General features: G+C 66.0%; 52 protein-coding genes and 1 tRNA gene (1 of these 53 only partly in view). 21 read left to right on the top strand and 32 right to left on the bottom strand.

Annotated features, from left to right (window positions below):
* Window positions 1-22: 22 nt before the first annotated feature.
* Window positions 23-526, bottom strand: coding sequence for a hypothetical protein (locus tag V6U71_RS17260; protein WP_411339589.1), 504 nt, complete (start codon window positions 524-526; stop codon window positions 23-25).
* 192 nt (window positions 527-718) lie between these two features.
* Between V6U71_RS17260 and V6U71_RS17265 the strand changes: the two genes are divergently transcribed.
* The 4 genes from V6U71_RS17265 (at window position 719) to V6U71_RS17280 (ending at window position 3977) form a co-directional block, all read left to right on the top strand.
* Window positions 719-1708, top strand: a complete 990-nt coding sequence (locus tag V6U71_RS17265; RefSeq protein WP_411339590.1) for a DUF4189 domain-containing protein — start codon at window positions 719-721, stop codon at window positions 1706-1708.
* Between the two features lie 23 nt (window positions 1709-1731).
* A complete protein-coding gene (locus V6U71_RS17270; RefSeq protein ID WP_411339591.1) occupies window positions 1732-2193 on the top strand; it encodes a hypothetical protein in 462 nt (153 codons plus the stop codon).
* 137 nt (window positions 2194-2330) lie between these two features.
* Window positions 2331-3542 (top strand): cell wall hydrolase, encoded by a 1212-nt coding sequence (locus V6U71_RS17275; protein ID WP_411339592.1) that lies wholly within the window; start codon window positions 2331-2333, stop codon window positions 3540-3542.
* A 48-nt stretch (window positions 3543-3590) separates the two neighbouring features.
* Window positions 3591-3977 (top strand): VOC family protein, encoded by a 387-nt coding sequence (locus V6U71_RS17280; protein WP_054731282.1) that lies wholly within the window; start codon window positions 3591-3593, stop codon window positions 3975-3977.
* A 156-nt stretch (window positions 3978-4133) separates the two neighbouring features.
* Here the strand turns inward: V6U71_RS17280 and V6U71_RS17285 are convergent, their stop codons facing one another.
* From V6U71_RS17285 to V6U71_RS17305, 5 genes are all read right to left on the bottom strand, one after another.
* The gene (locus V6U71_RS17285) at window positions 4134-5855 is read right to left on the bottom strand and encodes an ATP-binding protein (protein ID WP_411339593.1); all 1722 of its coding nucleotides are present in this window, start codon (window positions 5853-5855) and stop codon (window positions 4134-4136) included.
* Window positions 5856-5948: 93 nt separating this feature from the next.
* Entirely contained in the window at window positions 5949-6725 is a 777-nt protein-coding gene (locus V6U71_RS17290) for a TIGR02186 family protein (protein ID WP_411339594.1), read from the bottom strand.
* A complete protein-coding gene (locus V6U71_RS17295) occupies window positions 6722-7630 on the bottom strand; it encodes a sulfite exporter TauE/SafE family protein (RefSeq protein ID WP_054589090.1) in 909 nt (302 codons plus the stop codon). Before V6U71_RS17295 ends, V6U71_RS17290 begins: the two co-directional genes overlap by 4 nt.
* A gap of 106 nt (window positions 7631-7736) precedes the next feature.
* Entirely contained in the window at window positions 7737-8903 is a 1167-nt protein-coding gene (locus V6U71_RS17300) for a hypothetical protein (protein WP_411339595.1), read from the bottom strand.
* Window positions 8900-10306 (bottom strand): glycosyl transferase family protein, encoded by a 1407-nt coding sequence (locus V6U71_RS17305; protein WP_411339596.1) that lies wholly within the window; start codon window positions 10304-10306, stop codon window positions 8900-8902. The genes V6U71_RS17300 and V6U71_RS17305 overlap by 4 nt, the downstream gene beginning before the upstream one ends.
* A 149-nt stretch (window positions 10307-10455) precedes the next feature.
* Between V6U71_RS17305 and nhaA the strand changes: the two genes are divergently transcribed.
* On the top strand, window positions 10456-11742 hold the full coding sequence (nhaA, locus tag V6U71_RS17310) for a Na+/H+ antiporter NhaA (RefSeq protein WP_411339597.1): 1287 nt from the start codon (window positions 10456-10458) through the stop codon (window positions 11740-11742).
* Window positions 11739-13328 carry a hypothetical protein gene (locus V6U71_RS17315; protein ID WP_411339598.1) on the top strand — a complete coding sequence of 530 codons (1590 nt, stop codon included), beginning with the start codon at window positions 11739-11741 and terminating at the stop codon, window positions 13326-13328. Before nhaA ends, V6U71_RS17315 begins: the two co-directional genes overlap by 4 nt.
* Here the strand turns inward: V6U71_RS17315 and V6U71_RS17320 are convergent.
* Complete coding sequence (locus V6U71_RS17320) at window positions 13325-14332, bottom strand: zinc-dependent alcohol dehydrogenase family protein (RefSeq protein WP_411339599.1); 1008 nt, start codon at window positions 14330-14332, stop codon at window positions 13325-13327. The genes V6U71_RS17315 and V6U71_RS17320 overlap by 4 nt on opposite strands.
* Window positions 14332-16071, bottom strand: coding sequence for an N-acyl-D-amino-acid deacylase family protein (locus V6U71_RS17325; RefSeq protein WP_411339600.1), 1740 nt, complete (start codon window positions 16069-16071; stop codon window positions 14332-14334). Before V6U71_RS17325 ends, V6U71_RS17320 begins: the two co-directional genes overlap by 1 nt.
* Before the next feature lie 126 nt (window positions 16072-16197).
* On the opposite strand from V6U71_RS17325, the gene V6U71_RS17330 reads away from it, so the two are divergent.
* From V6U71_RS17330 to V6U71_RS17340, 3 genes are read left to right on the top strand one after another with little or no spacing between them, the layout of a single operon-like run.
* Window positions 16198-16944, top strand: coding sequence for a class I SAM-dependent methyltransferase (locus tag V6U71_RS17330; RefSeq protein ID WP_411339601.1), 747 nt, complete (start codon window positions 16198-16200; stop codon window positions 16942-16944).
* Between the two features lie 2 nt (window positions 16945-16946).
* Window positions 16947-17258, top strand: a complete 312-nt coding sequence (locus tag V6U71_RS17335) for an alkylphosphonate utilization protein (protein ID WP_054731296.1) — start codon at window positions 16947-16949, stop codon at window positions 17256-17258.
* A gap of 12 nt (window positions 17259-17270) precedes the next feature.
* Complete coding sequence (locus tag V6U71_RS17340; protein WP_411339602.1) at window positions 17271-17600, top strand: SMR family transporter; 330 nt, start codon at window positions 17271-17273, stop codon at window positions 17598-17600.
* 19 nt (window positions 17601-17619) lie between these two features.
* On the opposite strand, the gene V6U71_RS17345 is transcribed toward V6U71_RS17340, so the two are convergent.
* The 19 genes from V6U71_RS17345 to V6U71_RS17435 form a co-directional block, all read right to left on the bottom strand.
* Entirely contained in the window at window positions 17620-18909 is a 1290-nt protein-coding gene (locus V6U71_RS17345; RefSeq protein WP_411339603.1) for an acyl-CoA dehydrogenase family protein, read from the bottom strand.
* A 16-nt stretch (window positions 18910-18925) separates the two neighbouring features.
* Window positions 18926-20275, bottom strand: a complete 1350-nt coding sequence (locus V6U71_RS17350) for a phosphotransferase family protein (RefSeq protein WP_411339604.1) — start codon at window positions 20273-20275, stop codon at window positions 18926-18928.
* 70 nt (window positions 20276-20345) lie between these two features.
* A complete protein-coding gene (locus V6U71_RS17355; RefSeq protein WP_411339605.1) occupies window positions 20346-21128 on the bottom strand; it encodes an enoyl-CoA hydratase in 783 nt (260 codons plus the stop codon).
* Between the two features lie 76 nt (window positions 21129-21204).
* Window positions 21205-22350: a slipin family protein gene (locus V6U71_RS17360; RefSeq protein ID WP_411339606.1), complete on the bottom strand. Its 1146-nt coding sequence runs from the start codon at window positions 22348-22350 to the stop codon at window positions 21205-21207.
* Window positions 22351-22774: 424 nt separating this feature from the next.
* Window positions 22775-22850: transfer RNA gene (locus V6U71_RS17365), tRNA-Cys, on the bottom strand.
* 192 nt (window positions 22851-23042) lie between these two features.
* Window positions 23043-24035 carry a cupin-like domain-containing protein gene (locus tag V6U71_RS17370; RefSeq protein ID WP_411339607.1) on the bottom strand — a complete coding sequence of 331 codons (993 nt, stop codon included), beginning with the start codon at window positions 24033-24035 and terminating at the stop codon, window positions 23043-23045.
* Window positions 24036-24090: 55 nt separating this feature from the next.
* On the bottom strand, window positions 24091-25371 hold the full coding sequence (locus tag V6U71_RS17375) for a serine hydrolase domain-containing protein (RefSeq protein WP_411339608.1): 1281 nt from the start codon (window positions 25369-25371) through the stop codon (window positions 24091-24093).
* A gap of 94 nt (window positions 25372-25465) precedes the next feature.
* Complete coding sequence (locus V6U71_RS17380) at window positions 25466-26803, bottom strand: DUF389 domain-containing protein (protein ID WP_411339609.1); 1338 nt, start codon at window positions 26801-26803, stop codon at window positions 25466-25468.
* Between the two features lie 10 nt (window positions 26804-26813).
* Window positions 26814-27743 carry an electron transfer flavoprotein subunit alpha/FixB family protein gene (locus tag V6U71_RS17385; RefSeq protein WP_411339610.1) on the bottom strand — a complete coding sequence of 310 codons (930 nt, stop codon included), beginning with the start codon at window positions 27741-27743 and terminating at the stop codon, window positions 26814-26816.
* On the bottom strand, window positions 27740-28489 hold the full coding sequence (locus tag V6U71_RS17390) for an electron transfer flavoprotein subunit beta/FixA family protein (protein WP_411339611.1): 750 nt from the start codon (window positions 28487-28489) through the stop codon (window positions 27740-27742). The genes V6U71_RS17385 and V6U71_RS17390 overlap by 4 nt, the downstream gene beginning before the upstream one ends.
* Window positions 28490-28600: 111 nt before the next feature.
* Entirely contained in the window at window positions 28601-29809 is a 1209-nt protein-coding gene (sucC, locus tag V6U71_RS17395) for an ADP-forming succinate--CoA ligase subunit beta (protein ID WP_411339612.1), read from the bottom strand.
* 103 nt (window positions 29810-29912) lie between these two features.
* Window positions 29913-30224 carry a hypothetical protein gene (locus V6U71_RS17400; RefSeq protein ID WP_411339613.1) on the bottom strand — a complete coding sequence of 104 codons (312 nt, stop codon included), beginning with the start codon at window positions 30222-30224 and terminating at the stop codon, window positions 29913-29915.
* A 78-nt stretch (window positions 30225-30302) separates the two neighbouring features.
* Window positions 30303-31463: a serine hydrolase gene (locus V6U71_RS17405; protein WP_411339614.1), complete on the bottom strand. Its 1161-nt coding sequence runs from the start codon at window positions 31461-31463 to the stop codon at window positions 30303-30305.
* Window positions 31464-31612: 149 nt separating this feature from the next.
* Window positions 31613-32302, bottom strand: coding sequence for a peptide-methionine (S)-S-oxide reductase MsrA (gene msrA / locus V6U71_RS17410; RefSeq protein WP_411339615.1), 690 nt, complete (start codon window positions 32300-32302; stop codon window positions 31613-31615).
* A 328-nt stretch (window positions 32303-32630) separates the two neighbouring features.
* Window positions 32631-34583 (bottom strand): CocE/NonD family hydrolase, encoded by a 1953-nt coding sequence (locus V6U71_RS17415; RefSeq protein WP_411339616.1) that lies wholly within the window; start codon window positions 34581-34583, stop codon window positions 32631-32633.
* A 58-nt stretch (window positions 34584-34641) separates the two neighbouring features.
* Window positions 34642-36945 carry a TonB-dependent receptor gene (locus V6U71_RS17420; protein ID WP_411339617.1) on the bottom strand — a complete coding sequence of 768 codons (2304 nt, stop codon included), beginning with the start codon at window positions 36943-36945 and terminating at the stop codon, window positions 34642-34644.
* A 182-nt stretch (window positions 36946-37127) separates the two neighbouring features.
* Window positions 37128-38339, bottom strand: a complete 1212-nt coding sequence (locus V6U71_RS17425) for a pyridoxal phosphate-dependent aminotransferase (RefSeq protein ID WP_411339618.1) — start codon at window positions 38337-38339, stop codon at window positions 37128-37130.
* Between the two features lie 115 nt (window positions 38340-38454).
* Window positions 38455-40275, bottom strand: a complete 1821-nt coding sequence (gene pabB, locus V6U71_RS17430; protein WP_411339619.1) for an aminodeoxychorismate synthase component I — start codon at window positions 40273-40275, stop codon at window positions 38455-38457.
* Between the two features lie 32 nt (window positions 40276-40307).
* Window positions 40308-40859, bottom strand: a complete 552-nt coding sequence (locus V6U71_RS17435) for a hypothetical protein (protein ID WP_411339620.1) — start codon at window positions 40857-40859, stop codon at window positions 40308-40310.
* A 126-nt stretch (window positions 40860-40985) separates the two neighbouring features.
* On the opposite strand from V6U71_RS17435, the gene V6U71_RS17440 reads away from it, so the two are divergent.
* From V6U71_RS17440 to V6U71_RS17475, 8 genes are all read left to right on the top strand, one after another.
* Window positions 40986-42656, top strand: a complete 1671-nt coding sequence (locus V6U71_RS17440) for a long-chain-fatty-acid--CoA ligase (RefSeq protein WP_411339621.1) — start codon at window positions 40986-40988, stop codon at window positions 42654-42656.
* Between the two features lie 298 nt (window positions 42657-42954).
* On the top strand, window positions 42955-43389 hold the full coding sequence (locus tag V6U71_RS17445) for a MerC domain-containing protein (RefSeq protein ID WP_411339622.1): 435 nt from the start codon (window positions 42955-42957) through the stop codon (window positions 43387-43389).
* 128 nt (window positions 43390-43517) lie between these two features.
* On the top strand, window positions 43518-43982 hold the full coding sequence (locus tag V6U71_RS17450) for a Fur family transcriptional regulator (protein ID WP_054731335.1): 465 nt from the start codon (window positions 43518-43520) through the stop codon (window positions 43980-43982).
* A gap of 31 nt (window positions 43983-44013) precedes the next feature.
* Window positions 44014-44880, top strand: a complete 867-nt coding sequence (locus tag V6U71_RS17455; RefSeq protein WP_411339623.1) for a hypothetical protein — start codon at window positions 44014-44016, stop codon at window positions 44878-44880.
* Between the two features lie 70 nt (window positions 44881-44950).
* Window positions 44951-46474, top strand: coding sequence for a fumarate hydratase (locus V6U71_RS17460; protein ID WP_411339624.1), 1524 nt, complete (start codon window positions 44951-44953; stop codon window positions 46472-46474).
* Window positions 46475-46745: 271 nt separating this feature from the next.
* Window positions 46746-47036, top strand: a complete 291-nt coding sequence (locus tag V6U71_RS17465) for a GIY-YIG nuclease family protein (protein ID WP_411339625.1) — start codon at window positions 46746-46748, stop codon at window positions 47034-47036.
* Between the two features lie 224 nt (window positions 47037-47260).
* On the top strand, window positions 47261-48796 hold the full coding sequence (locus V6U71_RS17470) for a M20/M25/M40 family metallo-hydrolase (protein ID WP_411339626.1): 1536 nt from the start codon (window positions 47261-47263) through the stop codon (window positions 48794-48796).
* 85 nt (window positions 48797-48881) lie between these two features.
* On the top strand, window positions 48882-49367 hold the full coding sequence (locus V6U71_RS17475; protein ID WP_411339627.1) for a hypothetical protein: 486 nt from the start codon (window positions 48882-48884) through the stop codon (window positions 49365-49367).
* Here the strand turns inward: V6U71_RS17475 and V6U71_RS17480 are convergent.
* Complete coding sequence (locus tag V6U71_RS17480) at window positions 49364-50173, bottom strand: SDR family NAD(P)-dependent oxidoreductase (protein ID WP_411339628.1); 810 nt, start codon at window positions 50171-50173, stop codon at window positions 49364-49366. The genes V6U71_RS17475 and V6U71_RS17480 overlap by 4 nt on opposite strands.
* Window positions 50174-50335: 162 nt before the next feature.
* Here V6U71_RS17480 and V6U71_RS17485 point away from each other — a divergent pair, with 162 nt between their 5' ends.
* Window positions 50336-51874 (top strand): M20/M25/M40 family metallo-hydrolase, encoded by a 1539-nt coding sequence (locus V6U71_RS17485; RefSeq protein WP_411339629.1) that lies wholly within the window; start codon window positions 50336-50338, stop codon window positions 51872-51874.
* A gap of 10 nt (window positions 51875-51884) precedes the next feature.
* The gene (locus V6U71_RS17490; RefSeq protein WP_411339630.1) at window positions 51885-52343 is read left to right on the top strand and encodes a VOC family protein; all 459 of its coding nucleotides are present in this window, start codon (window positions 51885-51887) and stop codon (window positions 52341-52343) included.
* Here the strand turns inward: V6U71_RS17490 and V6U71_RS17495 are convergent.
* Complete coding sequence (locus V6U71_RS17495) at window positions 52340-53524, bottom strand: DUF481 domain-containing protein (RefSeq protein ID WP_411339631.1); 1185 nt, start codon at window positions 53522-53524, stop codon at window positions 52340-52342. The two genes, V6U71_RS17490 and V6U71_RS17495, sit on opposite strands and share 4 nt — an antisense overlap.
* A 126-nt stretch (window positions 53525-53650) precedes the next feature.
* Here V6U71_RS17495 and V6U71_RS17500 point away from each other — a divergent pair, with 126 nt between their 5' ends.
* Window positions 53651-53926: a hypothetical protein gene (locus V6U71_RS17500; protein WP_411339632.1), complete on the top strand. Its 276-nt coding sequence runs from the start codon at window positions 53651-53653 to the stop codon at window positions 53924-53926.
* Here V6U71_RS17500 and V6U71_RS17505 read toward each other — a convergent pair.
* The 3 genes from V6U71_RS17505 to V6U71_RS17515 are packed head-to-tail and all read right to left on the bottom strand — an operon-like array spanning window position 53898 to window position 56671.
* Entirely contained in the window at window positions 53898-54872 is a 975-nt protein-coding gene (locus V6U71_RS17505) for a TraB/GumN family protein (RefSeq protein ID WP_411339633.1), read from the bottom strand. The genes V6U71_RS17500 and V6U71_RS17505 overlap by 29 nt on opposite strands.
* Window positions 54869-56008, bottom strand: a complete 1140-nt coding sequence (locus V6U71_RS17510) for an MBL fold metallo-hydrolase (protein WP_411339634.1) — start codon at window positions 56006-56008, stop codon at window positions 54869-54871. The genes V6U71_RS17505 and V6U71_RS17510 overlap by 4 nt, the downstream gene beginning before the upstream one ends.
* A 3-nt stretch (window positions 56009-56011) precedes the next feature.
* Window positions 56012-56671 carry a DUF1013 domain-containing protein gene (locus V6U71_RS17515; protein ID WP_234715612.1) on the bottom strand — a complete coding sequence of 220 codons (660 nt, stop codon included), beginning with the start codon at window positions 56669-56671 and terminating at the stop codon, window positions 56012-56014.
* Between the two features lie 212 nt (window positions 56672-56883).
* Here V6U71_RS17515 and V6U71_RS17520 point away from each other — a divergent pair, with 212 nt between their 5' ends.
* A protein-coding gene (locus tag V6U71_RS17520; RefSeq protein ID WP_411339635.1) for a dipeptidase crosses the window boundary here: on the top strand, window positions 56884-57671 show its 5' portion. Its footprint extends 346 nt past the window's final position; 788 of the gene's 1134 nt are visible here — the first part of the coding sequence; it begins with the start codon at window positions 56884-56886; the stop codon falls past the right edge of the window.

Here is a 57671-nt window from a genome sequence, read left to right on the forward strand (position 1 = left end):
CCGCTGAGCAGCTCTGGCCGGGTCAATCGACGACCTCGACCGCAATATGCGGCCAGGCCGCAGCCAATCGTCCGGCCCAGCGCTCATAGGGCCAGGGGATGACCTCCTCGTCGAACCAGAACAGCCGGTCGCCGTCGAGATCGTAGAGGTGGACCACATCGTTGCTGTCTTCTTGCCGGACGATGCGGATCTTGGCGATGCGCGACGGATGGATGCGTCCTTCGTCGCCGCCGGTTGCGCCGATCCGGCCCTGCCACCAGATCAGATCGCCCGTTGCGGGCTCGACGAAACTGCCCCGGTTGGGGTTGGCGAGCATGTTCATCGCCGCGCCCGCCGCGACCAGCGCACCCAGCCCTTGCGCAAGCGGGACGAGCCAGGGGGCACACTCGCCGTCTTCGCTGCAATTGTCGGCGGGGTCGATGACCGACCCGGCCCAGAAGAAGACGGTACCGAAAACGAGCAACAGCCACATGCGGTAATCGGTCCGCGCGCTGCGCCGATAGGAAGGGATGGACGTGCCGGCCATGGCCCCCGCTCATAGAGCAAGCTGGTCAACAGCAGGATAACGCCGGATATTGTGTTTCCGCGACGATCCGACGAAAGCCGTGGCAGCCAAGGAGCGACGCAAGCGAGTCCGTCTATGGTGACGATCACAGCCCGCCGGGTTTCGACATGTGAAACGAAAGAGGCTATACTGATCGAAGGAATTGTCCTTTCCATGCAAACTCTTGTCGACCGCCCCCGAAAAACCGCCGTCGTTCTGGCCTTTCTCGCCGCGATGCTGCTTGCCCTGCTGCTCCCGGCCCGGCCCGCGATGGCGCAGGCCTATCCCTGCAACGGCCCCGGGCCCGGCGAGCGGATGGTCGGCATGACGCCGGGCGGCAATGGCGTCGCCGGGGTGCCGCTGTGCGTGCGCGACGAAGCGGCGGCGCCGGTGCCGCAGGGACCGCCGACGCAATGGGTGAACAGCTATTATGTCGCGGCGTGGCACCCCGAAGCGTCGGATGTCTGGACCGCCGCGGGCTATCGCAGCGCCGACGCCGCGGGCGAAGCCGCGCTCGCCGCCTGCGCCGCAGCGATGGGCCCCGGCTGCACGCTGACGCCGGGCGCCGCCAACGGCTCGATCGCCATCGCGCGCGACGGCCTCGGCACCCTGTGGGCCGCCACGGGAGCGAGCGACGGCAAGGCAAGGAAGGAGGTCGAGAAACTGTGCGTGAAGGAACAGCAGGCGATCTGCGAGGTCATCAACACGACCAACTCGCCGTCATGGATCGAGGAGATCGGCTATCCGGTCAGCCAGGCGATCGTCTTTCCGCCGAAGGGCAATTTCCATCGCATCTATGCATCGACGGCGTGGGTCGACAGCGGCAGCGCCGAGGGTAACTGGGGCGCGAAAATATGGGTCAATTCGGGCTATACGAGCGGCAAGGATGCCGAAACCGCAGCGGTGACCCAATGCGAACGCGACAGCGGTGCGAAGTGCAAGGCGGTCCGGACGATTTCCGACGCCTTTCTGACCATCGCGGTCGATGCGAGCCGGTCGATCCGGGTCGGGTCGAGCCCCGATTACAAGGAGGCCCGGAAACATGCCGAGCAACGCTGCAAGGACACGGGAACCAAATGCACCGTCACCGCGACCTTCGACGCAACGCAGAAGGGCGCGTTCGTCCACGATGCCTATCAGGCACTCGCCGAAATGAAGAAATAGCCGATTTGACGAAGGAGGCCGCCTTGAAATTCCTTTCCCGCACCCTGTTTGCATCGGCGGCGCTGATGGCCACGCCAGCACAGGCGCAAGACGCCGATCCCGACGAAGGCCTCGGCTATGTCGCCGAATATGGCGCGACGATCGGCGAGCCCGACCGGGTCGACAGCGATGGCGCGGCGCTCACCGATCCCGCCGCGATCCTCGCGCAGGACCGGTTCAATGTCGATGTGCGGGGCGTCCTCCAGCCGGGCGACAGCCCCGACGAATATTTTGCCGATGAGGCGCAGCGGGAAGAAATCGCCGGCGCCGACATCCGCTTTCAGGACGATCGGGCCGCGGCCGAACTTGCGGATGGCACGCCCTCGCTGTTCGTGACGGTGATGCGCCGGCCGGACGACGGGCGATTGGTCATCTTCCTCGCGACCTCCGACGGCGAACCGGCGGACGATCCCGATTCGGTCGACGATTCCACGCCAACGGCCTGAAGCGACGCATTTGCGCCATTATCCCGCCACCGATCGCTTGCCAGAGCGGCGGAACCGCTTAATTGGCCCGGACGTGCCTGTGCCCCTGCGGGACATGCGATCGAGAATGAAACATTTTGTTGGCGTTTCAGGGCATAATGCAGGCTGACCCGCCTCCACGCGAATCGGTCGTGCGGCGGCGGGATGGGAATTTCGACACGCGGATGAAGCCCGAACTCAACCTCACGGCCCGCTCGGCGTGGCTCGATCCGGTGGCGCCGAAGCCCGCCGGACCCGACCGCTCGTTCTGGACCGCACTGGCGGCGGCGGTGATCGTCGCGTGCCTCGGCCTCGCGCTCGCGAGCGGACGGCTGCGCGACTATACGCCGTTCGGGCCGTACAGCGTCACCGTGCCGTTGAACTTCAAAACCTATGACCCCGCACGCTGGGCGGTGATGAACGCCGAGGATTATGAGGCGGCGCTGAAGATCGACCCGACGCTGCCCGACCCGAACAGCGTGGGCTATGCCGACGCGACCGCCCTGCCCCCCGCCGATCCGGCAGCGCTGCGCGACGAAGCCTTTGTCGGGCCGCCGGCCAAAAGCTATGTCTTTCGCGGCGTTACGGCGCTCGACCGCGAACGCGCCCATTATTGCCTTACCTCGGCGATCTATTACGAGGCCGCGTCCGAAAGCGACGACGGCATGCGCGGCGTCGCGCAGGTGATTATCAACCGCGCCCGTCACCCGAGCTTTCCGAACACGATCTGCGGCGTCGTCTTCCAGGGGTCGCAGCGCGCGGGCGTGTGCCAGTTCACCTTCAGTTGCGACGGCGCGATGGCGCGCGCGCCGAGCAAGCCCAACTGGCTCCGCGCGAGCCGCATCGCGTCGGCGGCGCTTGGCGGCTATGTCTTCCCCAAGGTCGGCCTCGCGACCCATTATCACACGACGGCGATCTGGCCGCGCTGGGGCAAGAGCCTGGTGATGACGAATATCGTCGGCGCGCATATCTTCCATCGCTGGCGCGGCCGCTGGGGCATGCCCGACGCGTTCCGCGCACCCTATCTCGGCCGCGAACCGGTGCCCGGCCCCTATCTGCCCGTCGCGCAGCAACTCGCGATCCTCAAAGGACAGGGGATCGCGCCCGGCGCCGGACCGCTGCCGGCGATTGCGGGCGCCACCGCCGCGGCGCCGCTGCCCGATGTCGCACCGGCGCCGCTGCCGGGCACGATGGCGCAGCAGGGCCGCGATATCGGCACGCCGGCCGCGCCGGCCCCCGCCACGCCGCCGGTGACCTACAGCGATCCGCGGCTCAACCAGTCGGGGCAGATCAAGGAAGAGTTCCAGAAAAGCGGAGAGTGGATTCGCTGACCGAAGCCGCCTAGTCTCGTCGCATCACCACCATCAGGGAGGATGGCCATGGGACATGTCAAAGGCATCGGCGGATTGTTTTTCCGGGCGCGCGATCCCGCCGCGCTCAACGCCTGGTACCGCGAGCGGCTCGGCGTCGGCGGCGGCTGCAGCGCCGACGAGAGCGTCCCGCCGAACGAATGGGTGTGGAACGTCACCGCCGGTCCGCTCGTCTTTTCGCCCTTCAAGGCGGATACCGATTATTTCGCGGCCGACCGCCAGTATATGATCAACCTGCGCGTCGACGATCTCGACGCGGTGCTGGCGCCGTTCCGCGCCGCGGGCGATGAGATCATCACCAAGCAGGAGTGGGACGACCCATCGGTCGGTCGTTTCGCACGCGTTCACGACCCCGAAGGCAATCCGATCGAATTGTGGGAGCCGCCGAAGGGGTAACCCTGAAATCCCGTTCGCATCGAGCCCCTCGACTGCCTTGGCAGGCGCTCGGGATAAACTTCCACCTTCGGTGGAAGTCGAGATGCCCATCGGTCTAGCGCTTGCCATCGGGGTGTCTCGACTTCGCTCGACACGAACGGAAACTGATGGAGGCTCTTACCGACCCTGACTGCGCCAGCGCTTGACGACGCGTTCGAGTATCTCGGCTTCGCCGCCGGTCTCGCGCCACAGCTTCGAGAACAGCGGATCGCTCGACGCGGGCCGCTTTTCCTCTTCGAGCGTGTCGAGATAGACGCGGATCGGGATCGACACGCCCTCGCCGCAGACGATGCATTCGCGGTTGCGGAGCGCCGGGATCGAATCGATGAAACCGCGCGCGCCCTCGGGCATTGCCGCCTTCACGAAATGCTGGTCGCGCTCGTTGTTGAGGCGCATCGAGATGATCGTGCCGCACTGCGACAGCACGCCTTCGGCAAGGTCCGACGGGCGCTGGGTGATCAGCCCCAGCGACACGCCATATTTACGGCCTTCCTTGGCGATCCGTTCGAGGATCTTGCGCACCGCCTGCCCCTGCCCGACATCCTTCGCCGGGATGTAGCGATGCGCCTCTTCGCAGACGAGCAGGATCGGGCGCTGCGGCTCGCCGCGCGACCAGATCGCATAGTCGAAGGTCAGCCGTGACAGCACCGCAACGACGACGCTGGTGATGTCGGAGGGCACCCCCGACACGTCGATGATCGAGATCGGCCGGCCGTCGGACGGCAGGCGGAAGATCTTGCCGATGAAACTGGCCATGGTGTCGGCGACGAGCATGCCCGAGAACATGAAGTTATAGCGCGGGTCGGCGCGCATTTCCTCGATCTTGCCCTTGATCCGCATGAAGGGCGCGCTCGACGTCGCCTTGTCGAGCCGGCCCATCTCGTTGCTGAGAATGCTGAGGAGATCGGAGAGCAGATAGGGAATTGGCGAATCGACGGTGATCTTGTTCATCCCCTCGGCCAGCCGGTTCTTCTGCCGCGCCTGCAACAGGCATTTGGCGAGCACGTCGCAGTCGCCCTGCCGGTCGCGGCCCTCGCTGGTGACGAACACTTCGCAATGTTCCTCGAAATTCATCAGCCAATAGGGCATCGCGAGATTGTCGACGTCGAACAGCGCGCCGGTGCCCTTGAACGCCGCCGAATATTCGCCGTGCGGGTCGATCATCACGATATGACCCTGCGGCGCGAGTTCGCAGATCTTGTGGAGGATCAGCGCGGCGCTGGTCGATTTGCCGGTACCGGTCGAACCGAGGAGCGCGAAATGCTTGCCGAGCATCGCGTCGACATAGAGCGAACCGCGAATATCCTTGGTCGGATAGACGGTCCCGATCTCGACATGCGCGCGTTCGTCGGCGGCATAGATTTGCTTGAGATCGGCGCTGGTCGCCGCATAAACCTTACCGCCCGGCACCGGGTAGCGCGTGACACCGCGGCGGAAATTATGGATGCGGCCGGTGATCTTTTCCTCGTCGCCTTCGCCGAGGAAGTCGATCGAGGCGACGATGACGCCCTGCCCCTGTTCGTGGAGCTGCTGGTCGCGGATGCTCGCGACGAGCCACACATTGCCGACGCGGACCTTGACCTGCGCGCCGACCTGCCCCGCCATCGCGACCGCCATGTCGGTCGATGACGACAATTGGCCGATCACGGCGGAGTCGATCAGGATGCGCGACGCCGAACCCGAAATATCGATCACTTCGCCGATCAGCAGGTCGTCGCGATGATGCGCCGTCACCGGCGCAACGGGCGCAGCAGGAGCGACGGTGCCGCCGCCGGCGAGCCGGACGTGCTGTGCCGCCGTCATGTCCCCGGCGCCGATCGCGCCGCCCTGGCTGTCCATTCCGTTGCCCCGCCTCAAATTGATCCCGGACAACTTATCGCACCAGTTGGTAAATAAAGCGCTTATGGTCGTCCGCAGCGCCCCGAGCTCGCCCTAACGGCGGCGGAAAATGGCCGATGCACCCCATCCGAGGACGAGCGACAGCAACACCGCCGCCAGCCCGTAGAGAAAGCCGTGACGCTGCGCCGCGAGCGCGACGAAGCGTTCGAAGCCTGCCTTGCGGATCTGGACGTCGCGCGATGCCACCGCGAGCACGCGGCCGCGGCTGATCAGATAGGTTTCGGCGCGATAGGTGCCGACCGGGACGCGCGCCGGCACCGGGATACGCGCCCGGTAGAGCACGCCTTCGCTGATTTCGACCGCCGCCGGATTCTCGTAAAAAAGCCCGAGGCGGCGATAAAGGTCGATCAGCCCGCCCTCGAAACGCTCGAGCTTCTTCGCCTCCGAAAAGCCGCTCGGCGACATCGACAGGTTATTGAGCCCCAGTTCGAAAATCGCGGCGGTGCGTTCGTCGACCAGCTTGTCGATCGGGCGCGACGAGCCGATGGCATAAAAGCCCGGCGAGGTCCGCAGGCGGATGCTGTTGGCGTTGACCCAGATACCCGCGACGCGGCGCTTTTCGCGCAGCACGATCGGGCGCACCGGTCCCTTCAACACCACGACGATATCGGCGCGGTCGTCGGGCAGCCGCTGTCCCGGATAAAGGATCGCGCCGAACAGCAGCAGTTCCTCGCCGGTAAAGCTGTACTGGATATCGATGGCGCGGCTCGACACGTCGGGGACCAGCCGCGGATCGCTCCCCTGCGCCGCAGCCGAGGCCGGGAGCAGCAGCGCCGCGCACGCCAGAGCCAGGGCGCACGCGTTTCTCATTGCACCGTGTAGATTTCTTCGGGGCGGATGAAGAGATCGACCGCCATGCGCAGCGCGACGAGCAACACGATCGCCGCGAGTGCCATGCGCAGATATTCGGGTTTCACCTTCTGCGCGAAGCGTGCGCCGAACTGCGCGCCGGTGACGCTGCCGAGCAGCAGCAGCCCCGCCAGCACGATGTCGACCGCGCCGGTCGTCATCGCATGGACCATCGTCGTCGCGATCGTCACGAACAGGATCTGGAACAGCGAGGTGCCGACGACGACCTGCGTCCCCATGCCGAGCAGGTAGAGCATCGCCGGGACCATGATGAAACCGCCGCCGACGCCGAGCAGCATGGTCAGGATGCCGACCGCCATGCCGAGCAATAGCGGCGCGAGCGGCGAGATATAGAGGCCCGAGCGATAGAAACGCCAGCGCAGCGGCAGGTTGGCGACCATCGGGTGGTGGCGCCGCTTGCGCGCCGGCGCGGGAAGCCCCGCCTGCGCCGCGCGGTACGACCCCCATGCCTCGCGCCCCATGAAACTGCCGACGGTGCCGAGCAGGGCGACGTACAGGATGTTGATCGTCGTATCGATCTGGCCCCAAGCGGTGAGCAATTCGAACAGCCCGGCGCCGATCAGCGAGCCGAGGAGTCCGCCCGCCACGAGCACCGCGCCCATGCGCAGGTCGACGCCGTCGCGCTCGAGATGCGCCATCACGCCCGACACGCTGGCCCCCGTCACCTGCGTCGCTGCCGATGCCGCCGCGACCGTCGGCGGGATGCCATAGAAGATCAGCAGCGGTGTGGTCAGGAAGCCGCCGCCGACCCCGAACATGCCCGACAGGAACCCCACGCCGCCGCCGAGCAGGATGATGACCAGCGCATTGACCGACAGATTGGCGACGGGAAGATAAAGGTCCATGGGCCCCGAGATCGTTTCGCGGCGCTGGAACCGCGCCGGTTCCGGCGATCCTAGACCATTTTTCGGGGGCGGGGAATCCGCACCATCGCCTAAATTTTCCGCAAATTCAGAAGTCGGCGGCGAGGGTCAGCGCGAGGCCGCTTTCGGGCGCCGCATCGCCGGCGACACGTTGCCGCCAGTCGAGCGCGATCCGGCTGCCCTCGCCCACCTTTGGGAGGCGCAAGGTCAGCCGCGGACCGACATCGACGCGCGCCGCGCCGGGCTGGGCCGCGCCCGCCGCAAGCGCGCCGAGCCGCAGCGGCGCATCCTCGTCGCGTCCCAGCCGCCGGTCGACCACCACCGCACCATCGACGAAGCCGTCGCGGCGATGCACGCCGACGAGCCCCGCCTGCCCATAGGCGTCGAGCCGGAAACCGCCGGGCAGCGGCGCTCCGCTCACCCCGCCGCTGACTGTCGCGGCCAGCGCCGTGCGGCCCTCCGGGCCGACGGCCAGCCGCTGTTCGATCGCGATATCGACGGGCCAGCGCGCAACCGGTGCATAAGCAAGGCCCAATGCGATTTCACGCTGCCGCGGGCGTTGGACCGCCATCGTCGCGCGCGCATAGGCGCGGGCACGGCCGGTTTCGTCGAGGCCATGGGCGATCCGCAGCCCGGCCTGGCTGCCGCCTAGCTGACCTGGCCCGGCGATCCCGCCGGGCGCGTCGCCGCTCCCCTGACGCAGATAGAGCCAGCCGCCGAGCGACCATCCGGCCAGTTGTCGCTGCATCCAGAAGGGCTTCGCCCGTCCCGGTTCGGCGCGCGCCGCGGCGGGGACCGGCCACCACGCGGCGCCTCCGGCGGGCAGCGCCGTTCGCATATTTCCGCCCAAGGGAGCGGGCAGAAGCCTCGCCATAAGTGCGAGGCGAAGGCTGTGGCGGTCGGCGCCGAGATGATTTGTTGGAGCCTTTTCCTCCACCACCGTGAGCGGCAACGGATCGTCGCTGGGTTGCGCAGCTCGCCGGAGCGGCGGCGAGGCAAGCGGCCTAGTCCACGATGACGCAACCGGCCGCATCACAAGATCGCCTGTCCGGTTTACGCCGATTGGCGGCAGCGTCGCTGCGGCAAAGGGCGACGGCGCCGCCCACGGCGGCGTAACCGCCGGGGGCACCGGCACCGCGGGATTCCATAGCGCCCCGACGCGAACCGCCACCCACGCGCCGAGAAACAGCGCCAGGAAACGCAGCGCGGGCGCATCGCGCAGCGGCCGCAGCCCCGATCGGCGCGCGGCCGTCACCGCACGGTCACCGGCGCTGCCTCGCATCCCGCTTCGCGATGCTCGGTCTTTTCCCACACGACCTGTCCCGAGCGAAGGATCCGCCAATAGGCGACGATGGCCCGGCGCGCCGCGAGGATCGCGATGATGTTGGCGACCAGCGCCCGCGGAAAAGAAAAGACGCCTTGCCGCCAGCCATAGCATCGCGCCGTGAAATAGCCGCGCATGCCGAGCCGCCACATCAGCAGCATCGCATTGAGCCCGAGGAGCAGGTCCATCGCCGCATCGGAGGTTACGGGACGCCAGCCGAGCAGGACTTCGCCGGTGAACCCGACGGTGACGAGCACGAAGGCGGCGTAGGCGGCGAGCAGGATGGTCGCGGTGAGCGGCGCGCGCCGGTCGCGCCAAAGCATCCAGCGGATCAACCATGTCCGGCTCGCCGGCTCGTTTGCCGCAGCCGGTCTGAGCCAGCCGAGATGCTCCCAGCCGGCGAGCGCGATTCCGGTGATCCACCGCGACTTCTGCTTCACCGATTTTTCCCATTCGTCGGGGAATTCGCCCTGCGACACGATCCGCCCGCCGCGGGTGCCGGGTGCATCGACGAAACGCGCCGCAAGACCATAGCCCGCAATCAGCATGCCGACCTCATAATCCTCGGTCAGGCTATCGGCGCGAAAGGGTTCGCCGCCGCGGTCGAGCGCCAGAAGAGCCAGCGCATTGCGCGTGAGCGCGCAGCCGACCCCAGCCGACGGGATCGGCAGGCCGAGCCGCGAACGCAGCACCAGCTCCTTGCCATGCGCTTCGGCAAATTCGTCGCCATAATGGCCGGCGACCCATTGCGGGCCGCGGCCGACGATCGGCACCACCGGAATCTGCACCATCGCATAAGCGCCGAGATGGCGGCGATAGAGGTCGAGTTCCTCCGGATGGACATGATCCTCGGCATCATGGAGCGCGATCGCGGCGAAGCGCCGCCCTTCCGCGCGCTCGTCTTCGCCGAGCGCCGCCCACATCCGGTTGAGATTGTCGCCCTTGGTGGTCGGCCCGTCCTCCCCGCCGATCACGAGGCGCAACCGGGGATCGCGGGCGATCAGCGGCGATACCGCGAAAAGCGTTGCCGCATCATTGGGATAGCAGCCAACGTAGAGCCGGAAATCTTCGCCGTCCCATGCCGCGAGCGTCCGCCGCAGGGTGGCGGCGAGCACGGCGTCTTCCTTCCACGCCGGCAGGAATATCGCGATCGTCCCGTCGAGCCGCGACGGCGCGGCGCGAGGGACCGGTGCCGCGCGCCGGCTCGCGATCCACAGCGCATCGAAAAGCAGGTCGTCGAGCCCGATCAGCAGGATGCCGACCGATGCGAACAGCATCAGTTCATGCCCGGCGGCATGCACCAGCCACTCCAGTCCTGCGGTCGACAGCTCCACCCTGCTGGCCCCACCCCCAATCGATGGCGCCTCGCCACCGACCCGTCTTGGGTAATGGCGCGATGTTTTTTGTAAAGGGTGACGCTGGCGGGTCCCCGCGCTAGGAGAATTTGCGATACCCCTGTCCCGAAAGGTCCTCCACGCCCGTTATGCCCAGCAAATCCGCCCCCCGCTCCGCCTTGCGTGATTTTCTCGAAAGCGAGAGCGCCGGCGGCATGTTGCTGATTTTTGCAGCCATATTGGCGATGATTGTCGCCAACTCGGCTTTCGGCGAAACTTATCTCCATGTCATCCATGCGGTGACGGGGCCGGTGCTCACCGACAAGCTTGGCCCGATGACCGTCCATCTCTGGATCAACGACGGGTTGATGGCGGTCTTCTTCCTGCTCGTCGGGTTGGAGATCAAGCGCGAGTTCGTCGACGGGCGGCTGGCGAGCTGGGATCGGCGGCGCCTCCCCTTCATCGCCGCTGCCGCAGGGATGGCGGTGCCCGCCGCGCTTTATATGCTCTTCGCAGGGGGAACGCCGGGGCTCGCGCAAGGCTGGGCGATTCCGGCCGCCACCGATATCGCCTTTGCCATCGGCGTGCTGGCGTTGCTCGGCAAGCGCGCGCCGACGTCGCTGAAGCTGTTCCTCGTCACCGTCGCCATCGTCGATGACATGGGCGCGGTCGCGATCATCGCGCTGTTCTACACCGCCAAGATCAATGTCGTGGCGCTCGCCGCGGCGGCCGCAATCGTCGGCGCGATGTTCGCCTGCAATCGCCTCGGCGTTCGCAGCCTGATCGTCTATCTGCTGATGTTCGTCCTGCTCTGGTACGCGATGCTCCTGTCGGGAGTGCACGCGACGATCGCCGGCGTGCTCGCGGCGATGGCCATTCCTTTCGATCGGACGCCGGGCGCCCCCGACAGTGCGACCTCGCCGCTCCACCGGCTCGAACATGGGTTGCATCCATGGGTGGCCTTCGCGATCGTGCCGCTGTTCGGCTTTGCCAATGCCGGGGTCGACATGAGCGGGCTCACCGTCGATCAGATCTTCGCGCCGCTGCCCCTCGGCATCGCCGCGGGGCTGTTCCTCGGCAAGCAGATCGGTATTTTCGGCAGCGTCTGGCTGTCGGTCAAATTCGGCATCGCGGGCAAATTGCGCGGCGCGACCTGGCCGCAAATCTATGGCGTTTCGCTGCTCTGCGGCATCGGCTTCACGATGAGCCTGTTCATCGGCGGGCTCGCCTTCCCGGGCGACGCGACGCTGGTCGAGGAAGCCAAGATCGGCATATTGATGGGATCGCTGGTCGCAGCGCTGGCCGGTTTCGCGGTGCTGCGCTTCACCCCGCTCCATCCCGAGCATGACCGGATCGAAACCGAATCCGACGCCGAAATCGCAAGCGACGGCGACGTTAACGACACATGCGAACCCGAAGGGAGAGCGAACGCATGACATCCCGCTGGCGAAAGGCGATGGCGCTGTCGTTGACCGCCGCCGTCACTCTCTCGGGCTGCTATTCGCTCGACCCCGAGATGAAGCGCACGGTCGCGCAGCGCAAGGCGCAGCAGCGCGCGGCGCAGGGTAGCACGCAACCGGCCCCGCCCGCCGCAACGCCGGCTGCGCCGTCCGGCGAAGCGCCCGCGCTGACCACGCGGGCGGCGAAGGATATTCCGACAATCGACGTCCGGCGGCTCGAAGTCGTTTCGGGCGCCAGGCAGCTACCGGCGCCCGGCCCCGCACCCGCGCTTCCTGCGCCGACCGCCGACTGGCCCGCCCCGGCAAGCCCCGCCGATCCCGCCGCCGCGATGTTCGCGACGCAGACGATCGACGCGGTCGCGACCGCCTATGTGCTGCTCAGCCTCGAGATCGGCACGCACGAAAAGGGTTATATCGACGCCTATTACGGCCCGCCCAGCCTGCTCGACGCGGCGATCGCCTCGCCGCGCGACAAGGCGGCATTGCTCGCGGCGGCGCGGCAGTTGATGGCCAAGCTCGACGGCATCGCCCCCGACCTGTCGGACCCGATCGAGAAGCGGCGCAGCGCCTTCCTCCGCGCCCAGCTTCGCGCCGCCGAAACGCGGCTGATGATGATGGACGGCACGCGCTTTCCCTTTGCCGAAGAGGCCGAGCGGCTGTTCGGGGTGCGCCCCGACCTCAAGCCGCTGGCGAGTTACGACGTGCAGCTCGCGGCGATCGACGCGCTGGTGCCGGGACCCGGCGACCTCGCAACCCGCGTCGAGGCCTATCTCGATCGCTTCACCATCCCCAAGGAGCGGCTGCAAAAGGTATTCGACGCCGCGATCGCCCGCTGTCGCGGCCGCACCGCCACGCATGTCGCGATGCCCGAGGGCGAAAGCTTCGACCTGCAGTTCGTCACCGGCAAAAGCTGGAGCGGCTATAATTATTACCAGGGCGGCTACCACAGTATCATCCAGGTCAACACCGACCTGCCGATCCGCCTGTCGCGCGCGCTCGACCTCGGTTGCCACGAAGGCTATCCCGGCCATCATCTGCTCAACATGAAGATCGAGGAGCAGTTGGTGAAGGGCCGCGGCTGGGCCGAGTATAGCGTCTATCCGCTCTATAGCCCGCAAAGCCTGATCGCCGAGGGCACCGCCAATTACGGCATCGACCTTGCCTTCCCCGACCGCACCCGCCCCGATACCGAGCGCGACGTGCTGATGCCGCTGGCCGAGATCGCGCCGCCGAGCGACGACCGTTACTGGCAGCTTCTCGATGCGATGAAGCTGTTGCAGGGGGCGCGGCTGACCATCGCGCAGCAATATCTCGACGGCCAGATCGACCGGCCGACCGCGCTCGCGCTGACGCAGAAATATCTGCTTTTCTCGCCCCAGCGCGCCGAACAGTCGGTCACCTTCACCGACCAGTATCGCAGCTATGTGATCAACTATGGCATTGGCGAGGAGATGGTGCGCGCCTTCATCGAGCGCGGCTCTCCCGACCGCGACGAAATCTGGCGGCGCATGGCGCTGATCCTCGGCGAACCGACGCTGCCGGCGGACCTCCTCGCCCCTTAAATATCGACGATGATCTTGCCGAAATGGGCGTTCGACGCCTGATGGCGAAAGGCATCGGAAAGATTTTCGAGCGGGAAATGCTGGTCGAGGACCGGTTTGATCCCGTTCGCCTCGATCCCGGCGATCATCGCGAGTTGCTGCGCCCGGCTCCCGACGGTCAGTCCCTGCACGCGCAGATTCTTGTGCATGAGCAGCGCGGTCTGCACCGGACCCGCGATTCCCGCGAGCACGCCAATCAGCGCGACATGACCGCCGACACGCGTCGCGACCATCGACTGGTCCAGCGTGCCGGCACCGCCGATTTCGACGACCGTATCGACCCCTCGCCCGCCGGTCAGTTCGAGCGCCTTCGCGCCCCATGCCGGGACATCCTTGTAATTGATCAGCTCATCGGCGCCGAGCGCCTTCAGCCGTTCGAGTTTCGCGTCGGACGAGCTTGTCGCGATCACGCGCGCCCCTGCCGCTTTTGCAAATTGCAGCGCGAACACCGAGACGCCGCCGCTGCCTTGCACGAGCACCGTCGAACCCGGCTGCGTGACGCCATCGACGAACAGCGCCCGCCACGCGGTCAGCCCGGCGCAGGTCAGTGTCGCCGCTTCGGCAGCCGAATAACTCTTTGGCGCATGCGTGAACCAATGCTGCGGCGTCACCACCAGCTCGCGTGCATAGCCGTCGATGCTGTCGCCCGGGACCTGCGTGAAAGCATGCTGCGGCGGCGCGCCATCGTCCCAGAAGGGGAAGAAGAGCGATACGACCGCGTCGCCGACGCGAAAGTCGCTGACGCCCTCACCCACCGCCTCGACCGTCCCCGCGCCGTCGGACATCGGGATGCGGCCGTCGATGGCGGGGATCATCCCCGCGACGACGGCGAAGTCATGGAAATTGAGCGACGAGGCCGCCAGCCGCACCCGAATCTCCCCCGGCCCGGGATCGCCGGGGTCGGCGAGATCGGCCGGAACGAGATTGTCGAGGGAGGCCGGTGCGCGCAGCCGGACGGCGCGCACTATTCCGCCGCCATTGCCATTTCGACGCGCTGCGGGCCGCGGATCACGCCGCCCGGGGTCGGTCCCTGCATCGCGCCGTCACGGAAGGTCACCACCCCCGACTTCACCGTCGCGACATAGCCGTCGGCCTTTTGCAGCAGGCGCTTGCCGCCCGCCGGCAGGTCGAAGGCGAGCCAGGGCTTGCCGAGCTTGATCGCATCCATGTCGATGACGTTGAGGTCGGCGAGATAGCCCGGCGCCAGCACGCCGCGATCCTCGAGCCCGTAGAGCAGCGCCGTATCGCGGCACTGGCGCTGGATCGCATGTTCGAGCGCGATGCGCTTGCCCGCCCGGTCGCGCACCCAGTGCTGGAGCATGAAGGTCGGCGACGCGGCGTCGCAGATCGTCCCGCAATGCGCGCCGCCGTCGGACAGGCTGTTCACCGTATCGTTCGCGGCCTGCAGATCCTCGAGGAAGTTGAGATTGCCGTCGCGGTAGTTGAGGATCGGGAAATAGATGAAGCCCTTGCCGTCGTCCTTCATGAGGAGGTCGTAGGCATATTCGGCCGGCGAGACGCCCGCCGCCGCGGCGCGGCCGGCGATGCTTTCGTCCATCTTCGGCTCATAGTTGAAATCGGGGTCCATCTCGAAATGGACGGGCCAGCCCTCGGCGACGATCTTCAGGAAGTCGAGGATGTCGCTTTCGGGCCAGACATTCGCCTCTTCGACCATGCGCTTGCGGAACGCCGGGTCCTTCAGATGCGCAAGCTGCTGCGCCCACGGCAGGTCGATGATCTCGTTCCACGCCGGCTTGAAGCGGAACGGGTGCACCGTCCCCTGCCACGCCATGATCACGCCGTTGCCGCGGAGCGCGATCTGCGCGACGATGTTCGCGCCGGTGGCATTCTGCTGGCGCATCTCGGCAATCTGTTCTTCGAGCGGCAATTCCTTGGCGATCGACTGGAGCGCGGCGAAGGTTACCGGCAGCCCGGTTTCGCGGCTGAGATCGCCCATCCACTGGAACTCGTTCCACTCGCGCTTCATGTCGCTCGCCATTTCGAACACGCCGTAGCCGACACGGCCCATCGCACGGCCGATCGCGATCAGCTCCTCGGCGGTCGCGGTGGTGCCGGGGACGAGTTCGCCGTCGACCGATTTGTGGAGCACGGTGCGGCTGGTCGAGAAACCGAGCGCGCCTGCGCGCACCCCTTCCTCGACGATCCGCGACATCTCCGCGATGTCCGCGTCGGTCGGGATCGCGCCGGGCTTTTCACGATCGCCGAGCACATAGGCGCGCACCGCGCCGTGCGGGACGTGGCACGCGACGTCGACGGTGCGCGGCAGTTTTTCGAGCGCGTCCATATATTCGGGGAAGGTCTCCCAGTCCCACGACATGCCTTCGGCGAGCGCGGTGCCGGGGATATCCTCGACGCCTTCCATCAGCGAGATCAGCCAGTCGTGGCGGTCGGGCTTGGCGGGGGCGAAGCCGACGCCGCAATTGCCCATCACGACCGTGGTGACGCCGTGCCAGCTCGACGGCGCCATTTCGGCATCCCATGTCGCCTGCCCGTCATAATGGGTGTGGACGTCGACGAAGCCGGGGGTGACGATCTTGCCGCTGGCGTCGATCTCCTCGCGCCCGGCGCCGAGATTTTCGCCGACCGCGACGATACGGTCGCCATCGATCGCGACATCCGCCACGAACGGCTGGCCGCCCAACCCATCGACGACGGTGCCGCCGCGAATCACCAGATCATGCATGTCCGCTCTCCCGAATCTTTTGGTAAGATTTTTTCGTTTCGAGGTGAAACCTATCATGGATTCGCGAGATGCCAAGAGCCCTCGGGCCCGCTATGCTGGGGCAATCAAGCAACAGGAGTCACCGTCATGATCCGCTCGCTTACATGCGCCCTCTTCCTCGCGGTCTCCGCACCGTCGCTCGCCGCTGCGCCGCCGGCTACCCCCGACTATAGCCCCGCGCTCGCCGATCCGGCGCGTCCTGCCGCCGACCGCGAACGCGACACTGCGCGCAAACCCGCCGAACTCCTTGCCTTCGCGCAGGTAACGCCCGGCGAACAGGTCGGCGATTTCGTGATGGGCGGCGGTTATGTCACCCGCCTGCTCGCCGCCGCGGTCGGCCCGGCGGGGCGCGTCTATGCCTTCCAGCCCGCCGAGTTCATTGCCTTCAAGAAACAATATGGCGACGATCAGGCTGCGGTCGATGCCGCCTATGCCAATGTCGACGCGGTCGCCGGGCCGTTCGCGGCGCCCGCTTTTCCGGTGCCGCTCGACACGATCATCACGGTGCAGAATTTCCACGACCTGTATCTGAAGCCCTTTCCCGAAGGCACGGGCGACAAGGCGAGCGCAGCGCTGTTCGCGGCGCTCAAGCCCGGCGGGACGCTGATCGTCGTCGACCACAGCGCCGCCGACGGCACGGGAACGACGCTGTCCGACAGCCTGCACCGCATCGACAAGGCGGCGGTGGTTGCGGCGCTGACCAAGGCGGGCTTTACGCTCGACGCCGAGAGCGACCTTTACAAACACGCCGACGACCCGCGCACCGCGAATGTGTTCGACGCCGCGATCCGCGGCAAGACCGACCAGTTCGCGCTGCGGTTCCGGAAACCGTGACGATGACGAACGACGACGAGGATTATGTCTATGACGAGGCGAGCGGCGAATGGCTGTCCGCCGCCGATGCGCGCGAACGCGCCGCAGCCGCCGCGGCGGGGCCCGAGGTGCGCGACGCCGTGGGCAACCTGCTCGCCGACGGCGATTCGGTGGTGCTGGTCAAGGACCTGACCGTCAAGGGCGCCGGCCAGACGCTGAAGGTCGGCACGGTGATCAAATCGATCCGCCTTACCGGCGACGATCAGGAAATCGACTGCCGCCACGATGGCATCAAGGGGCTGGTGCTGCGCGCCGAATTCGTCCGCAAGCGCTAGAGGGGCTCGACCTTGCAATATCTCTATCTCGGCATCGCGATCGTCGCCGAAGTGATCGCGACCTCTTTCCTCAAGCAGTCGGACGGCTTTCGCCATATCGGCCCGACGCTGATCATGGCGGCGGGTTATGTCGTTGCCTTTTATTTCCTGTCGCTGGCGCTGCTCGATATTCCGACCGGGATCGCCTATGCGATCTGGTCCGGCGTCGGGATCGTGCTGATCGCGACCGTCGCGTGGGTGTTTCAGGGTCAGCGCCTCGACGCGCCCGCGATGATCGGCATGGCGCTGATCGTCGCGGGCGTCGCGGTGATGAACATCTGGTCGAAGACGGCCGCCCACTGACGGGCGGCCGCTTCAATCCTCAGGAAAACAGGGCCTTGCGCGGCCCCAGATAGCCAAACAGATAGGCGCCGACCTTGCGCATCTGGATTTCCTCGGCGCCCTCGGTGATCCGGTAGCGGCGGTGGTGGCGGTAGATGTGCTCGAATGGCTTATGGCGTGAATAGCCGATACCGCCGTGCACCTGCATCGCGCGGTCGGCTGCTTCGCAGCAGAGGCGGTTCGCCCAATAGTTGCACATGCTGACGCGGTCGGAGAGGCGATGTTCGACCTCCTTGTGCGGCATATTGTCCATTTCCCATGCGGTCTTGCGGATCAGCAGGCGCAGCATCTCGGCCTGCGTCGCGAGCTCGACGAGCGGGAACTGGATCGCCTGGTTCTTCGCCAGCGCTTCGCCGAACGGCTTGCGTGTCCGGGCATATTTCACGCTTTCCTCGATGCAGAAGACCGCGGCGCCGAGCGAGCTCGCGGCCTGTCGGATGCGGTTCTGGTGAACGAAGCTCTGCGCGATCGACAGGCCGCCGTCGACCGGACCCAGCCGCGCGCTATCCGGCACCCAGACGTCGGTGAAGGTCATGCGTGGATGGTCGGTCGGCATGTTGAAGGTCCACATATATTCGTCGACCGTCATCCCCGGCGTGCCCGTCGGCACAAGCAGGCAGGAAATGCCCTTGGCATCGCCGTCGTTGCCGCTGGTGCGACAGAAGGTTGCGCAGTGGCTCGCCACATGCATGCCGGTGATCCACATCTTGCGGCCGTTGATCAGCCAGCCATCGACGCCGTCGCGCGTTTCGCGCACCGCACGCGTTTCCATGTGGGTGGCATCCGATCCATGATCGGGTTCGGTCAGGCCGAACGCCGTCCGCCGCTTGCCCTCGAACCCGCCGAGGATGAATTCCTGCTTCTGCTCCTCGCTCGTCGCGAATTGTTCGAACATCTCGACGAAGGGGAAATTGCCGACGATGCTGTGCTCGTTCTGCAGGTCGTTATGGAGACCGAGGCCCTTGGCGGCGAAATGCTCGCGGATCACCGCCATCCACAGGTTCGACCCGTCCTTGCCGCCATATTTCTTCGGCGCCGAAAAACGCCAGTGGCCTGCGGCATCGGCCTTACGGGTCGCCTGTTTGAGCAATTCCTCCCAGTCGTGGCGCGGCAGCCCCTGATTGTCCCAGTCGGTGCGGCTGTGCTCGCGGCGATGGTCGAAGAAGCGGATATTGTCGTCGGCCAGCTCGAGCGGCTTGATCTCCGCCGCGATGAACGCATCGAGTTCGTCCAGATACGCCTGCAGGTCGGCGGGCATCGCAAAATCCATGTCTCTCTCCCTTATTCTATTCCCGTCCGCCCCAGAGCGACCGCGCGCGCGCCAGCGCGGCATATTTGGGGCTGTCGACGGCGAGTTTGTCGAGCGCGGCGCGGCGCAGCGCCGCGAGCAAGCCGGGCTCGGCGAGCGTCCGGGCGCCCGCCAGCAGCGCGCCGGCCAGCGCGGCCTCTTCGGCGCGCACCCCGGCATCGAGGTCGCGCATCACGATGCCCAGCGCGTTCATCGCCACCGCGACCTCGAATTTGTCATGGCCTTCGGCCCTGGGCTTGATCGCCTGTTCGAGCCAGTCGCGCACCGCCTGCACCATTTCGCGATTGACCGGTTCGCCCACCGGTCCGGGTGCGGCGGGTGGCGACGCGGGAAGCGCGCGAAGGCGTTCGGCTTCGGGTGCTTCGGCTTCGAGCAGCAGCAGCAGGTCGAGTTCCTGCTCGGCGGTGCGGCGCCCGACGACGACACGCTCGACCGTCGTGTCGGCGCCGCTGCGCCACGCCTGTCCCATCTGCAGGCAACCGAGCGCCCACCACAGGGTGCGATAGACGAGCCAGAAATGAAAGCGGTCGCGATCGACCGGCGCTCCGCCCGCCGCCTCATAGGCGGCGAAAAAATCGTCGAGCCCGCCGACGCCGAACGCCGGCTTGTCGAGGCGGCCGAAGCGCCACACGGTCATGCAGCCATAGGCGAGGTCCTCATGCGCGTCGCCCAGATGCGCGAGTTCCCAGTCGAGCACGACCGCAAGGCCGCCCGTCTCTTCGGCCACATCGACCATGATATTGCCCATGCGATAGTCGCCGTGGACAAGCACGGGATCCGCCGGCACTGGCAGATGATCCTCGCACCATTTGATCGCGAGCGCGATCATCGGCCGGTCGCCGCCATAGGCCATGAACCGCGCCTTAAGCTCGGCGAGTGCGGCGGCGGTGTCCATCGTCGGGATCGCGGCGGGGATCGTCGCGCGCGGCAGCGCGTGCGTCCGCGCCAGTTCGCGCGCGAGGTCGGCGAGCAGCGACGGCGGCGGGGCCGCCAATATCTTCGCCGGCGCGACTTCGGCGACGACGCGGTGCATGACATAGCCGGTGCCCATGCCGTCGCCGTCGCCCAGCACGCCGACGACCTCGGGCGCCCGTACGCCGCCGGCATGCGCCGCCATCACCAGCGCCGCCTCGTCGGCGTGGCCATAGGGGCGCCCCTCCATATATTCGGCCGAGGGCGCGCGGCGCAGGACATAGCCCTTGCCGGCCCAATCGAATGCCCAGCTTTCCATATTGGCGCCGCCCGACAGGCGCATGAGCCGATCGAGGCGGCCGGGGCCGGCGACGCGAGTCATGAAGGCGGAGAGTGATGCACCGAGATCGTTCATTACTTAACCTTGCTAAGTATTTTTGCGGACCGCAAGCTGCAATCGCAACTGCCCCACGACGAGGGCCGGATCAGCCGGCGTGCGTTCGTCCGCGCTCCATCACGGCTTGCCGCCGCATTTCGACCTCCTCGGCGCGGACGCTGCGGTTCGCCGCCGAAGAGCGTTTATGTTCGAGCGCCATGGCATCGCCGAACGGCAGCGCATGGCCATCGTCGATCAGCTTTTTGTAAGCGCGCACCATCGCCGGATCGGCGCTGGCGATATCGCGGGCTAGCGCCTGCGCCGCGGGCAGCAGCTCGCCCGGTGCGACGACGCGATTGACCAAGCCCCAGTCGCGCGCCGTCCCGGCGTCGAGGAAATTGCCGGTCAGCGACAGTTCCTTGGCGCGGCCGATACCGATCAGCCGCGACAATTTCTGCGACAGCCCCCAGCCGGGCATCACGCCGACGCGGGCGTGGGTGTCGGCAAAACGCGCGTCGGTCGATGCGATCAATATGTCGCACGCCAGCGCGACCTCGAACCCGCCGGTGATCGCGACCCCGTTGATCGCACCGATCACCGGTTGCGGGCAGAGTTCGATTGCTTTCACCGGATTTTCGTCGGCGCCGGTGGCATTGGCGGCGCCGAGGTTGCTCGTATCCGCGCCGAGTTCCTTGAGGTCCAGCCCAGCGGTGAAAGCGCGGGTGCCGGCACCGGTCAGCACGATCGCGCGGACGCTGTCGTCGGCGGCGAGCGTCCGCATCGTGCCGGCAAGCTCGGCACGGAGCGCACGCGACAAGGCGTTCATCGCGTCGGGACGGTTGAGGGTGACGGTGGCGACGGCATCGTCGCGCGTGACGAGAACAAGGGTCATGCCGCCTTGTTGCCTGCGGCGCCGCAAAAGAAAAGGGGCCGGCGTTCACCGGCCCCTTCCCATTTTCGCGCGAAGATCAGTCGCGCAGGCGCACCAGATCGTTGAGCAGCCCTTCGGTGCCGTTGGTCACCGTCAGCCGCTCGACCTTGCCCGCGATGCTTTCCAGCGCCTCGAGCTCCTTCAGGCGGAGCATGACCGGGTTTTCGGCCATGACCTTCGCCGTGTTGAGCAGCGAGCGCGTGGCGTTCGTCTCCTCACGCCGGCGGATGACATTCGCCTCCGCCTCCTTCTGCACCGCGACCACCTGGTTCAGGATCTCGCGCATCTCGCCCGGCAGGATCACGTCCTTGAGCGCGATGTCCGAAACCTCGACCCCGATCAGCGCCATGTCGGCCCGGACCTTGTCCGCCGCCCCGGCGTCGACCGACACCTTGTTTTCAAGGATCTGGTCGAGCGTCAGCGCGCCGAGCGTCTTGCGGAAGGCAAGCTGCAGCGCCCGGTAGAGCGCGTCGGCGAAATCCTTCACGCTCGTCACCGCGAGCAGCGGATCGGCAACGCGGTATTCCGCGCTGATGTTGATCCGCAGCGTCACGCGGTCGCGGGTCAGCATTTCCTGCCCGGTGACGTCGAGCGACTGGCGGGTCAGGTCGACCAGCTTGACGCCGATCTTCCGCCCCGGGTTCCAGTAACCGTAGACGCCCGGTTCGAGCCGGTCGGTCATGCGGCCGTCGATGCTGACGAGCGCGGTCTTGCCCTCGCCGACCTCGACCACCGTCACGAACTGCATCCGGTCCGTCTTCTGCAGACGCTGGAGCAGCTTCGGTTCGACCCGTACATTATCGACGATGTCGACGAGGCTCGCCTTCCACGGGCCCGCGTCGCTCCACACGATCAGCTTGGCGTCCGGACCGAGAATGGTGTTGATGATTCCATCGCGTTCGATGACAGCAATCTCGTTCTCGGCCGTACGGACCACCGTCAGATGCGTCGCCACATCCACCGGCAGCTTGTCGAGCACCGCCTGTTCATAGGCCGATGCGAACATCATCCGCGCGAGCGGCTGACGTTCGATGCGCAGCGAACCGTCGCGGTTCTTCAGCACATGTTCGCCGGCACCCAGGATGCCGCGGACCTCGCCCTTGTAGAGCCAGACCGCCCGTTCGGTTTCATCGATGAGCACGCGCTTGCGGCCCATCAGGCTATCGATCAGTTGCTTCATCATCTCATTCACCATTCTTAATCCGCGTCACGTCACGCCGATTTCCTTTCTTGCTTGCGGTTGCTCATTCCCCGTCAGCCCAAAGGGTCCGGGGACCGGCGGCATGGCGGCGGGCGGACAAGACGCGAGCGGGCTTTGCAGCGCGCGGCACGGGGGCGAACCGTTCGAAAACGGCGCGTCCCGGTCCCGGCGCAGCGCAGCCATCACCGCCTGTCGAGCCTTCCGGCATGGCGTCCGGACGAAGCCGTCCCGTTTACCGCCCAAAGGCGGCGAACAGGCGCGGCGCCCTTTCGCAAGCCGATCCCCGAAGCCCCAAGTTAAGGACCAGAACCTAAATCTGGCGGTCTTTGAAGGACCGTGTGGAGAGGGAGTCGAACCCTCGACACCTAGATTACAAGTCTAGTGCTCTACCCGCTGAGCTATCCATTGGGTCTTTTGACGGGAATTGAACCCGCGACCTCCGGTCTTGCGGACCGGCGCTCTCACCACTGAGCTACAAAAGTCGTCCAACCGACCAAACGTGGCGGCATCCGTACAGCGAACCGGCAGCGCCGGTCGATGCGGGCGGGCTTCGCGAAACCCCGATCCGTCGATGTCCGCCCCGCCGACTGGCCGGGGGACGGCGCCGTTAGGCTCGCCCGAAATAGAGTGCAAGTAAAAAATCGCACATAAGGAATATTTTATATCGGGATCAACTAGAGCTCACCCCAGGACCGATAGTCTTCGACATGCGCATTGGGCCTGCGAAAGCTGGTAAAACTCATGCTGGCTGACAGGTCTAGCGCTTCGACCTGATGCCACCATCCGACCGGCAAAAATACGGCTTCGCCGGGCTGGATGACTGTTTCGAGTATCGGCGGCACAGCCGAATCGCCGTTACCCGCTGGCAGCGCTTCATTGCCCCAGTCGGAGAAGCAATGGCGGCTGTTGCGCATGCGCGCATATGCCCATGGCGGCGCCATCCGCACGCGCTTGCGGCCGATGACCTGGACGAGCAGATTGTTGGTGAGATCGTGGTGCCAAGGGGTGAGCGTTCCCTTCGGCCCCAGCCAGAAAAAGCCGTCGCGCGCGCGGGTGCCGTCGAGCAACGCGATCGGCGCCATATCGTCCCAGAGCGGCGCGAGCGCCGCGGCATTGGTGCCGCTGTTATAGGCGGTGAGATAGATGTCGTTGCTCGCCTCGTCGCTGCGCAGCCAGTCGATCAGCTCGCCAAACCGCACGAGGCGGCGGTGGTCGTCCTTCGCGAGTTCATAATCGGGGTCGCGTTCGCGTTCGACCTGCGCCTCGACGACCGCGTCGCCCGCGACCGCCGCGAAATGATCGAGCGACCAGCGCGCGAGCGCGGGCCAATGATCGACGAGGCCGGCGAGCTTTGCGGGCCGGTTCGCCTCGTAATAATGGCGGTAGAAATGATCGGGCGCAGGCGCATCGAGCATATCGAGCATGAAGCCGCCGTCGGCCTCGCGCGCGAGCCGCTCCTGATTGGCGAGCAGCCAGCCCTGCTTCGCCATCCGCGCGGCCTGCCGCCGCAGCATCGCGGCCATCGGGTCCTTCGCCAGCCGGTCGATCTCATACTTCGCCGCGGCCGCCGACACGCCCGCCGCCGCCAGCCGGGCATGGAGCGCAGCATCGTCCTCGCCGGCCGCGAGGCCTTCGGCGAGCAGGGTGCGTTTATCGGGCTGGGGCATCGAACACTCCTCGGCTGCGCTCAAAGAATATTGCGATGACAAAAGGATGACAATGCTAGTCGCCCGCCGGTCCTTTATAGTCCACCCCATAGACCGCCGCGCGAAAGTCGCGGTGCAGCGTGCCGTCATAGGGAATGGTCTGGACGAAGAAGACCGCTGTCAGCCGGTTTGCAGGATCGACCCAGAACAGCGTCGACGCCATGCCGTCCCAGAAAAATTCGCCGGTCGCGCCGCGATTTTCCTGCGGCGTTTGCGGCGATCCCTTGCGAACCGCGACATCGAAGCCGAAGCCGACGGTGCCTTTTCCGGGCAGCCAGGCGCGTTCGGCGATCGCGGGATCGAGCTGGTCGGTCGCCATCAACCGCACCGTCGATGGTTTCAGGATGCGGGCGCCATCGAGCGCGCCTTCGTTCAGCAACATGCGCGCGAAACGCTGATAATCGTCGAGCGTCGAGGCGAGGCCGAAACCGCCAGGAGTCAGCGCGTGATCGGCGAAGTTCAGCGTCCGCGCCGTTGCCGCGTCCTGCTGGACGAGCTTGCCGTCCTTTTTCACGTTCATCGCCGCGAAGCGCGGCAGCCGGTCGTCGGGCTGGCGCCATGCCGTCTCGGTCATCTTCAGCGGCGCGAAGATATGCGCGTTCACATAGGCGGCGAAGGGCTCGCCCGACAGTTTCTCGACCAGCGCCGCCTGCACATCGACCGCGGCGCTATATTCCCACCGCGTTCCCGGATGGAACAAGAGCGGTACGGTCGCGAGCCGGCGGCTTGCGTCGGCGAGCGGGATACCGAGCGCGAGCGGATCGGCGGCGACATAGGCGGTGTGGACCGGGGTCGGCCCCGCGCCATAGGCAAAGCCCGCGGTGTGGCGCAGGATATCGCGGACGGTGATCGGCCGTTCGGCGGCTACGTAGCGCGGCTGGCCCGTCGCATCGACCCCGGCATAGACGCGCATGTCGGCGTATTCGGGCAGGTAGCGGGCCAGCGGATCGTCGAGCCGGAACTTGCCCTGTTCCCAGAGCTGCATCAGCGCGACCCCGGTCACCGGCTTGGTCATCGAATAAATTTGCGCGATCGTATCGCGGCGCATCGGCCGCTTCGCCTCGCGGTCGGCCATGCCCGCCGCGCCGAAATAAACCTCGCGCCCGTCCTGCCAGATCAGCGCCGAGGTCCCCGCGGCGCGGCCATCGGCGATCATCGCAGCGAGCGCGGCATCGATCCGCGCCTTGTCGATCGTCACCGTTTCCGCCGGGGCGGTTTGAGCCTGCACCGCCGGAATCAACGCGGTGAACAGGGCGCTCGCCGCAACTATCGCCAGTGCCATTCGCCTGCCGCGCATGTCATCCCTCCCCGTCCCGGCGGTTCGCCGTGGTTCGGGGTGCAGCAGATGGGATCGCCGGCGCGCGGTCAACCCGAATAGGTCTGCAACGCGTTTATTCGCCGGCGGCGCCTGCGTCCGCGGGCGCTTCGGCTGCGGTCAGGCTGCCATTCTGGACCAGCCACTGCGGATAACGCGCCTGCACCGACGCCATGATCCGGTCGACCGCGGCGGCGACCTCGGCGCCTTCGTCCTCGCGATCGCGCTGGACGACCACCCGCCTTGCCTGCGCGTCGAGCAGCACCCGGTCGCGCGGCACGAGGTCGCCGACGGTCAGACCGGCGAGGATCGCGCGGCTTTCGTCCTCGCGCTGTTCGAGCGCCGCGAGGCGCTGGTTCAGCCGTTCCTCGAACTGCGCAGCGGCGTTGGTCTGCTGTCGCAACTGGACGATGCTGACGCGCACGTCGCGGCGCGCCTTGTCGCGCACCGCGCGGGCCAGATTGGCGTTGAGCTGCGACGCATAGCGATCGACGAGCACGACGCCGTCGATCGCGATCTCGTCATTCTCGATCCGCACGTTCAGGCTGTCGACGCGATCGTCCTTGCCGAGCAGCGCGGCGAGTTCGGACTGCACCGTCGTGCGCGCGCCGATTTCGCGGACGATGTTGTTGAGCGACAGCGCGAGCGGGATCGACAGGACACCGAGCGTCGCGACGATGCCGGCCACCTGCATCGCGGTGTGCTGCCGCGTCAGCGACGGCCCGAAATGGTTGAGCCGCGCGACGACCGTCGCGGCGAAGGCGATGGCGAGCGTGTTGGTGAGGAAGAGCAGCGCGGCGCCGAGCGCGAAATCCATCCGCCCGGTGACCAGTCCGAAACCGACGGTCGACAGCGGCGGGACGAGCGCCGTCGCGATCGCGACGCCGACCATCACGCCCGACAGCTTGCGCATGATCGCATAGACGCCGGCGATGCCGCCGACCACCGCGACGCCGAGATCGAGCAGCGTCGGCTGCGTCCGCGCGCGCAGTTCGGGGGTGACGTCCTTGATCGGCGACAGCCAGATGATCAGCATCGCGACCAGAATGGCGACCGCCATCCCGGCGGCGAGCGTCACGAGCGAACGGCGGATCAAATTGCTTTCGATCGTCGCCAGCCCGAAACCGATCCCCATGATCGGCCCCATCAGCGGCGACACCAGCATCGCGCCGATCACCACCGCCGCCGACCCTTGCAACAGGCCGAGCGTCGCAATCGCGGCGGCGAGGATGATGAGCAACAGGAATTTGCGGTCGAGCCGCGCGTCGCGCGCGACGCTCGCCAGAATCAACGAGCGGCCGTGGGCATCGCCCCCGGCCGCTTCGTCATGTTCGTCGTTCCGCGCCGCCCGGCGACCGCCGGCATTGAACGGCGCATCGCCCAGTCCGGGCACCCCGGGATGATCGCCGGTCACGAACGACCGCTTAGATTTTCCCGGTCAGTTCGGGCACGGCGTTGAAGAGATCGGCGACGAGGCCAAAGTCGGCGACCTGGAAGATCGGAGCGTCCTCGTCCTTGTTGATCGCGACGATCGTCTTCGAGTCCTTCATCCCGGCGAGATGCTGGATCGCGCCCGAGATGCCGATCGCGAAATAGACTTCCGGGGCGACGATCTTGCCGGTCTGGCCGACCTGATAGTCGTTGGGGACATAGCCCGCATCGACCGCGGCGCGCGAAGCACCGAGCGCGGCGCCGAGCTTGTCGGCGAGCGGGACGATGACTTCCTGATATTTCTCGCTCGAACCCAGCGCGCGGCCGCCCGACACGATGATCTTCGCCGACGTGAGTTCGGGACGATCCTGCTTGGCGATTTCGGCGCCGACGAAGCTTGAGATGCCCGTGTCGCTGCCAGCCGAGACGGCTTCGACCGCACCCGAACCGCCGGTCGCAGCAGCCTTTTCGAAGGCGGTACCGCGGACAGTCAGGACGAGCTTCGCGTCCGAGCTTTCGACGGTCGCGATCGCGTTGCCGGCGTAGATCGGGCGCGTGAAGGTCTTGGGACCTTCGACCGACAGGATTTCCGAAATCTGCATGACATCGAGCAGCGCGGCGACGCGCGGCGCAATATTCTTGCCGGTGGTCGTCGCGGGTGCGAGGAACGCGTCGTGCGAACCCATCAGATCAGCGACGAGCGGCGCGATGTTTTCGGGAAGGTTGTTCGCAAAGGCGGCGTTGTCAGCGACATGCACCTTGCCCACCCCGGCGATGCCGGCGGCTTCCTTGGCGACCGCATCGACGCCGCTACCGGCGACGAGCAGATGGACTTCGCCGAGCTTCGCGGCGGCGGTGACCACCGCAAGCGTAGCGTCCTTGACGGCGCTGCCGTCATGTTCGACCCAAACCAGAGTTTTCATGAGTGCACTCCCAGAGCCTTGAGCTTGGCAACCAGTTCATCGACATCGGCGACCTTGATCCCGGCCGAGCGCGCGGCGGGTTCGCTGACCTTGACGGTCTTGACGCGCGGCGCGGTGTCGACGCCGTAATCGGCAGGCGACTTGGTATCGAGCGGCTTCGACTTCGCCTTCATGATGTTCGGCAACGACGCGTAGCGCGGCTCGTTCAGGCGAAGATCGGTGGTGACGATCGCGGGAAGCTTGAGCTTCACCGTCTCGAGACCGCCGTCGACTTCGCGCGTCACATTGACGCTGTCGCCCTCGACATTCACCGCGCTGGCGAAGGTGCCCTGCGCCCAGCCGGTGAGCGCGGCGAGCATCTGGCCGGTCTGGTTGTTGTCGCCGTCGATCGCCTGCTTGCCGAGGATCACGAGACCCGGCTGTTCGGCATCGGCAATCGCCTTGAAGATCTTGGCGAGCGCGAGCGGTTCGACCTCATCGTCGGTCTGGACGAGGATCGCGCGGTCGGCGCCCATCGCGAGCGCGGTGCGCAGCGTTTCCTGCGCCTTCGCCGGGCCGACGGAAACCGCGACGATCTCGGTCGCGACGCCCTTTTCCTTCAGGCGGATCGCCTCTTCGACGCCGATCTCGTCGAACGGGTTCATCGACATTTTCACATTGGCAAGGTCAACGCCCGTGCCGTCGGACTTGACCCGCGGCTTCACGTTGTAATCGAGCACCCGCTTCACGGGGACGAGGATTTTCATGGCTTTTAAAGCTCCTCTCGAAAAATTGTGCACTGCGCCATAGTTGCGCTTTACGTAAACGTCAACCAGCAGTCCCGCGCGCGCTCCTCGACGAGGAGCGCGCGTCTCTTATCACGCGACCGCGCGAACTTCCGCGACGATCTTCTTTGCCGCGTCGCCGAGATCGTTGGCCGCAACGATCGGCAGTCCCGAGTTGGCGAGGATGTCCTTGCCCTGCTGGACGTTGGTGCCTTCGAGGCGAACGACGAGCGGAACCGAGAGGTTCACTTCCTTCGCCGCCGCGACGATGCCGTCGGCGATGATGTCGCACTTCATGATGCCGCCGAAGATATTGACGAGGATGCCCTTCACGGCGGGATCCTTGAGAATGATCTTGAACGCCGCGGTGACCTTTTCCTTGCTCGCGCCGCCGCCGACGTCGAGGAAGTTGGCGGGAAATTCGCCGTTCAGCTTGATGATGTCCATCGTCGACATCGCGAGGCCGGCGCCGTTGACCATGCAGCCGATGTTGCCGTCGAGCTTGATGTAGGCGAGGTCATATTCCGACGCCTCGACCTCGGCCGGGTCTTCTTCGGTCAGGTCGCGCAGTTCGGCGAGGTCCTTGTGGCGGAACATGGCATTGCCGTCGAACCCGACCTTGGCATCAAGGACGAGCAGTTCGTCACCATCCTTGCCTGCACACACGGCGAGCGGGTTGATTTCGATCTGTTCGGCGTCGGTGCCGAGGAAGGCTGCATACAGCCCGGCGAGAACCTTGGCGGCCTGCTTTGCGAGGTCGCCTTCCAGCCCGAGTGCCGCGGCGACGCTGCGGCCATGGTGCGGCTGGAGGCCCGTGGCGGGATCGATGGTGATCGTGTGGATCTTTTCCGGCGTGTCGTGCGCGACGGTTTCGATGTCCATGCCACCCTCGGTCGAGGCGACGACCGCGATGCGGCTGCTGGCGCGGTCGACGAGCAGCGCGAGATAGAATTCCTGCTTAATGTCGGCGCCGTCGGTGATGTACAGGCGGTTGACCTGCTTGCCGGCTTCGCCGGTCTGGATCGTCACCAGCGTGTTGCCGAGCATGTCCTTGGCATGCGCTTCGACTTCCTCGATGCTCTTGGCAAGGCGGACACCGCCTTTCGCATCGGGGCCGAGCTCCTTGAACTTGCCCTTGCCGCGGCCGCCCGCGTGGATCTGCGACTTGACGACATAGAGCGGCCCGGGGAGCTGCTTCGCCGCGGCGACGGCTTCCTCGACACTCATCGCGGCAATGCCCTTGGGCACGGCGACGCCAAATTTCGCGAGCAGTTCTTTCGCCTGATATTCGTGGATGTTCATGAGGTCTGCCGGGCCTTTCGACTCTGGGGAAGAGATGATCGGCGCCGCCTAAGCACAAGTTTGGCGGCAACGCTACCCCTGAGACCCCGACAGTAATTCTTGCCTAGCTGAAAGCGCAGACCGCCGCCGAACTGGTGGTGACCGTCAAAATCTCTGGGTCTTTGAGCGCGCGGACCTTGTGAAGGAACTGGTTGAACGACAGGTCGCTCATCCTTTTGTCCTTGAGGCTGCCGAGCGATCCGAGGCGGCGGAGCTGAACGAGCGACAGCCGGTCGACCATCCGGTCGGCCATGCACGCGGCGATCGCTTGCGACAGACCGGCGTTCACCAGCCCGGTGCGCAGCCGCGTTTCAGGTGTCGCGCATGCGGAGAGTGCGAGGGCCGCGATCGCGGGAAGGAGAAGAAGGCGTTTCATCGTCGTCGCCCTTAGCCGGTCAGACGGAGAAGCCAAAGACCGTTTGTCCTCCCTCGGGATAAACGCATTCAGCGATGCTCAGCGCCCGTGAAATTCGGCAACCGCGCCCGATACCGCCTGCATCAGCGACATGCGCGCCGGGATCGGCGAGGTCGTGTTGCCGAGCATGACGACGATGGCATAGCGGGTGCCGTCGGGGGCAGTCGCGATGCCGATGTCGTTATAGCCCGCGGTCATGCCCTTGTAATCCTGTCCCGTCCCCGTCTTGTGGAGGAACTGCCAGCCCGGCGGCAGTCCGCCCTTGAGCCGCCGCGGGCCGCTCTTGGTCCGGCTCATCACGCCGAGCAGATAGTCGGTCGATTCGGGCGACAGCAGGGTGCCGCGGGCGAGGCGGGTCAGGGCGCTGGCGATGGCCGACGGACTCGCACCGTCGACCGGATTGGCGAGATAATTGTCCATCGCCGCCTTGCGCGTCGCGTCGGGCAGCGCGGCGCGCGCGGTCTGGAAATTGCGGCCGCGCGAATAGCTTTGCTGCCAGGTCAGGCCCGCGGTGCCGCTCTGCAGCAGCCGCTCGCCGGGGCCGAAACGGATCGACCCCAGACCCTTGTTCGCGATAAAACGGCGCACCGCGTCGGGGCCGCCGACGGTGCGCAGCAGGCTGTCGTTGGCAAGGTTGTCGCTGTGCGTGATCGCGGTCTCGATAAGGTCGCGGACGCTCATCGTCACCGACCCTTCGGCGAGGACGCGCGCGGCGAGCGGCTGGTGGAACACCGCGAGGTCGTCGGGGCCGATGCGCACCATCTGGTCGAGGCGAAGGCGGCCCTGATCGACCGCGTCGAGCACCGCCATCGTCACCCACAGCTTCGACACGCTCTGTTGCGGGAACAGGTCGCCGCCGCGTTCGGAAAATTCCCATTCGCCGTCGATGCGCTGGATCGCAATGCCGGTCTTGCCGGGAAAGGCGCGCCACAAGCCGTTGATGCGGTCGGAGAGCCCGGCGGGCGGGCGGCGGAAGCCGGGGTCGAGCGTGCCGCGCGGCGCCGGAAGCTGCGACCGCACCGGCTGGCCGATCGGCACCGTCACCGATCCGGTCGCACTGCGCACGGGTTGCTGCGGCTGTTGCGGCGGCGCATGCTGCGCGCGCGGCTGCGGGACGATCGCGGAGCTGGCGCAGCCCGCGAGCACCGCGGCACTCGTCAGCGCGGCGAGCAGCGGCTTGCCGGTAAACTCGAACTTCATTCAGACCCCGCGCTTGCGACCATTATCATCTTGTTTTGTTCCCGAACCCCCATCGGTCGGGCCGTTCGTCCCGCAGCCATGCGAAGCGGACCAGCGATTTGCGACGAATGATTCTTCTGCCGCGATGAGCGGCGCATCGGGCGGCGCGTTCAGGGTGCCGGGGTCGCCCGGACGAGCGCCGGATAGAGCCGCTTCAGCGCCGCCAGCTTCGGCGCGTCCCAGCGGACGATATAGGAGTTGGCCGGATTGCGGCGCATGAAATCCTGGTGATTCGCCTCGGCGCGATAGAAGCGCTTGTAGCTTTCGACTGGGACGACGACCGGCCGCGCGAAATATTTGCCCTTGCCGATCTGCGCCAGATAGGCGGTCGCCACCTGCCGCTGCACCGCGTCCATCGGCACGATCGCGGCGCGATATTGGGTGCCGACGTCGGGGCCCTGCCGGTTCTTCAGCGTCGGATCGGCAACGACCGAGAAGAGGATGCGCAGCAGGGTGCCGTAGCTGACCTGCGTGGGGTCATAGACGATGCGCACCGCCTCGGCATGGCCCGAGGTGCCGTCGTGCGTCAGTTCGTACCGGGCGGTCGCGGCGCTGCCGCCGTGATAGCCCGATTCGACCGAGATCACGCCCTTGACGTTGGAAAAGACGCCTTCGACGCCCCAGAAGCACCCCCCCGCAAGCACAGCGGTGGCGCGCTTCGCCTTGACGGCGGGATCGACTGCAGCGGCGGGAAGCCGGACGACGCTTTCGGCCTTTGCAGGCGCGCACCCGGCGAGCAGCGCTCCGGCGACGAGCGCCGTCAGCGCATGGGAAAGGAAATGGCGGCGGCGCGCCGTCACAGCGGCAGGGCGACCGCCGGCTGATTGGCGATGATGTACGTTGCGCCGATGGCAAAGCCGGCGAGCATCGTCAGGAACCAGTCGGAGCGGAGCATGGCAATCATGGGAGCCTCTTTAGTTTCTATCTTCGGTCGGGCGGCGGATGCCGCGCTGGTTACACCGATGATATGGCACGCCCCGGACCAGTCACGCAGTGATGGGGATCACCTTAGCCAATCAGACTTACCATATGGTGAACCGGACGCTTAACCGCCGTTCATCTGGCAATTGGGAAGACGGTCGGCCCATTTCAAGACCAACCGGTATATAATATCGAGGCGGGGCTACCTCATGGCCGCTCGCCGACGCGCGGCGGCCCGTCGATCGGCAGCACCGGCAGCCAGACCCGGCTGCCCTCGCTGCCACCGCGCTCCAGCGTGATCGTGGCGGCGCGGTAATCCTGTTTCGTCGCCCGGAAGATATTCGGCACGAAGGTCTGCGGGTTGCGGTCATAGAGCGGAAACAGCGACGACTGTATCTGCACCATGATGCGATGCCCCGGCCGGAACACATGATTGACCACCGGCATCCGGAATCGATAGCGCTGCACCACATTTGCCGGAATTGCGCTCGGCCTTGAGGGATCGTCGCGATAGCGCCCGCGCAATATCTCGATGCTGATCGGCAGCTGGTAGCCGCCCATCGGCGGATCGTTGGCATTTTCCGGCGGCAAGACGTCGATCAGCTTGACGATAAAGTCGCCGTCGGTTCCGTTGGTGCGCGCGAACAATTCGGCGATCGGCACGCCCGAAACGCGCACCGGAGCGGTCAGCGGTTCGGTCTCATAGGTCATCACATCGGGCCGCTTGTCGACATGACGCTGGTCGGAAAGGCGCCACGTGGTCCATGGTTCGGCGAACTCGTCCATGTCATAGGGCCGCGGCATGAAGGGCACCGGCTTGGCCGGGTCCGAGACATATCTGTCTTCGCCGCGCGCGCCTTGCGCGAAGCTCAGCCCGCCCTCGCCCGCCAGATTCAGCGGCGTCAGGGGCGCCGGGCAGTCGCGCTCACAGGCCAGCGGCCAGCGCGCGAACCGGTCCCAGCGATCCTCGGCGGTGTTGTAGAGGATCGCCGACGGCAGGTTCGCCTTCGGCCCGTCTTCCAGCCGTTCGCGGAACAACGGCATCACCATCTCGTCCCAATATTGCCGTACCGTGTCGCCGTTCCACGCGAAGGCACCGGTGCGGCGCCCTTCGCGATTGACCTGGCTGTGCCGCCACGGCCCCAGGACCAAGTGGTTGTTGCCGACCTTGCCGGCGGCTTTCAGCGCTTCCCACGCGAGCACCGCGCCATGGATCTCTTCCTGATCCCACAGCCCGGCTTCCCAGATCGTCGGCACGTCGGAAGGGTTGGCCGCCAGCAACCGGTCGAGCGCCTGTCCCTGCCAGAGCTCGTCATAGGCGGGATGTTCCTCGAGCCGCTTGTAGACGGGCATCTGGTCCAGCCCGTGTTTTACGGCCCAGTCGTGCGTCGATCCGGCGCGCAGGAAATTGTCATAATCGTCATAGCCATGGTGCGGCGGCCGCGGGAGCGCGCCCTTCGCGCCGGTCTGCATCGCAAAATAGTCGAGGTAGATGTTGTGGAATGCGCCGTTGTGAAACCAGTCGTCGCGCCACTGGTCGATCATCGGGCTCTCGGCGGCGGCAACCTTCAGCGCCGGGTGCGGGCGGAGCAGCGCCATCGCCACCGTATGCCCCTCATAGGACGAACCGACCATGCCGACGCGGCCGTTGCTTTCGGGCAGGTTCGCCTTGTCCGCCAGCCAGGCGATCGTGTCATAGGCGTCGGTGGCGTTATCGGCCCCGCTGTCGTTGAGCGGCCCCACCGGGGGGCGCATCATCACATATTCGCCCTCCGATTTATATTTGCCCCGCACGTCCTGCCACACGCGAATATAGCCGGCGCGCACGAACTGTTCTTCGCTGCGCTGGCTCGCGTTGATCAGCTTGCGACTCTGCGACCGCATCGCGCGGGCGGTCGCATCATAAGGGGTGCGGGTCAGGACGATCGGGGCGTTGGCGGCGCCCCTGGGGATCATCATGACCGTATAGAGCTTCACCCCGTCGCGCATCGGAATCATCGCTTCACGGCGGATATAGTCGGCCGGGACGGTGGACGGCGCCAGTGTCGCCATGTCGCCGCCCGGCACCACGATGGAACGCACCGATTGCGCCGTCACCGGAAATTGCGCCAGCATCGCCAGTGCAACAAGTGCCGTTACCCGTCCGACCATTACGCCCATGATCCTTGCTCCCGCCAGCGCCGCGCCGGTTGCCGGTCGGCGCCGGCGGGGTCCGGTCCTAGAAATCGAAGCCGACATTGACCCCGACGGTGCGCGGGCGGAGGCGATAGGCGCGGCCGCCGCCCAGGAGATTGTCGACCCAGGTGAAATCATCGCGATTGGTCAGGTTCTTGGCAAAAACGCCCAGCTTGATCCTGTCGATCGTGATACCCGCATTGAGGCCGAACTGATGATAGTCGCCCACCTTGCCGGTCTCATTGAGGTTGCTGTAGTAGCTGGAGACATAGGTCCAGTCGCCGCGGATGAAGGCCTCGTTGCCTTCGATGTCGAAGCGCTTTTCCAGTGAGGCATAGGCATTGTGGTTGGGCGATCCCGGGAGCTGGGCGTCCCTGATGCCGCCGGACAGTGCCAGCGAATCCGCGTCGTTGCCCAATGTCGCCTTGGACCAGGACATCGAGAACTGGGCATGCCAGTTGCCCGGCAAACGACCCGACATTTCGAACTCCACGCCCTTCACCTTGGCGCTGCCGGCGTTGAAATAGAATCCGGCGCGGCGCGGGAATGTGAGGAGGATGACCGGAATGCCCTGCCAATCGGTATAATAGCCGGTCAGCGAGCCGCGGACATTGCCGCTGGGCGACTGGAATTTGAAGCCGCCTTCATAGGTATCGACCTTGTCCGGATCGAGGAGGCCGGGCGGGATGGTCCGATCGGTCCCGTCGACGAAGCGCACGATACCGTCGCCATTGGGATCGTCGAGCGGATCCAAAAGATTCTGGACCTGCGGCTGACGGAAACCCTGTGCCCATTGGCCATAGAGGAAAATCTCGTCGTTCGGCTTGTAGGCGAGGTTCACTTTCCAGTTCACGCCGTCGACGCTGCTCTTGAAGCCCTGCAAGCCGTTCACGATCACGGGTTCAACATATTGGTCGCGGAAGATCGGATAAGAGGTGTTGAACCGGTAATAACGTGCGCCGACCGTCAGCGTCAGCGGATCCCAGGGCGTGAACGCCGCTTCGCCGAACGCGGCAAACTGTTTGGTGACCAGCTCGCGCTCCGGCCCTTCGCCGAGGCTCACCGCAATATCGTCATAGGCGGGTCCGGTGGTTACCGTGCCGCTGTAGCGAATATTTGCGAAAATATGCTCCGAGCGGTCTTCGTAATAAATCCCGCTCACGAGCTGCAACGGACCTTCCCAGCCCGAGGTAAAGCGCGTCTCGTTGACGAAGACCTTATTATATTTGCGGCCGGCGGAATAGGTGCCCGCCAGACTGGCCGGATCGACATAACCCAGGGAAAAGTGGCTTTTCGCCCGATGATCGACATAAGAGGTGGAGTTGATCAACGTCCCCCAGTCCCAGCTATATTCGGCAATGAAATTGGAGAGGTTGAGCGTCGTGTCGACGAACTCGTCCGCCGAGCTGTCGGGACCGGTACGCGGGGTCGCCTGGAGATAGTCGGTCGCCGATACGTTGGTGTCGATATAGCCGAAGCCGTCCTGTTCGATCCGCTGATAGAGATGCATCGCTTCGAACGACAGGCCCGCCATCGGCTCCCAGCGGATGCTGCCGCGGAAACCAGTGGTTTTGGACGCCCCGACATTGTCGCGATCGCGCGCTTGCACGCCAAGGCCCGCCGCATAATCGATGGCGGCTGTCGGCTGGCTGGCGGCGACATTGTCGATATAGCCGTTCTCGAAAACCCGATAGCCGACCAGACGAACCGCCAGCCGATCGCGTACGATCGGCAGGTTGACCATGGCGTTCACCGTGTAGTTGGCGGCACCGCGACCCGCCGTGTTGGAATATTCCGCACTGACGCTGCCTTCGACTTCCGTCAGTTTCGGCGAGTTGGGAATGACGCGAACCGCGCCGCCGAGCGCGCCCGATCCGAACAGCGTGCCTTGCGGCCCGCGCAGAACTTCGACGCGTTCGATATCGAACATCTTGGGATCGGAGTTGCCGGCCTGGTTGCCGTTGATCTGCGTCCCCATGCCCGTCACCGGAACTTCGCCGAAATAGCTGCCGGTCGGGGTGTTGGTGGAAATCTGGCTGCCGGTGCTGATGCCGCGAATGGTGATCGTGTTCTGGCCGTTGCCGCGCTCCTGAAAGCTGACGCCGGGCACGGACTGGAGATAGTCGTTCATCCCGACCAGATTGCGCTTCAGGATCTGCTCCTCGCCGATGGCGCTGACGGCGCCCGGCGTGTCCTGCAGGGTGGTCTCGCGGCGGGTCGCGGTAACGATGATTTCGTCGTCGCCCTGCCCGGCCTGTTGCCTGCCGCTAGCATCGCGATCCTGCGCCAAGGCCGGCGCCGTCCACACCAGGGCGAGAGCACAGCCGGTTACAAATTTGCTTTTCATTACAATCCCCTTTTGCGACGGGGATGTTGGCTATGATCGTTTTATGCCCGTCGGGGGAATTAACCCTCCCCCGCTCTGCCGGCGCAAATGATTAATCCTGAGGCCTAGATTGAATTATTCTTACGCTAACGCCGGAACTGCCGGCAATGGCATCCTCGGGTTCGCGGGGGCAGCGGTCGCGATCAGCTCAGCGCGGCGCAGGCCTGCTGGATGCGGACGCACGCTTCCTTGAGCACCGCTTCCGACGTCGCATAGGAAACGCGGAACGCCGGCGACAGGCCGAAGGCGCCGCCGTGCACCGCGGCGACGCGCGCCGAATCGAGGAAATAGTCGATCAGCGCTTCGTCGGTGTCGATCAGCTTGCCGTCGGAGGTCTTCTTGCCGATGCAGCCGCTGGCGTCGGGATAGACATAGAAGGCGCCATCGGGGGTCGGGCAATTGAGCCCCGGCGCGTCGTTGAGCATCGCGACGACCATGTCGCGGCGCTTGCGGAATGCGGCGTTGCGATCGTCGAGGAACTGCTGCGGCCCGCCGAGCGCGGCGGCGGCGGCGGCCTGCGCGATCGAGCAGGGGTTCGACGTCGACTGCGACTGGAGCTTGCCCATCGCCTTGATGATCCACGCGGGGCCGCCCGCATAGCCGATGCGCCAGCCGGTCATCGCATAGGCCTTCGAACAGCCGTTCACGGTCAGGATCCGGTCGGTGAGGTCGGGGCAGCGCTGTGCGAGCGTCGAAAATTCGAAATCGGCGTACCAGACATGCTCGTACATATCGTCGCACATCACCATGACGTGCGGGTGGCGCCGCACGACTTCGCCGATCGCGTCGAGTTCTTGCGGAGAATAGGCGGCGCCCGACGGGTTCGACGGCGAGTTGAAGATGATCCAGCGCGTCTTCTTCGTGATCGCCTTGTCGAGCTGCGCCGGGGTGATCTTGTAATTCTGCGCCGCCGACGCCTCGATGACGACGGGCGTGCCGCCGCAGAAGGCGACGATGTCGGGATAGCTGACCCAATAGGGCGCCGGGATGATCACCTCGTCGCCCGCATCGACGGTCGCGACCAGCGCGTTAAACAGGGTGTGCTTGCCGCCAACGTTGACGCTGATCTGGTCGAGCCCGTAGTCGAGCCCGTTGTCGCGGCGGAACTTGCCGCGGATCGCTTCCTTGAGGGCGATCGTGCCGTCGACCAGCGTATATTTGGTCTGGCCGTTGCGGATCGCCTCGATCGCCGCTTCCTTGACGAAATCGGGGGTATCGAAATCGGGTTCGCCGGCGCTGAGGCCGATCACGTCGACCCCGTCGGCTTTCAGCTTGGTCACGCGCGCGGTCATTGCGAGCGTTGCCGAAGGCTGGATGCGACCGAGGGCGGCGGAGGTATGCGGCTTCAGCGACATGGAGGAAGATTCCTTCGCGGGCATAATGGCGGGAAATTGCGCGGGGCCGCGCCTAGAGAATCCGCCCGCAATTCGCAAGCGCGCTGGTTGATAATTTACCTATGCAGGACGAGGGCTAAACTTGCCCGTCCGCCAGCCGCGCCGGAATCAGGCCGCGGAGCGAATTGCCGATGAAGAAACCATCGGCGAGATCGGCGGTACGCAGGTGCGATTCGACCGCGCGCCCCTTTTCGATCAGCTCGCCGCGCAGCACGCCCGGCAGCAGGCCGAGCGCCAGCGGCGGGGTGAGCAGCAAGCCGTCGCGCTCGACGAAGACGTTGCTCCAGCTCCCCTCGGTGACGAAACCCGGCTCGTCGACGAAGATCACCTCGGCGGTGCCGCTCTCGTGCCGCGCCGCGTCATAGGCGGCGCGCAGGCTCGTCTTGTGGGCAAGGCGGAAATCGTCGGCGGTCATCGGCGACGGCCGCACCGCGACCGGGACCGGCAATTCGGCAAGCCGCGGCAGCGGCGACACCTCGACCGCCAGCGCGCCCGACGGTGCCAGCCGCATCCGCACCCGCGCCGCGCTGCGCAGCCGGAAGGTCGCCGATTGCAGGCTGTTGCGGGCGCCGTGCCGGTCGAAGGCGAAACCGAGCGCATCGGCGCTCGCCTTCATCCGCGCCAGATGCCCCTCGAGCCGCTGGACACCGTCGACCGGATCGAAAAGCATGGTTTCCAGAAGATCGAAGCTTTCGCCCGCCCTGCTCACAAATTCCCCCTTGGCCAGACATTCGCGCCATTCCTCGCCCGGCACGCTGTCGGCGACAATTCCCGATCCCAATCCCAGCGTGGCCCGATTTGCGCCATCCCGCAAGCCATTGTGTGGAAAGACCAATGTCCGGATGGCGACATTGAACGCCGCATCGCCCCCGGGTTCGATGAAACCGATCGATCCCGTATAGAGCCCGCGCGGATCCGCCTCCAGCTCGTCGATGATCTCCATCGCGCGCACCTTGGGCGCGCCGGTGATCGATCCGCAGGGAAAGGCGGCGCGGAGCACGTCGACCGCACCCGTGCCCTCGGGCAGCCGCGCCGCGACGTCGGACACCAGCTGGTGGATCGTTGGAAAGCTTTCGACACGAAAGAGATCGGGGACCGCAACCGACCCCGGTGCGGCGACGCGCGAAAGGTCGTTGCGGATCAGGTCGACGATCATCAGATTTTCGGCGCGCTGCTTCGGATCGCCCGCGAGTTCGGCCGCAGCCCGCGTATCGGCGTCGGGATCGGCGAGCCGCGCCGCCGTCCCCTTCATCGGCCGCGCCATCACCTCGCCGCCGCGCAGCGCGAAGAACAGCTCGGGCGAATGCGAGACGATCGCCTGGTTGCCGGTCCAGAGAACCCCGCCATAACCCGCGCGCGCCGTCCGGCGCAGCAGCGCGTGGATGGCCAGCAGATTGCCGGCGACGGGAACGTCGGCGCGAAAGGTCAGGTTCGCCTGATAGATGTCGCCGGCGCGGATAAGGTCGAGCACGCGGCGGACCGCCGCCTCATAATCGGCGCGCGCGATCCGCGGCGCCGCCTTGCCGACCCACGCGCCGGCGGGATCGGGAAGCAGCGCAGGAATGGCGTCGGCATCGATCCGCTCGACCCGCTCGAACAGGCCGAACCAGCCGAGCGGCGTTCCATCGCCAGCGCCATCGCCCGCCGGCCCGCGCCATGCCGGCGCCAGCCCCTTGCCTGCTTCATAGGCCAGATAGCCCGCCGCATAGAGCCCGCGCCGCTGCGCCGTTTCGAGCGCCGCGAGGAGATCGCCGATTTCGGACGCCTGCCGGGCGGTCAATATCTCGACCGGATCACGGAACAGCCGCGCCGGCACCGCGCCCACGGCCCGCGCGTCGTCGAGCAGGACGAAGGGCGGGCAATCGGGCCCGGGCGGGGATTGCAATAGGTCGATCATCGCCTGCCGCGCGCTTCCCGCCGATCCGCGGGTCAGCGCTCGCGTTTCACGCGAATGCGCTTCTGCCCGCCGATCTCGGCGAAATAGCTGCCCATCACGCCGGGATAGATCGACACCTTGTCGCCCGTTTTCGGTTCGCGCGGTAGGATCGTCTGATCGGTTTGCGCCCAGACGGCCCCGTCCTCGATCTCGAAGCGGATCTTGTCGTAATCATAGCGGCGCGCCCAGGCGACAGTGGTTTCGAGGCGCTGGATCTGTTCCTTGTCGTCGTCGTCGCCGCCGCCGAAGAAGGGCAGGTCGCGCAGCGTGAAACCGAACAGGCCGCGCCGCGCCTTTTGCGCCGAGGCGCGGTCGAAGAAATTGACGTCGCGCGCGACCTCGGCCTGTTGCAGCGCCGCGACCTGCCGGTCGAAGCATGCCAGTCGCGCCGCGGTGTCGGGGATGGCGCGGCAGTCATAGACTTGCTGGACCTGCGCCGGGGTCGGCGGCGGCTCCTTGTCCTTGGCGAAGGCGGGGGAAACGCCCAGCACGATCAGGGCGCATGCACCCGCGAGCATCGCCGAACCCGGTCGCTGCATTGCCATCTGCCCATTCCCCTTGCCGATATCCGCCATGGACTAGCCGCCCCGCCGCCGCGCCGCAAGATTGCGATATGCCGCAACGCTGCTTAGAGTGATGTCAGTAACGAAAAGCCGAGGACAAAACGCCCGATGGACAGCCCTTATGACTGGTCGACCAATTACCGCCATCCGACGGCTTGGGATCAGGAGTTTGCGCCGCTGTCGCTTCCGGACATGCTGGCCACCAGCGTCGCGCGGCGCGGCGATGCGCCGATGCTCGACTTTCTCGGCCGCCGCTTCGGCTATGCCGAGGTCGCGAACGGCGCCGCCCGCGTCGCGCGCGGCTTGCAGCAGCGAGGGATCGGCAAGGGCAGCCGTGTCGGCCTGTTCCTCCCCAATGTCCCGCACTATGTCGCCGCTTATTATGGCGCGCTGGCCGCCGGCGCGACGGTGGTCAATTTCTCGCCGCTCTACACCGTCGCCGAGCTGGAAGCACAGGTCGAGGATTCAGGCACCGACATCCTGTTCACGATCAGCGCCGCGGCGCTGCTGCCGACCGCGCTCGCGGTGCTCGACGGGTCGAGCCTGCGCCACCTTGTCGTCGGTTCGGTCGCGGGCGGGCTGCCCGCCGCCAAGTCGATGCTCTATCGCCTGTTCAAGCGCAAGGAGACCGCGCCGCTTCCCGGCGACCCGCGCATCACGCGTTTTTCGGCGCTGGTCGCCAATGACGGCCGCCCCGATCCGGTGGCGATCGATCCCGCAACCGATATCGCGCTGATTCAATATACCGGCGGCACCACCGGCACGCCGAAGGGCGCCAAGCTGACGCACCAGAATCTGACCGCCAACGCGCGGCAGGTGAATGCGATCGATCCGGATCACGACGCCGAGGACCGCATCCTCGGCGTCCTCCCCTTCTTCCATGTCTTCGCCAACACCTGCGTCCTCAACCGCACCGTCCTTAACGGCGGGACGATCACGATGCTGCCGCGCTTCGACGCGAAACAGGCGCTGGAAGCGATCACGCGGACGAAAACGACCGCCCTGCCCGGGGTGCCGACGATGTACCAGGCGCTGCTCGATCACCCCGATCTTGCCAAAACCGATTTCTCCAGCCTGCGCGTCTGCATCTCGGGCGGCGCGCCGATGCCCGCCGAACTCCGCGAAAAATTCGTCGCCGCCACCGGGGCGTCGCTGGTCGAAGGCTATGGCCTCACAGAAAGCTCGGGCGTCGTCGCGACCAATCCCTATGACGGACCGGTCAAGCCCGGCACGATCGGCCAGCCGCTACCCGCCACGCACCTGCGCCTTGTCGACAAGGAGGACCCGATGCGGGCGGCGCCGGCGGGCGAGCCCGGCGAGCTGGTGGTCAAGGGACCGCAGATCATGCAGGGCTATTGGAACCGCCCCGACGCCGACAAGGACAGCTTCACCGAAGACGGCTGGCTGCGCACCGGCGACGTCGCGACGATCGACGCCGACGGCTATGTCCGCATCGTCGACCGGCTGAAGGACATGATCGCGGTCGGCGGCTTCAAGGTCTATCCGAGCGTGATCGAGGCGCATCTTCACGAACATCCGGCGGTGAAGGAAGCGATCGTACTTGGCGTCCCCGATGCCTATCGCGGCGAAGTGCCGAAGGCGTTCGTGACGCTCGAGGACGGGTTCAGTGCCACCGGCGAGGAACTTGCCGCGTGGCTCAACCCGCAGCTCGGCAAACACGAGCGGGTCAGCACGGTCGAGGTGCGGCTCAATCTGCCGAAAACGATGATCGGCAAGCTCGACCGCAAGGCGCTGCGGGCGGAAGAAGCGGCCGCGTAGGTGACGGATCGGGGTGGGGAGCTGCCGTTCCACTTACAGTGTACCCCGGCGAAAGCCGGGGCCCAGGGCGTTGGAAAGCCAAGGTTGCGCTATGGCGCTCTGGGCCCCGGCTTTCGCCGGGGTACACAGCATTAACGGCAACTATCGGCCGAAACCCGACATTCGCGCGCACAAACTCCTGCGCTCGCAGGCCGAGCGATAGCCGGAGTAGCGATAGCGAAAATATCGCAATGTGATGTTGTAACCTTTGTCATGTTATGCCATATCTCAGGGACAAGTTCGGCCAACGGAGAATCGGGTGACGCACGTCGCCAGCCACGCCCCTGTCCTGACGCGCCTCGGCGCGATCGTTCGGGCTGCGCGCGATTCGCGGCCGCTGACCTCGCTCAATGGCGACCAGCTCGCGATGGGACTGTCGGGCCTGTGCCTCGTCCACTGCCTCGCGACGACGATCTTCTTCGCCTCGATCGCGTCGGTCGGCGGCGTGTTTCTCGAAAACCATCTGTTTCACGAAATCGGCCTGATCATCGCGATCGGTTTCGCGTTGGTGACGCTCGTCTCGGGCGTGCTCAGCCACGGCTATATGATGCCGTTCGCGGTGGGGAGCTTCGGGCTCGGCATGATGGCCGGCGCGCTGTCGCGGCCGCACGACGGCAGCGAGGTTCTGGCAACGATGGTCGGCGTCGCCGTCGTCGCGCTCGGCCACGACCTCAACCGCCGCGCCAGCCACTGATCCGCCGCCGGAACGGGCCGTCCGCAACTTGCGGGCGCCCCCTAAACAGCCTACATTGTCTCCATCAGGGATAGATCGGCGCCGCGCGACATTTCGCGGCACCATCGGGGGCGACATAGGAAAACGCCATGGGCAAACATGATCATCCGCACGTCGAGGCCAGCGGCGCCTCGCTCGCCAAGGCCGCGCAGAGCGCGCTCGAGGACGCCGGCGAAGCGTGGACCGACATGCGCGCCCAGATTTTCGACGCCGTTGCCGAAATCGGCAAGCCGGCGAGCGCCTATGAAATCGCCGACATCGTGTCGCAGAAGCGCGGCAAGCGTGTCGCGCCGAACAGCGTCTATCGCATCCTCGACCTGTTCGTCGCCAACAACCTCGTCCGCCGCGTCGAAAGCGCCAACGCCTTTGTCGCGAACAGCCACCCCGGCTGCCTCCACGACTGCATCTTCCTGATCTGCGACAGTTGCGGCAGCGCGGTGCATGTCGACGACGACAAGCTATCCGGCGGCGTCCGCGCCGCCGCCGAAAAGACCGGTTTCGCCGCCGAGCGCCCGGTCATCGAAGTGCGCGGCAAATGCGCCGAGTGCCAATAAGGTGAGCGTCGCCGCTCCACCGGACGGGTAGATGCCGATCGGGGGGCTCCATCACTGGTTCGACGCGCAGCGCATGCGCGACCCCGCGCCGACGCGATGGTGGGCACTCACCGCGCTGCTCGGCGTTGCGACGACGGTCTTCGGCCTGTCGCTGACGCAGGTTTTCCCGTCATCGGGCCCCGCAATCGCCGCCGGTTACGGTTCGCCGGTGATCGCGTTCGAATTCGCGCGCAGCCAGGTCGATCTGCTCGGCATCTTCGGGCCCGACAGCGATCCGCTGCAGGTCTCGCGCCTCGCGGCGATGCGCAGCGGCAACGAGCAGGATTATCTCTACATGCTGCTCTACGCGGGCTTCCTCGCCAGCGGCTGCATCGCGCTGTGGCGCGAACTCAGGGCGCGCCACCTGCTCGCGGCGGCCGCCCTGCCCGTCCTCGCGGCGCTTTGCGACGCATGGGAGAACTGGCTGCTCCTCGATATCCAGGCCGCCTTCACGATCGGCGACTATTCGCCCGCGATGGCCAGCCTGCCCTGGCCGGTCGGCGCCAAATTCCTGCTGCTCGCGATCACCAATGTCGCGATCGGACATGCGATGACGCAGATGGGGCGCTGGTGGCGCTTCGTAGGAACACTGGTGATCGGCGCGACGCTGCCGGTGGCGATGGCGCTCGTGGCGCCGCCCGATTTCGCCTGGACATTGGTCGCATCGATCGGCGGCGGCTGGGTCGTGCTGCTCGGCATGGCGACGATCGGTAGCTGGCGGGCGCTCGTCCACAAGCGTCCGCTCGTCGATTTCGAGCGCCGGTCGACCATTCGCCGCGCCGCCGACCGCGGCGAGGCCGAGCCGGCCTTCCGCTCTGCGCCGCGCCGCCGCTTCGGCCGCCGCAAATCGGATCGCTAACCCCCTTTCCGTGCGCGCGCAGCAGGTCTAGGGAGACCCCGAATCCTGCCAAAAGGGGGAAAGACTGCCCATGAACACCGTCATCATCCGCGAGGACGACCTCGTCGAAACCATCGCCGACGCGCTCCAGTACATCAGCTATTTCCACCCGATGGACTATATCCGCGCGCTCGCCGCGGCCTATGAACGCGAGGTGTCGCCCGCCGCGAAGGACGCGATGGCGCAGATCCTCTCGAACAGCCGCATGTGCGCCGAAGGCCACCGCCCGATCTGCCAGGACACCGGCATCGTCACCGTCTTCATCAAATGGGGCATGGACTGCCGCCTCGACAGCCCGCGCAGCCTGCAGCAGGTCGTCGACGAGGGGGTGCGCCGCGCCTATCTCCATCCCGAGAACAAGCTGCGTGCCTCGATCCTCGCCGACCCGGCGTTCAGCCGCGTCAACACCAAGGACAACACGCCTTCGGTCCTGAACGTCGAGATGGTTCCGGGCGCCAAGGTCGTGATCGACGTCGCGGCGAAGGGCGGCGGCAGCGAGAATAAGTCGAAGTTCAAGATGATGAACCCGTCGGATTCGATCGTCGACTGGGTGCTCGAAATGGTGCCCCAGATGGGTGCCGGCTGGTGCCCGCCGGGCATGCTCGGCATCGGCATCGGCGGCACCGCCGAAAAAGCGATGTTGCTCGCCAAACAGTCGCTGATGGACCCGATCGACATGACCGAGCTGCTCACGCGCGGCCCGTCGAACCCGACCGAGGAGCTGCGCATCGAGCTTTATGAAAAGGTCAACGCGCTCGGCATCGGCGCGCAGGGCCTCGGCGGCCTCGCCACCGTGCTCGACGTCAAGATCGCCGACTGGCCGACGCACGCCGCGTCGAAGCCCGTTGCGATGATCCCGAACTGCGCCGCAACAAGACATGCTCATGTGACGCTCGACGGCAGCGGTCCGGCCTATCTCGAAAAGCCGGTGCTCGCCGATTATCCGCAGATCGACTGGGCGCCCGACAAGGCGGCGATCCGCGTCGATCTCGACGCGCTGACCCCGGAGGTCGTCGCGAGCTGGAAGCAGGGCGACCGGCTGCTCCTCAATGGCAAGATGCTGACCGGCCGCGACGCCGCGCACAAGCGCATCGCCGACATGCTCGCGAAGGGCGAGGAACTGCCCGTCGAGTTCAAGGGCCGCGTCATCTATTATGTCGGCCCGGTCGATCCGGTCGGCGAAGAAATCGTCGGCCCCGCTGGCCCGACGACCGCGACGCGCATGGACAAGTTCATGGACATGATGCTGGGTCAGGGCCTCCTCGCCTGCGTCGGCAAGGCCGAGCGCGGCCCCGCCGCAACACAAGCGATCGCCAAGCACAAAAGCGCCTATCTGATGGCCGTCGGCGGCGCGGCGTACCTGGTCGCGCGCGCCATTAAAGGAAGCAAGGTCGTCGGTTTCGCCGACCTCGGCATGGAAGCGATCTACGAGTTCGAGGTGCAGGACTTCCCCGTCACCGTGGCGGTCGACAGCGAAGGCCAGAATGTCCACGTCAACGCCCCCGCGCTGTGGCAAAAGCGGATCAAGGACGAGGGGCTGCTGGAGAAGGCGTGAAGCTTCTCCTGTAAGGTGCGCCGATACAAGGTGACGGCGGTAACAGCCGCCGAATCAAGTCCTATGAGGTTGATCCCATTGAAAGGATCACCTCATGGACGAAGGTTATGAAGCAGCGCTGTTGAAAGCACGCTCACAACGAAACCGCGCAAAACGCATAAACAAGCCGTCACCCCGGCGCAGGCCGGGGTCTCGCCCTCGCGACCATCAACCTCCGAAACGGCGAGATCCCGGCCTTCGCCGGGATGACGATGTGGAATAGGGTCGGACCATGCGCCAGCCCTGCCTCTACATTCTGACCAATCGCAACAACCAGCTCTTCTATATCGGCGTTACGAGCGACATCGCCGCCCGCATCATGCAGCATCGAGCCGGAAAGGGCTCCGCACATTGCCAGCGCTATAACATCCGCAAGCTCGTCCATGTCGAATTCCACGCGACGATGAATGACGCCATTGCGCGCGAAAAGGCATTGAAGGAGTGGCATCGTGACTGGAAACGGCGATTGATTAATGAGAGCAATCCAGAGTGGCAGGACCTGTTCGAGACGCTGCTCGGGTAATGTCTCAATAAACCGTCACCCCGGCGAAGGCCGGGGTCTCGACCTCACTGCCACGAATACCTGCACTGGCGAGATCCCGGCCTCCGCCGGGATGACCGTGACTTCATGATCTGTGTGCCCCGCGCCAGACAAACTCAGCCTCAGGCATAGGCATTGTCGCCTTGCCTTCCGCGCCCGCGCGTTCGAAAACGCCCCCCAATTCCATATCATAAGGGGGACGCCAGATGGACTTCCGCGATACCGATCGACTGAACCGCCGTGACATCATTCGTGGCACCGCGATGCTCGGGGCGGGCGCCGCTTTCCTGCAGCCGCTGCCGCTTTTCGCGCAGGCGGGATCGCTCGCCGATATCCGCAAGGCGGCCGCGGCCGGCAAGGAAGCCTCGATCAAGCGCATCCGCGACTGGGTCGCCCTACCCTCGATCGCCGCCGAGGACCGCAACATGCCCGAGGGTGCGGCCTATTTCGCCGAACTCGCCAAGGACGCGGGCTTTACCCATGTCGAAGTCGTCCCGACCGACGGCCATCCGGGCGTCTTTGCGACGCTCGACGTCGGCGCGCCGCGCACGCTCGGCCTCTATCTGATGTACGACGTCAAGCAATATGACCCCGCCGAATGGTCGTCGCCGCCGCTCGAAGGCAAGATGGTCGAACGCAAGAATCTCGGCATGACGATGGTCGGACGCGGCAGCGCCAACCACAAGGGGCCCGAGGGTACGTTCCTCGCCGCGATGCACGCGATCCGCGCCGCCGGCCGGAAGCTGCCGGTCAACCTCGTCCTGATCTGCGAAGGCGAGGAAGAGATCGGCTCGCCGCATTTCCGCCAGCTCGTCACCAAGCCGCATATTCTGGCCGCGCTGCAGAAGTGCGACGGCGTCTTCATGCCGACCGCGATGCAGGACATGGAAGGCGGCGCGACGATCGAGCTCGGCGCCAAGGGCATCATCGAACTCGAACTCGTCGCGAGCGGCGAGAAATGGGGCCGCGGGCCGAAGAAGGATGTGCACAGCAGCCTGAAAGCGATGCTCGACTCGCCAGCCTGGCGGCTGGTGCAGGCGCTCCAGACGCTCGTCACCCCCGACGGCAACACCCCGGCGATCGACGGCTGGTTCGAGAATGTCCGCAAGCTTTCGGATCGCGAAAAGGCGATGATCCGCGACGCGATCAAGCACACCAACGAAGCGCAGATGAAGGACGATCTGGGCGTCACCCGCTGGATCGACGACCTGTCGCTCGAGGATGCGATGGTCCGCCTGATGCAGGAGCCGACGGTCAATATCGAGGGACTGGTCGCGGGCTATACCGGCCCCGGCGGCAAGACGATCCTGCCGGGCCGCGCCGTCGCCAAGCTCGACCTGCGCCTCGTTCCGAACCAGACGCGCGCCGAGGCGACGCAAAAGCTGCGCGCCCATCTCGACAAGCGTGGTTTCAACGATGTCGAGGTGAATATCTCGGGCGGCTATGATCCGACCGAGACCGACGAGAACAGCGCGCTGATCCGCGCCGAGGTCGCGACCTACAAGAAACTCGGCGTGCGGCCGAACCTCAGCGTACGCCTCGCGGGAAGCTGGCCCGGCGGCACCTTCACCCAGCCGCCGGTATCGGTACCGGTCGGCCGCTTCGGGCTCAGCACCGGCGGCAACGCCCACGCCCCCGACGAATTTTATCTGATCGATTCGACCAATCCCAAGGTCGCCGGGCTCGTCGATTCGACGATGGGGTACGTCGAATTCCTCTACACGCTCGCGGCGATCAAATAGCGTAGCGGCGTCCCCTTCGGGGGCTTGCGCCGGCCGGGCTTTCGTTCATTCTCCGGGTCCCCGACCCGGAGAATGATGCCGGCCCATGCAAGAAGCCGTCGACCTTTATTCGCCCCATTCGCCCGAACAGATCGCGCGCACGCTGAAGCGGATCATGGACGACCCGATGCCGGGCGCGAAGGCGCGCGTCTACGGCAAGGGCAGCGAACGCGACATGGTGCTGCGCTATCGCCAGCGCAATTCGCGCACCAATATGGAGCCCGTGCTCGACGCGGCGATGGAATCGTACCGGGGCGGCACGCGGATCACCGGCACTTTCGGCACGCCGCCCGGCGCGCGCTACTTCCCCTATATCTGGGTCGGTTTCCTGTCCCTGTTCGTCATCGGCGGCATCCTCGCCTTTCTCTATATCCCCGGCGCTGGCCTGTTCGCGACCATCTTTGCCGGCATTCCGCTCCTGATGATCTTCGCCGGCCTCGCTGCCTTCCGTGCCCAGCCGGAGCCCGCCGAAGACAAGGCGAAAATTCTCGACTTCCTTGCCCGCGAAATCGACGCCCGCCCGGTCGTCTAGCGCGACGCGCGCATCCGTTCGACGAACAGCGCGACGTCCATCGCTTCGTCGCCCGCCTCGCGTGGCGCATATGTGGCAAAGGCTGCATAGGCTTCTGCCCAGCGCTCTTCCATCCGGACGACATTATAGGGGTGGCTGACGAGGTAGAATTGTCCCGCTTCCATCTGCGGCACGATGCGCGCCGCGAAGACGTCGGCATCCATCGCCGCCTCGGCATGGCGGGTCATATCGGACTTGACCCAGCCAGGGATGATCACGCCGACCTCGATCGACGCCGGGACCTCGTTGCGCAACATGTCCATCAACCCGAGCACGGCATGTTTGCTCGCCACATAGGCGCCGCCATTGGTCCGCACCGCGTTGAACAGGGCGTTCTCGGACGCGGTCGCATAGATGGCAGCCGGCAAGCCATCGGCCTTGAAGCGCCGCCCGAAGCTGCGGATGCAATTCCACACGCCCCAGAAATTGACCTCGAACAACGCGCGCGCGGCGTCGGGATCGCTGTCGATCACCTTTGTGCGCGGTCCGCCGACACCCGCGTTGGCGATGATCGCATCGACGCGACCGTGAACATCCCAAGCAAAATCGGCGAGCCCCTCGACCGACGCCGCATCGGTCACGTCGCCGACGAAAGCACGTGCGTCCACCGCAAGCGCGGCCAGTTCGGCCACCGCGGCGTCGAGCATCCCGGCACGCGGTTCGCAGAGGATCAGGCGAGCGCCCGCCGCGCCAAGCCGTTTCGCGAGCGCGAGGCCGATACCGGTTGCGCCGCCTGTGATCACACAGCTTTTGCCGTCAAAATCCATCGCCCGTCCTCCCGCCTTTCTCGCTAGGCGCGATGCGCCATCGTCGTCAATTGCATCGCCGACGCCCTCCCGCACGAGTTACGATATGTCCCCATCACAGCCTTGCGTTTCGGTGCGGGATCGGCACATTGCTTCGCATACGAACCAGAGAGGGGACGCATGATGGATTTCCGTGAGCTTGACCGCCTGAACCGCCGTGACCTGCTGCGCGGCACCGCGATGCTGGGGGCCGGCGCCGCCTTCATGCAGCCGCTGCCGCTGCTCGCGCAGGCAGGGACGATGAGCGACGTCCGCAAGGCGGTCGAGGCCGGCAAGGATGCGTCGATCAAGCGGCTGCGCGACTGGATCGCCCTTCCCTCGATCGCCGCCGAGAACCGCAACATGACCGAGGGCGCGGCCTATATGGCCGAACTCGCAAAGGATGCGGGCTTCACCAATGTCGAGATCGTGCCGACCGACGGCCATCCCGGGGTGTTCGGGACGATCGACGTCGGCGCCAAGCGCACGCTCGGCATCTATTTCATGTACGACGTCAAGCAATATGACCCCGCCGAATGGTCGTCGCCGCCGCTCGAAGGCAAGATGGTCGACCGCCCCGGCTTCGGCCAGTCGATCATGGGCCGCGGCGCGGTGAACCAGAAGGGCCCCGAGGCGACCTTCCTCGCCGCGCTCCACGCGATCCGCGCCGCCGGACGCAAGCTGCCGGTCAACATCGTCCTTGTCTGCGAAGGCGAGGAGGAAATCGGATCGCCGCACTTCCGGCAGATCGCGACCAAGCCCAACATCCTCGCCGCGCTCAAGAAATGCGAGGGCATCTTCATTCCGATGCCGGGACAGGACAGCAGCGGCAATGTCTCGGTCAATCTGGGGTCGAAGGGCATCATCGAACTCGAACTGGTCGCGAGCGGCGAGAAATGGGGCCGCGGGCCGAAGAAGGATGTGCATTCGAGCCTGAAGGCGATGGTCGATTCACCGGCATGGCGGCTGGTGCAGGCGCTGCAGACGCTGGTCACCAAGGACGGCAACACCCCGGCGATCGAGGGCTGGTTCGAAAATGTCCGCCCGCTGACCGAACGCGAGAAGAGCCTGATCCGCGAGGCGGCCAAGGCCGACAATGACGAAGCGCAGATGAAGCAGGCGCTCGGCGTCACCCACTGGATCGACAATCTGTCTTATGACGACGCGCTGATCCGCCTCGCGCAGGAACCGACGGTCAATATCGAGGGGCTGGTCGCGGGCTATACCGGCCCGGGCGGCAAGACCGTGCTGCCCGGCCGCGCGGTCGCCAAGCTCGACCTGCGTCTCGTCCCCAACCAGACGCGCGCCGAGGCGGAGAAGAAGCTGCGCGCGCATCTCGACAAACATGGCTTCACCGACGTCGAAGTGAACGTCTCGGGCGGTTATGACCCGACCGAGGTCGACGAAAAAAGCAGCCTGATCCGCAGCGAGCTGGCGACCTACAAAAAGCTCGGCGTGAATGCGAGCCTCAACGCGCGCATGGCGGGAAGCTGGCCCGGCGCGACCTTCACCGCGCCCCCGGTGTCGATCCCGGCGGGACATTTCGGTATCGGCCATGGCTCGGGCGCGCACGCACCGGACGAATATTATCTGATCGATTCGACCAATCCGAAGGTCGCGGGGCTCGTCGATGCGACGATGGGCTACGCCGAGTTCCTCTACACGCTCGCGGCGATCAAATAGGGGCGAAGCCTTGGCTGGAGACCTCAACGGCGTCGCGCACGTCATCCTGACGGCGGGCGACTTCGCGCGCTCGACCGCCTTCTGGCGCGCGATGATCGCCTATCTGGGCCTCAAGCTGGTGCTCGACAGCGAGCATATGCTTTACGGTGTCGGCGGGCGCACGGCGATCGGCATCCGCACCGGCAGCCCCGAAAACGCGGGCAAGCGTTTCGATCAGGGCGCGCCGGGGCTGCACCATGCCTGCTTCCGGATGCGCGACCGCGCCGCGATCGACGCCGTCCATGCCTTTCTGAGCGCGCGCGACGATATCCACATCGTCCACGCGCCACAGGAGGAGCCGTGGGCGCCGGGCTATTATTCGGTGCTCTTCGAGGACCCCGACGGCATCCGCATCGAATTCAACCATGTCCCCGGTGTCGGCCTGCTCGCCGATGGCGAAGCGATCGGTGGCGCCGATGCGTTCGATTAGAAGCCGTAGACCAAAGTAAAGCGCGTCAGCGTATCGAGCTTTTCGATTCCGCGCGGGGGATTGGTGTCGAGTTCGGCCGAATAGGCGAGCCGCGCCGACAGCGCGCCGGTAAGCTTGGCGTTGAGCGCGGTCAGCGAACTCACCGCGACGTTGCGCTCGCCGAAAATCGTCGAGGCGACCTGCGTGATGCGGATGGTCGGCGACAATTGCCAGCCGAGATCGAGGCCGGCCAGTCCGGTCAATTCGCTGTCGGTAAGGCCGGTGATATAGTCGGTGTGCCGCCAGGTCGGTCCGCCCTTCAGGCTCAGCGACAGGGTTTTCTTGTCGACGACCTTGTACCCGAAGCCCGCCGACACATTCCAGCGCGTGTCGTAGCCGAGGATGCGATCCTGTTCCCAGCGGCTGAGGCCATAGGCGAAAGCGCGGTCGCTGATCCGATATTGCGGTTCGAGTTCGACGAGAAAACGTTCGACCGAGGTCCGGCCGTTCGAGCGCTGGTAATCGGCCTGGGCGCGGAACTTGTGGTTCCAGTCGAGCCCCTTGCGGGCGAGCGCGATGCCGGCGCTGAGCCCCTTCGAACTGGTGTTGCCGGTGCTCAGCGTCGCACCAATCTGTCCCTCGCCCTTCCAGTTCTGCCAGATTTTGGCGCTCGCGAGCTTGGCCCGCGCCGCGGCCGCCGCCTCATCCCTCACCCGTTTTCGTTCGGCGCGATAGGCGACGAGCTCTGCATCGATCCTCGCCGCCTCGTCGGGATAGGTGGCTTTCGCCAGCTTTCCCACCGCCTCGACATCGGCATCCTTGCCCCCCGCGATCGCCGCGGCGAGCATTTCGCCAGCCGGATCGGGCGGGAGCACCGGCGGATAGATGCCGCGATATTGCGCCAGCATCGCGTCGATTTCGGCAATGTTGCGCGGATTGGCGATCCTCGCGGCCTTGACCACCGCTTCGACATCCGCGTCCGCACCGCTGGCCATCGCGGCCTCGATCATCGCGCGCGCCGCATCGGGCAATGCCGGCGGACGCACGATGATTTCGGGCACCGGTACCGGATTGGCGAGCACCGGGTCGGCGAGCGCGGGGTTCGGTTGCGGCGGGTCGACGGGCTCCTGCGCGGCCAGTGCGGGCGAGGCAGGCATGGTCAGCGGCAGGCAAAGCAGTGCCAGTCGGGGGAGGGCTGTCACCGAAGGTCCTTCTCTGGGGGCAGAAGCCGGGTTCGTTCGATCATGGGCGCGGCCGGCGCGCGTCGATGCATCCCTATAACCGGAAAGATGCTGGCATTTCCACCCCGCCTGCCCCATTTCAAAACCATGTGGATTGCAATCATCGCCATTTTCTGCGCCGGAATCGGCAATTTCGCGATGCACCGCGCCTTCATGGAAAGCGACGATCCGCTGGTGCAGCAAATGCTGAAACCGATGACCGACAAGGTCGGGCCCAATATCACCTATGTGTTCGAATTCCTGCTGCTGGTCGGCGCGATGGCGATCGCGACGCGTAACTGGTTCACTGCACTGATGGTCTATGGCCTTTACACCATCTTCAACGCGATGGCGTTCAGTTGGGTGACGAACCGGCCGAAGTGACACCGGCCTGCCACGCGGGTCCGCTGATCCGGAGGCCCTGCTTCGCAAGCCGGTCGAGCACGCCATCCGGTTCGGCCAGCACGCGCAGTGGCACGACCGCGAGCGTCACGCCGGGCTGCGCGGCCGCCGCGTTGATCGCGCCGACCCATTGCTGGCGGATTTCCGTACCGAAGCCGTCGTTCGTCCACGGCCAGCAGCGCCCGAGCGCTTCCTCGAGCGGATTGGCCATCACCGCCGGCACATCGAACTCGGTCCATGCCCGGCCGCGGTCGGTCACGATATCGCCGCCTGCCTCGGTCGCGGCCATCGCCGCGTCGAGGCAGGCGATGTGCGTTTCGGGCGGTGCGGCAAAAAGATTGTCGAGCATGTCCTCGCCGCGCACTTCGCCGACGGGCTGCGTCGGAATTTTCGACTGGCGCGCCGCCTTGCGGACGACGTCGGAAGCGTCGTCGGCGGTGTCCTTGTTGAACGACAGGCGTTTCGACAGCAGGTCGAACGCCGTCATCAGGAAGTTCGAGCGCGCATAATCCTGATCGAAGCGGGTTTCGAGCGCCCGCAGCCGCTGCATCTGGCGCGCATCGAGATAATCGGCGGCGACGTACCCCTTGGGCAATTTGGTGAGCGCCCCGCCTTTGAAGATCAGCCGCAAGATGTCGCCCGGCGACACCTTCGCCTTGGTACCGAGAATGACGCGCTGCGCGCGGTCGGTCGCGCCCTCCAGCCGCTCGGGGCGCCACGGCGTTGCCTTGGGAACCGCGGCGATCTCGCCAACAAGAATCACCACCCCGGCGGCCGTTTCGATCGTCCACATCGGCGCGCCCGAACGGCGCGCGGTGACGACAATCTCGTCATTGGCATCGGCGGCGGGCGTCTCTGTCGGCACCGCCTCGGCAGGCTGGACAGCAACCGTCGCAGCGGCAAGCAGCAGGGCATGAGCAAGGCTCATGCGACCCCGTGATACCACCAGACGCCGTCGCGATCCTCGCGGCCCACCCGCCCCTCGACTTCCAGCCGCTGGAGGTGGGCGAGCGCTTCGCCGGTCGCCATGCCCAATTGCTCGGGACCGATCGGCCGGTTGAAGAGCAGCGGGAAGCTGTCGACCGCGCGCATCGGTTCCTTCGCGATCGCTTCGGCGAGATTATAGAGCCGCATGCGATGCTCGTCACGGAGCGCCATCAGGCGGACGTGCAGCCCCTTGAACGGTTCGCCGTGCGCCGGGCAGACGATGACGTCGCCGGGCACGGTCGCGATCAGCTTGTCGATCGACGCCAGCCATTCGCCGAGCGGGTCGGCATCGGGTTCGGTGATGTTGATCGAGACGTTCGAACTGATCCGCGGCAGCACCTGATCGCCCGACACCAGCACGCCGGCGCGTTCGTTCCACAGGCAGGCATGTTCGGGGCTGTGTCCCGACCCGACGACAACACGCCATTGATGCGCCCCCATGTCGAGCACGTCGCCGTCCTTGATCCGCCGGTAGCTGCGCGGCAGCGGGTAGGTCACGAGGCCGAAGCGGCCCCAGCCGCCGTTTTTCTGCGCTTCGATCTGTTCGTCGTCCCAGCCCGCGGCGCGCGACTGGACCAGCGCCTCGTCGGGCACGGTCTCGCTGGTGTCGCCGACGATCATCCGCGCGGTCAGCATCTCGCCGCGCGTCATCCAGAGCTGGACGTCCTGCTTCTTCGCGATCCAGCCGGCGAGCCCGATATGGTCGGGGTGGAGGTGCGTGCCGATGACGCGCGTGATACGCTTTTCCTTCAGCGCCCCGGCATAGAGCGCCTTCCACGCATCCGAACAGATGGTCAGGCAGACGCCGGTGTCGACCACCGCAACGCCCTCTCCCCCGTCAGCGGTAACATCGTCGAGCAGCCAGCTGTTGATATGGCCGAGCGAGCCCGGCATCGGAATCCGCGCCCAGCTGATCCCGTCGGCGATGCGGATCGTCTCGCCCGCCCCCGGCGCGGCGTCGCCCCACGGATAGGTCAACCCGGCGCGGCTCGTCGCGGTAAAGCTGTCGTCCTGCGTCAGCGAGGCGTCCGGCGAGCCGCTGACCGCCGGGATATCGTCCTCGTCGCCGCCCGCCATGCGTCAGGCCTGTTCTTCGCCGGCTTCCTCGGCGGCGCGCGCTTCATTGGCCGCGGTGCGCTCGGCGCGCAGTTCCTCGAGCAGCGCTTCGCGGTCGCCTTCGAAACGGCTGTCCTCGGGCGCCTTGATCCCGGCCTTCTTCGCCGCCTTGGCGACGAGCGCGTCGAGTTCGCGCTGCGAGCAGAGGCCGAGGGTCACCGGATCCTTGGGCACGATGTTGGCGCTGTTCCAGTGGCTGCGGTCGCGGATCGCGCCGATCGTGTTGCGCGTGGTACCGATCAGCTTGCCGATCGCACCGTCCGAAACCTCGGGGTGGTTCTTCAGGATCCATGCGATGCCGTCGGGCTTGTCCTGGCGCTTGCTGACCGGGGTGTAGCGCGGGCCGCGGGTGCGGCGGATGGTGTCCTGCGCCTGCACGCTCATCTTGAGCTTGTAGTTCGGGTCCTGCTGGCCCTTCTCGATTTCGTCCATCGACAGCTCGTGCGCACGGACCGGATCGCGGCCGGTATATTTGGTCGCGGCGGTCTCGTCGGCGATCGCCTGCACTTCGAGGATGTGGATGCCGCAATATTCGGCGATCTGCGCGAAAGTGAGACCGGTGTTGTCGACCAGCCAGGCGGCGGTCGCGTGCGGCATCAACGGGGTCGGGTTGGCATTGGCCATGACGAAATCTCCAGGCGGAAATAATAAGGGCCGCCCCTCGCGGGGCGGCCGGACATTGATGGTGGCCTTATACCGGATCGGCGATGGCGGCAAGGCCCTGCGCTTACCCCATCCGGCGTCACTTAGCCCTAGGCAATCGACAGAATATCGTATACTAAATTCGATATCAAGATGGCCGGCACGGCGGGTCGCAACAGGGAAGGACGGCGAAGATGACGATCAGCAGGCGCGATATCATCCGGGGTGGCGGCGCACTGGCGGCCTTCGCCTGGGCGGCCCCGGCACTGGGCAAGGCGGCGGACATCGCGCCGCTGATGAAGGATGCCGACGCGCTCTATAATGAGTCGATCATCATCGACATGCTGTGCGACGAATTTCGCGACGCCAGCGGGCTGGAGCAGATCAAGCTTAGCGGCCTCACCACGATGAGCACCACGCTCGGCGTGCGGCGTCCCGAGAGCCCGCGCGGCAGTTATATGATGAACGGCTTCACGCGCGACAACGGCATCGCCGACTGCGTCGCGTGGAACAAGTTCATCGCGGAAAACAACTCGATCATCGCGCCGGCGCGCTCGGCCGCCGACATCCGCAGCGCGAAGGCGGCGGGCAAGACGTCGGTGATGCTGAACTTCCAGAACGCGCCGATCGACGGCGAACTCGACAATATCGACATGTTCCACGGCCTCGGCATCCGCGTGATGCAGGTGACCTATAACGAACGCAATCTGCTGGGCGACGGATCGACCGAGCGCACCAATGCCGGGCTCAGCGACTTCGGCATCGCTGCGGTGCACCGGATGAACGAGGTCGGCATCCTCGTCGATTCGTCGCATTCGGGCGCCCAGACGACGATGGACGCGATCACCTTTTCCAAGCGCCCGCCGATCATCTCGCACTCCAACTGCGCGGCGCTCAACGAGCATCCGCGCACCAAGTCGGACGAGATCATCCGCGCGCTCGCCAAGAAGGGCGGCGTGATGGGGCTGACCACGGTCAACAC

Origin of the sequence: Sphingopyxis sp. J-6, from assembly GCF_046603995.1 — a bacterium.
Taxonomy (GTDB): domain Bacteria; phylum Pseudomonadota; class Alphaproteobacteria; order Sphingomonadales; family Sphingomonadaceae; genus Sphingopyxis.

What these genes read in the sequence shown, in the direction of transcription:
- V6U71_RS17260 (WP_411339589.1), bottom strand. Translation starts at nt 526, where the DNA reads ATGGCCGGCACGTCCATCCCTTCCTATCGGCGCAGCGCGCGGACCGAT.
- V6U71_RS17265 (WP_411339590.1), top strand. Translation starts at nt 719, where the DNA reads ATGCAAACTCTTGTCGACCGCCCCCGAAAAACCGCCGTCGTTCTGGCC.
- V6U71_RS17275 (WP_411339592.1), top strand. Translation starts at nt 2,331, where the DNA reads ATGCAGGCTGACCCGCCTCCACGCGAATCGGTCGTGCGGCGGCGGGAT.
- V6U71_RS17280 (WP_054731282.1), top strand. Translation starts at nt 3,591, where the DNA reads ATGGGACATGTCAAAGGCATCGGCGGATTGTTTTTCCGGGCGCGCGAT.
- V6U71_RS17285 (WP_411339593.1), bottom strand. Translation starts at nt 5,855, where the DNA reads ATGGACAGCCAGGGCGGCGCGATCGGCGCCGGGGACATGACGGCGGCA.
- V6U71_RS17290 (WP_411339594.1), bottom strand. Translation starts at nt 6,725, where the DNA reads ATGAGAAACGCGTGCGCCCTGGCTCTGGCGTGCGCGGCGCTGCTGCTC.
- V6U71_RS17295 (WP_054589090.1), bottom strand. Translation starts at nt 7,630, where the DNA reads ATGGACCTTTATCTTCCCGTCGCCAATCTGTCGGTCAATGCGCTGGTC.
- nhaA (WP_411339597.1), top strand. Translation starts at nt 10,456, where the DNA reads ATGCCCAGCAAATCCGCCCCCCGCTCCGCCTTGCGTGATTTTCTCGAA.
- V6U71_RS17315 (WP_411339598.1), top strand. Translation starts at nt 11,739, where the DNA reads ATGACATCCCGCTGGCGAAAGGCGATGGCGCTGTCGTTGACCGCCGCC.
- V6U71_RS17325 (WP_411339600.1), bottom strand. Translation starts at nt 16,071, where the DNA reads ATGCATGATCTGGTGATTCGCGGCGGCACCGTCGTCGATGGGTTGGGC.
- V6U71_RS17330 (WP_411339601.1), top strand. Translation starts at nt 16,198, where the DNA reads ATGATCCGCTCGCTTACATGCGCCCTCTTCCTCGCGGTCTCCGCACCG.
- V6U71_RS17335 (WP_054731296.1), top strand. Translation starts at nt 16,947, where the DNA reads ATGACGAACGACGACGAGGATTATGTCTATGACGAGGCGAGCGGCGAA.
- V6U71_RS17345 (WP_411339603.1), bottom strand. Translation starts at nt 18,909, where the DNA reads ATGGATTTTGCGATGCCCGCCGACCTGCAGGCGTATCTGGACGAACTC.
- V6U71_RS17350 (WP_411339604.1), bottom strand. Translation starts at nt 20,275, where the DNA reads ATGAACGATCTCGGTGCATCACTCTCCGCCTTCATGACTCGCGTCGCC.
- V6U71_RS17355 (WP_411339605.1), bottom strand. Translation starts at nt 21,128, where the DNA reads ATGACCCTTGTTCTCGTCACGCGCGACGATGCCGTCGCCACCGTCACC.
- V6U71_RS17360 (WP_411339606.1), bottom strand. Translation starts at nt 22,350, where the DNA reads ATGATGAAGCAACTGATCGATAGCCTGATGGGCCGCAAGCGCGTGCTC.
- V6U71_RS17370 (WP_411339607.1), bottom strand. Translation starts at nt 24,035, where the DNA reads ATGCCCCAGCCCGATAAACGCACCCTGCTCGCCGAAGGCCTCGCGGCC.
- V6U71_RS17375 (WP_411339608.1), bottom strand. Translation starts at nt 25,371, where the DNA reads ATGCGCGGCAGGCGAATGGCACTGGCGATAGTTGCGGCGAGCGCCCTG.
- V6U71_RS17385 (WP_411339610.1), bottom strand. Translation starts at nt 27,743, where the DNA reads ATGAAAACTCTGGTTTGGGTCGAACATGACGGCAGCGCCGTCAAGGAC.
- V6U71_RS17390 (WP_411339611.1), bottom strand. Translation starts at nt 28,489, where the DNA reads ATGAAAATCCTCGTCCCCGTGAAGCGGGTGCTCGATTACAACGTGAAG.
- sucC (WP_411339612.1), bottom strand. Translation starts at nt 29,809, where the DNA reads ATGAACATCCACGAATATCAGGCGAAAGAACTGCTCGCGAAATTTGGC.
- V6U71_RS17400 (WP_411339613.1), bottom strand. Translation starts at nt 30,224, where the DNA reads ATGAAACGCCTTCTTCTCCTTCCCGCGATCGCGGCCCTCGCACTCTCC.
- V6U71_RS17405 (WP_411339614.1), bottom strand. Translation starts at nt 31,463, where the DNA reads ATGAAGTTCGAGTTTACCGGCAAGCCGCTGCTCGCCGCGCTGACGAGT.
- V6U71_RS17415 (WP_411339616.1), bottom strand. Translation starts at nt 34,583, where the DNA reads ATGGGCGTAATGGTCGGACGGGTAACGGCACTTGTTGCACTGGCGATG.
- V6U71_RS17420 (WP_411339617.1), bottom strand. Translation starts at nt 36,945, where the DNA reads ATGAAAAGCAAATTTGTAACCGGCTGTGCTCTCGCCCTGGTGTGGACG.
- V6U71_RS17425 (WP_411339618.1), bottom strand. Translation starts at nt 38,339, where the DNA reads ATGTCGCTGAAGCCGCATACCTCCGCCGCCCTCGGTCGCATCCAGCCT.
- pabB (WP_411339619.1), bottom strand. Translation starts at nt 40,275, where the DNA reads ATGATCGACCTATTGCAATCCCCGCCCGGGCCCGATTGCCCGCCCTTC.
- V6U71_RS17435 (WP_411339620.1), bottom strand. Translation starts at nt 40,859, where the DNA reads ATGGCAATGCAGCGACCGGGTTCGGCGATGCTCGCGGGTGCATGCGCC.
- V6U71_RS17440 (WP_411339621.1), top strand. Translation starts at nt 40,986, where the DNA reads ATGGACAGCCCTTATGACTGGTCGACCAATTACCGCCATCCGACGGCT.
- V6U71_RS17450 (WP_054731335.1), top strand. Translation starts at nt 43,518, where the DNA reads ATGGGCAAACATGATCATCCGCACGTCGAGGCCAGCGGCGCCTCGCTC.
- V6U71_RS17455 (WP_411339623.1), top strand. Translation starts at nt 44,014, where the DNA reads ATGCCGATCGGGGGGCTCCATCACTGGTTCGACGCGCAGCGCATGCGC.
- V6U71_RS17460 (WP_411339624.1), top strand. Translation starts at nt 44,951, where the DNA reads ATGAACACCGTCATCATCCGCGAGGACGACCTCGTCGAAACCATCGCC.
- V6U71_RS17465 (WP_411339625.1), top strand. Translation starts at nt 46,746, where the DNA reads ATGCGCCAGCCCTGCCTCTACATTCTGACCAATCGCAACAACCAGCTC.
- V6U71_RS17470 (WP_411339626.1), top strand. Translation starts at nt 47,261, where the DNA reads ATGGACTTCCGCGATACCGATCGACTGAACCGCCGTGACATCATTCGT.
- V6U71_RS17475 (WP_411339627.1), top strand. Translation starts at nt 48,882, where the DNA reads ATGCAAGAAGCCGTCGACCTTTATTCGCCCCATTCGCCCGAACAGATC.
- V6U71_RS17480 (WP_411339628.1), bottom strand. Translation starts at nt 50,173, where the DNA reads ATGGATTTTGACGGCAAAAGCTGTGTGATCACAGGCGGCGCAACCGGT.
- V6U71_RS17485 (WP_411339629.1), top strand. Translation starts at nt 50,336, where the DNA reads ATGGATTTCCGTGAGCTTGACCGCCTGAACCGCCGTGACCTGCTGCGC.
- V6U71_RS17500 (WP_411339632.1), top strand. Translation starts at nt 53,651, where the DNA reads ATGTGGATTGCAATCATCGCCATTTTCTGCGCCGGAATCGGCAATTTC.
- V6U71_RS17505 (WP_411339633.1), bottom strand. Translation starts at nt 54,872, where the DNA reads ATGAGCCTTGCTCATGCCCTGCTGCTTGCCGCTGCGACGGTTGCTGTC.
- V6U71_RS17510 (WP_411339634.1), bottom strand. Translation starts at nt 56,008, where the DNA reads ATGGCGGGCGGCGACGAGGACGATATCCCGGCGGTCAGCGGCTCGCCG.
- V6U71_RS17515 (WP_234715612.1), bottom strand. Translation starts at nt 56,671, where the DNA reads ATGGCCAATGCCAACCCGACCCCGTTGATGCCGCACGCGACCGCCGCC.